60 protein-coding genes and 1 tRNA gene (2 of these 61 only partly in view) are annotated in these 55,222 nt (G+C 64.3%); 38 read left to right on the top strand and 23 right to left on the bottom strand.

From position 1 onward, the window contains the following. From poxB to ATJ78_RS05565, 3 genes are all read right to left on the bottom strand, one after another. A protein-coding gene (gene poxB, locus ATJ78_RS05555) for a ubiquinone-dependent pyruvate dehydrogenase (protein ID WP_098406692.1) crosses the window boundary here: on the bottom strand, positions 1-1,374 show its 5' portion. It extends 351 nt beyond the left edge of the window; only the first 1,374 of its 1,725 coding nucleotides appear in the window; the start codon lies at positions 1,372-1,374; its stop codon lies beyond the left edge, outside the window. A gap of 65 nt (positions 1,375-1,439) precedes the next feature. Then, the gene (locus tag ATJ78_RS05560) at positions 1,440-4,706 is read right to left on the bottom strand and encodes a DEAD/DEAH box helicase (protein ID WP_245836220.1); all 3,267 of its coding nucleotides are present in this window, start codon (positions 4,704-4,706) and stop codon (positions 1,440-1,442) included. Positions 4,707-4,747: 41 nt separating this feature from the next. Beyond that, positions 4,748-6,112: an APC family permease gene (locus ATJ78_RS05565; RefSeq protein ID WP_098406693.1), complete on the bottom strand. Its 1,365-nt coding sequence runs from the start codon at positions 6,110-6,112 to the stop codon at positions 4,748-4,750. A gap of 96 nt (positions 6,113-6,208) precedes the next feature. Here ATJ78_RS05565 and ATJ78_RS05570 point away from each other — a divergent pair, with 96 nt between their 5' ends. The 7 genes from ATJ78_RS05570 to dnaB all read left to right on the top strand — a co-directional run bounded on the left by ATJ78_RS05570 (position 6,209) and on the right by dnaB (position 13,112). Then, positions 6,209-7,663: a CCA tRNA nucleotidyltransferase gene (locus tag ATJ78_RS05570; protein ID WP_098406694.1), complete on the top strand. Its 1,455-nt coding sequence runs from the start codon at positions 6,209-6,211 to the stop codon at positions 7,661-7,663. Positions 7,664-8,107: 444 nt separating this feature from the next. After that, positions 8,108-9,442 (top strand): ABC transporter substrate-binding protein, encoded by a 1,335-nt coding sequence (locus ATJ78_RS05575; protein WP_098406695.1) that lies wholly within the window; start codon positions 8,108-8,110, stop codon positions 9,440-9,442. Between the two features lie 136 nt (positions 9,443-9,578). Further along, positions 9,579-9,941, top strand: a complete 363-nt coding sequence (gene rpsF / locus ATJ78_RS05580) for a 30S ribosomal protein S6 (RefSeq protein WP_098406696.1) — start codon at positions 9,579-9,581, stop codon at positions 9,939-9,941. 4 nt (positions 9,942-9,945) lie between these two features. Beyond that, positions 9,946-10,452, top strand: coding sequence for a single-stranded DNA-binding protein (locus ATJ78_RS05585; RefSeq protein ID WP_098406697.1), 507 nt, complete (start codon positions 9,946-9,948; stop codon positions 10,450-10,452). A gap of 63 nt (positions 10,453-10,515) precedes the next feature. Then, positions 10,516-10,776: a 30S ribosomal protein S18 gene (rpsR, locus tag ATJ78_RS05590; protein ID WP_098406698.1), complete on the top strand. Its 261-nt coding sequence runs from the start codon at positions 10,516-10,518 to the stop codon at positions 10,774-10,776. 11 nt (positions 10,777-10,787) lie between these two features. Then, the gene (gene rplI, locus ATJ78_RS05595) at positions 10,788-11,240 is read left to right on the top strand and encodes a 50S ribosomal protein L9 (protein WP_098406699.1); all 453 of its coding nucleotides are present in this window, start codon (positions 10,788-10,790) and stop codon (positions 11,238-11,240) included. 501 nt (positions 11,241-11,741) lie between these two features. Continuing rightward, positions 11,742-13,112: a replicative DNA helicase gene (gene dnaB, locus ATJ78_RS05600; RefSeq protein WP_245836221.1), complete on the top strand. Its 1,371-nt coding sequence runs from the start codon at positions 11,742-11,744 to the stop codon at positions 13,110-13,112. A 56-nt stretch (positions 13,113-13,168) separates the two neighbouring features. Here the strand turns inward: dnaB and ATJ78_RS05605 are convergent, their stop codons facing one another. Continuing rightward, positions 13,169-14,728, bottom strand: a complete 1,560-nt coding sequence (locus ATJ78_RS05605; protein ID WP_169923395.1) for a DUF222 domain-containing protein — start codon at positions 14,726-14,728, stop codon at positions 13,169-13,171. A gap of 523 nt (positions 14,729-15,251) precedes the next feature. Between ATJ78_RS05605 and ATJ78_RS05610 the strand changes: the two genes are divergently transcribed. Both ATJ78_RS05610 and ATJ78_RS05615 read left to right on the top strand, forming a co-directional pair. Continuing rightward, complete coding sequence (locus ATJ78_RS05610) at positions 15,252-15,893, top strand: hypothetical protein (RefSeq protein WP_098406702.1); 642 nt, start codon at positions 15,252-15,254, stop codon at positions 15,891-15,893. Then, entirely contained in the window at positions 15,890-16,150 is a 261-nt protein-coding gene (locus ATJ78_RS05615) for a hypothetical protein (RefSeq protein WP_098406703.1), read from the top strand. Before ATJ78_RS05610 ends, ATJ78_RS05615 begins: the two co-directional genes overlap by 4 nt. A 12-nt stretch (positions 16,151-16,162) precedes the next feature. Here the strand turns inward: ATJ78_RS05615 and ATJ78_RS05620 are convergent, their stop codons facing one another. The 4 genes from ATJ78_RS05620 to ATJ78_RS05635 are packed head-to-tail and all read right to left on the bottom strand — an operon-like array spanning position 16,163 to position 19,897. After that, positions 16,163-16,777, bottom strand: a complete 615-nt coding sequence (locus ATJ78_RS05620) for a GrpB family protein (RefSeq protein ID WP_098406704.1) — start codon at positions 16,775-16,777, stop codon at positions 16,163-16,165. A gap of 31 nt (positions 16,778-16,808) precedes the next feature. Further along, complete coding sequence (locus tag ATJ78_RS05625; protein WP_098406705.1) at positions 16,809-17,936, bottom strand: ROK family transcriptional regulator; 1,128 nt, start codon at positions 17,934-17,936, stop codon at positions 16,809-16,811. A gap of 54 nt (positions 17,937-17,990) precedes the next feature. Further along, positions 17,991-19,382, bottom strand: a complete 1,392-nt coding sequence (gene purB / locus ATJ78_RS05630; protein WP_098406706.1) for an adenylosuccinate lyase — start codon at positions 19,380-19,382, stop codon at positions 17,991-17,993. Further along, the gene (locus tag ATJ78_RS05635; RefSeq protein ID WP_211288431.1) at positions 19,379-19,897 is read right to left on the bottom strand and encodes a low molecular weight protein-tyrosine-phosphatase; all 519 of its coding nucleotides are present in this window, start codon (positions 19,895-19,897) and stop codon (positions 19,379-19,381) included. Before ATJ78_RS05635 ends, purB begins: the two co-directional genes overlap by 4 nt. A 160-nt stretch (positions 19,898-20,057) precedes the next feature. Here ATJ78_RS05635 and ATJ78_RS05640 point away from each other — a divergent pair, with 160 nt between their 5' ends. Next, entirely contained in the window at positions 20,058-20,369 is a 312-nt protein-coding gene (locus ATJ78_RS05640; protein WP_098406707.1) for a hypothetical protein, read from the top strand. After that, the gene (locus ATJ78_RS05645; protein ID WP_098406708.1) at positions 20,366-22,072 is read left to right on the top strand and encodes a lipase family protein; all 1,707 of its coding nucleotides are present in this window, start codon (positions 20,366-20,368) and stop codon (positions 22,070-22,072) included. The genes ATJ78_RS05640 and ATJ78_RS05645 overlap by 4 nt, the downstream gene beginning before the upstream one ends. Positions 22,073-22,085: 13 nt before the next feature. Here ATJ78_RS05645 and ATJ78_RS05650 read toward each other — a convergent pair whose 3' ends face one another. Beyond that, positions 22,086-22,475 carry a phage holin family protein gene (locus ATJ78_RS05650; protein ID WP_098406709.1) on the bottom strand — a complete coding sequence of 130 codons (390 nt, stop codon included), beginning with the start codon at positions 22,473-22,475 and terminating at the stop codon, positions 22,086-22,088. A 93-nt stretch (positions 22,476-22,568) separates the two neighbouring features. On the opposite strand from ATJ78_RS05650, the gene ATJ78_RS05655 reads away from it, so the two are divergent. The 16 genes from ATJ78_RS05655 (at position 22,569) to ATJ78_RS05730 (ending at position 37,604) form a co-directional block, all read left to right on the top strand. Beyond that, a complete protein-coding gene (locus ATJ78_RS05655; protein WP_098406710.1) occupies positions 22,569-23,696 on the top strand; it encodes a pyridoxal phosphate-dependent aminotransferase in 1,128 nt (375 codons plus the stop codon). Between the two features lie 43 nt (positions 23,697-23,739). Next, complete coding sequence (locus ATJ78_RS05660) at positions 23,740-24,840, top strand: thiamine pyrophosphate-dependent enzyme (protein WP_098409227.1); 1,101 nt, start codon at positions 23,740-23,742, stop codon at positions 24,838-24,840. 47 nt (positions 24,841-24,887) lie between these two features. Then, positions 24,888-25,853 carry an alpha-ketoacid dehydrogenase subunit beta gene (locus ATJ78_RS05665; RefSeq protein WP_098409228.1) on the top strand — a complete coding sequence of 322 codons (966 nt, stop codon included), beginning with the start codon at positions 24,888-24,890 and terminating at the stop codon, positions 25,851-25,853. 15 nt (positions 25,854-25,868) lie between these two features. Further along, positions 25,869-27,167 carry a dihydrolipoamide acetyltransferase family protein gene (locus tag ATJ78_RS05670; protein ID WP_098406711.1) on the top strand — a complete coding sequence of 433 codons (1,299 nt, stop codon included), beginning with the start codon at positions 25,869-25,871 and terminating at the stop codon, positions 27,165-27,167. Positions 27,168-27,575: 408 nt separating this feature from the next. Beyond that, positions 27,576-28,898: a quaternary amine ABC transporter ATP-binding protein gene (locus ATJ78_RS05675; RefSeq protein WP_098406712.1), complete on the top strand. Its 1,323-nt coding sequence runs from the start codon at positions 27,576-27,578 to the stop codon at positions 28,896-28,898. Then, entirely contained in the window at positions 28,895-29,839 is a 945-nt protein-coding gene (locus tag ATJ78_RS05680) for an ABC transporter permease (RefSeq protein WP_098406713.1), read from the top strand. The genes ATJ78_RS05675 and ATJ78_RS05680 overlap by 4 nt, the downstream gene beginning before the upstream one ends. A 52-nt stretch (positions 29,840-29,891) precedes the next feature. Then, positions 29,892-30,785, top strand: coding sequence for a glycine betaine ABC transporter substrate-binding protein (locus tag ATJ78_RS05685; RefSeq protein ID WP_098406714.1), 894 nt, complete (start codon positions 29,892-29,894; stop codon positions 30,783-30,785). Positions 30,786-30,906: 121 nt separating this feature from the next. Beyond that, a complete protein-coding gene (locus ATJ78_RS05690) occupies positions 30,907-31,875 on the top strand; it encodes a metal ABC transporter solute-binding protein, Zn/Mn family (protein WP_098406715.1) in 969 nt (322 codons plus the stop codon). Next, positions 31,872-32,696 (top strand): metal ABC transporter ATP-binding protein, encoded by an 825-nt coding sequence (locus tag ATJ78_RS05695; RefSeq protein ID WP_098406716.1) that lies wholly within the window; start codon positions 31,872-31,874, stop codon positions 32,694-32,696. The genes ATJ78_RS05690 and ATJ78_RS05695 overlap by 4 nt, the downstream gene beginning before the upstream one ends. Next, complete coding sequence (locus tag ATJ78_RS05700; protein WP_098406717.1) at positions 32,693-33,583, top strand: metal ABC transporter permease; 891 nt, start codon at positions 32,693-32,695, stop codon at positions 33,581-33,583. The genes ATJ78_RS05695 and ATJ78_RS05700 overlap by 4 nt, the downstream gene beginning before the upstream one ends. A 74-nt stretch (positions 33,584-33,657) precedes the next feature. Continuing rightward, positions 33,658-34,062 (top strand): Fur family transcriptional regulator, encoded by a 405-nt coding sequence (locus tag ATJ78_RS05705; RefSeq protein ID WP_098406718.1) that lies wholly within the window; start codon positions 33,658-33,660, stop codon positions 34,060-34,062. Positions 34,063-34,210: 148 nt separating this feature from the next. Continuing rightward, a complete protein-coding gene (rpmB, locus tag ATJ78_RS05710) occupies positions 34,211-34,447 on the top strand; it encodes a 50S ribosomal protein L28 (RefSeq protein WP_018188988.1) in 237 nt (78 codons plus the stop codon). After that, a complete protein-coding gene (gene rpmG, locus ATJ78_RS05715) occupies positions 34,447-34,614 on the top strand; it encodes a 50S ribosomal protein L33 (RefSeq protein ID WP_098406719.1) in 168 nt (55 codons plus the stop codon). Before rpmB ends, rpmG begins: the two co-directional genes overlap by 1 nt. A 4-nt stretch (positions 34,615-34,618) precedes the next feature. Next, positions 34,619-34,924: a 30S ribosomal protein S14 gene (gene rpsN / locus ATJ78_RS05720; RefSeq protein ID WP_098406720.1), complete on the top strand. Its 306-nt coding sequence runs from the start codon at positions 34,619-34,621 to the stop codon at positions 34,922-34,924. Between the two features lie 272 nt (positions 34,925-35,196). Next, on the top strand, positions 35,197-35,484 hold the full coding sequence (locus tag ATJ78_RS05725) for an HU family DNA-binding protein (RefSeq protein WP_098406721.1): 288 nt from the start codon (positions 35,197-35,199) through the stop codon (positions 35,482-35,484). 101 nt (positions 35,485-35,585) lie between these two features. Then, positions 35,586-37,604: a bifunctional copper resistance protein CopD/cytochrome c oxidase assembly protein gene (locus ATJ78_RS05730; RefSeq protein WP_211288433.1), complete on the top strand. Its 2,019-nt coding sequence runs from the start codon at positions 35,586-35,588 to the stop codon at positions 37,602-37,604. Between the two features lie 60 nt (positions 37,605-37,664). Here ATJ78_RS05730 and ATJ78_RS05735 read toward each other — a convergent pair whose 3' ends face one another. Continuing rightward, positions 37,665-38,786, bottom strand: a complete 1,122-nt coding sequence (locus ATJ78_RS05735; protein ID WP_098406722.1) for a hypothetical protein — start codon at positions 38,784-38,786, stop codon at positions 37,665-37,667. A 104-nt stretch (positions 38,787-38,890) separates the two neighbouring features. Here ATJ78_RS05735 and ATJ78_RS05740 point away from each other — a divergent pair, with 104 nt between their 5' ends. Next, positions 38,891-40,204: an ATP-dependent DNA helicase gene (locus ATJ78_RS05740; protein ID WP_098406723.1), complete on the top strand. Its 1,314-nt coding sequence runs from the start codon at positions 38,891-38,893 to the stop codon at positions 40,202-40,204. Positions 40,205-40,229: 25 nt separating this feature from the next. Here the strand turns inward: ATJ78_RS05740 and ATJ78_RS05745 are convergent, their stop codons facing one another. Both ATJ78_RS05745 and ATJ78_RS05750 read right to left on the bottom strand, forming a co-directional pair. Continuing rightward, the gene (locus tag ATJ78_RS05745; protein WP_098406724.1) at positions 40,230-40,874 is read right to left on the bottom strand and encodes a biliverdin-producing heme oxygenase; all 645 of its coding nucleotides are present in this window, start codon (positions 40,872-40,874) and stop codon (positions 40,230-40,232) included. A gap of 62 nt (positions 40,875-40,936) precedes the next feature. Next, positions 40,937-41,248 carry a DUF2470 domain-containing protein gene (locus tag ATJ78_RS05750; RefSeq protein ID WP_098409230.1) on the bottom strand — a complete coding sequence of 104 codons (312 nt, stop codon included), beginning with the start codon at positions 41,246-41,248 and terminating at the stop codon, positions 40,937-40,939. 148 nt (positions 41,249-41,396) lie between these two features. Between ATJ78_RS05750 and ATJ78_RS05755 the strand changes: the two genes are divergently transcribed. Both ATJ78_RS05755 and ATJ78_RS05760 read left to right on the top strand, forming a co-directional pair. After that, positions 41,397-42,635, top strand: coding sequence for a serine hydrolase domain-containing protein (locus ATJ78_RS05755; protein WP_169923396.1), 1,239 nt, complete (start codon positions 41,397-41,399; stop codon positions 42,633-42,635). Between the two features lie 58 nt (positions 42,636-42,693). Beyond that, complete coding sequence (locus ATJ78_RS05760; protein ID WP_098406726.1) at positions 42,694-43,215, top strand: DinB family protein; 522 nt, start codon at positions 42,694-42,696, stop codon at positions 43,213-43,215. Between the two features lie 56 nt (positions 43,216-43,271). On the opposite strand, the gene ATJ78_RS05765 is transcribed toward ATJ78_RS05760, so the two are convergent. From ATJ78_RS05765 to ATJ78_RS05780, 5 genes are all read right to left on the bottom strand, one after another. Then, entirely contained in the window at positions 43,272-43,532 is a 261-nt protein-coding gene (locus tag ATJ78_RS05765; protein ID WP_098406727.1) for a hypothetical protein, read from the bottom strand. 38 nt (positions 43,533-43,570) lie between these two features. Beyond that, entirely contained in the window at positions 43,571-43,738 is a 168-nt protein-coding gene (locus ATJ78_RS15865; protein WP_156088587.1) for a hypothetical protein, read from the bottom strand. A 150-nt stretch (positions 43,739-43,888) separates the two neighbouring features. Further along, positions 43,889-44,221, bottom strand: a complete 333-nt coding sequence (locus tag ATJ78_RS05770) for a cupin domain-containing protein (RefSeq protein ID WP_098409231.1) — start codon at positions 44,219-44,221, stop codon at positions 43,889-43,891. Positions 44,222-44,333: 112 nt separating this feature from the next. Continuing rightward, positions 44,334-44,927: a DUF3618 domain-containing protein gene (locus ATJ78_RS05775; RefSeq protein ID WP_098406728.1), complete on the bottom strand. Its 594-nt coding sequence runs from the start codon at positions 44,925-44,927 to the stop codon at positions 44,334-44,336. Beyond that, positions 44,924-45,340 carry a phage holin family protein gene (locus tag ATJ78_RS05780; RefSeq protein ID WP_098406729.1) on the bottom strand — a complete coding sequence of 139 codons (417 nt, stop codon included), beginning with the start codon at positions 45,338-45,340 and terminating at the stop codon, positions 44,924-44,926. The genes ATJ78_RS05775 and ATJ78_RS05780 overlap by 4 nt, the downstream gene beginning before the upstream one ends. Before the next feature lie 869 nt (positions 45,341-46,209). On the opposite strand from ATJ78_RS05780, the gene ATJ78_RS05790 reads away from it, so the two are divergent. From ATJ78_RS05790 to ATJ78_RS05815, 6 genes are all read left to right on the top strand, one after another. Next, a complete protein-coding gene (locus tag ATJ78_RS05790) occupies positions 46,210-46,974 on the top strand; it encodes a class I SAM-dependent methyltransferase (protein WP_098406731.1) in 765 nt (254 codons plus the stop codon). Further along, entirely contained in the window at positions 46,971-47,405 is a 435-nt protein-coding gene (locus ATJ78_RS05795) for a pyrimidine dimer DNA glycosylase/endonuclease V (RefSeq protein WP_098406732.1), read from the top strand. The genes ATJ78_RS05790 and ATJ78_RS05795 overlap by 4 nt, the downstream gene beginning before the upstream one ends. A 74-nt stretch (positions 47,406-47,479) precedes the next feature. Continuing rightward, positions 47,480-47,875 carry a VOC family protein gene (locus ATJ78_RS05800; protein ID WP_098406733.1) on the top strand — a complete coding sequence of 132 codons (396 nt, stop codon included), beginning with the start codon at positions 47,480-47,482 and terminating at the stop codon, positions 47,873-47,875. Positions 47,876-47,956: 81 nt separating this feature from the next. Then, the gene (locus ATJ78_RS05805; protein WP_098406734.1) at positions 47,957-48,460 is read left to right on the top strand and encodes a metallophosphoesterase family protein; all 504 of its coding nucleotides are present in this window, start codon (positions 47,957-47,959) and stop codon (positions 48,458-48,460) included. A 71-nt stretch (positions 48,461-48,531) separates the two neighbouring features. Continuing rightward, a complete protein-coding gene (locus tag ATJ78_RS05810) occupies positions 48,532-49,017 on the top strand; it encodes a DUF2975 domain-containing protein (RefSeq protein ID WP_098406735.1) in 486 nt (161 codons plus the stop codon). 44 nt (positions 49,018-49,061) lie between these two features. After that, positions 49,062-49,313 (top strand): helix-turn-helix domain-containing protein, encoded by a 252-nt coding sequence (locus ATJ78_RS05815; protein ID WP_434061508.1) that lies wholly within the window; start codon positions 49,062-49,064, stop codon positions 49,311-49,313. Here ATJ78_RS05815 and ATJ78_RS05820 read toward each other — a convergent pair. Continuing rightward, a tRNA-Gly gene (locus ATJ78_RS05820) sits at positions 49,265-49,338 on the bottom strand. The two genes, ATJ78_RS05815 and ATJ78_RS05820, sit on opposite strands and share 49 nt — an antisense overlap. A gap of 56 nt (positions 49,339-49,394) precedes the next feature. Here ATJ78_RS05820 and dcd point away from each other — a divergent pair. Beyond that, positions 49,395-50,000: a dCTP deaminase gene (dcd, locus tag ATJ78_RS05825; RefSeq protein ID WP_098406736.1), complete on the top strand. Its 606-nt coding sequence runs from the start codon at positions 49,395-49,397 to the stop codon at positions 49,998-50,000. Positions 50,001-50,058: 58 nt separating this feature from the next. Continuing rightward, a complete protein-coding gene (locus tag ATJ78_RS05830) occupies positions 50,059-50,457 on the top strand; it encodes a helix-turn-helix domain-containing protein (RefSeq protein WP_434061487.1) in 399 nt (132 codons plus the stop codon). A gap of 8 nt (positions 50,458-50,465) precedes the next feature. Here ATJ78_RS05830 and ATJ78_RS05835 read toward each other — a convergent pair whose 3' ends face one another. The 5 genes from ATJ78_RS05835 to ATJ78_RS05855 form a co-directional block, all read right to left on the bottom strand. After that, positions 50,466-51,074, bottom strand: a complete 609-nt coding sequence (locus ATJ78_RS05835; RefSeq protein WP_098406737.1) for a ClpP family protease — start codon at positions 51,072-51,074, stop codon at positions 50,466-50,468. Position 51,075: 1 nt separating this feature from the next. After that, on the bottom strand, positions 51,076-51,687 hold the full coding sequence (locus ATJ78_RS05840) for a ClpP family protease (RefSeq protein WP_098406738.1): 612 nt from the start codon (positions 51,685-51,687) through the stop codon (positions 51,076-51,078). Between the two features lie 81 nt (positions 51,688-51,768). Then, on the bottom strand, positions 51,769-53,370 hold the full coding sequence (locus tag ATJ78_RS05845; protein WP_098406739.1) for a serine/threonine-protein kinase: 1,602 nt from the start codon (positions 53,368-53,370) through the stop codon (positions 51,769-51,771). A 30-nt stretch (positions 53,371-53,400) separates the two neighbouring features. Then, complete coding sequence (locus ATJ78_RS05850; protein WP_211288434.1) at positions 53,401-54,969, bottom strand: transporter; 1,569 nt, start codon at positions 54,967-54,969, stop codon at positions 53,401-53,403. Beyond that, a protein-coding gene (locus tag ATJ78_RS05855; RefSeq protein WP_098406741.1) for an ABC transporter ATP-binding protein crosses the window boundary here: on the bottom strand, positions 54,951-55,222 show its final stretch. Its footprint extends 580 nt past the window's final position; only the last 272 of its 852 coding nucleotides appear in the window; the start codon falls outside the window, past its right edge — the gene reads right to left on this strand; its stop codon occupies positions 54,951-54,953. The genes ATJ78_RS05850 and ATJ78_RS05855 overlap by 19 nt, the downstream gene beginning before the upstream one ends.

A 55,222-nucleotide genomic window follows, 5' to 3' on the forward strand; every position in this document is an offset into this window, starting at 1 on the left:
GAACACGACGAGCTTCACGGGCAGCGCGCTCTGCGTCAGCGTGATCAGGTCTCCCATGAGCATCGCGAGCCCGCCGTCTCCGGACAACGTCACGACCTGGCGGCTGGGAAAGGCCGACTGGGCGCCGATCGCCTGCGGAAGCGCGTTCGCCATCGACCCGTGGGTGAACGACCCGATGAGGCGACGCTTGCCGTTCATGGTCAGATAGCGCGACGCCCACACGACGGGAGAGCCGACGTCTGGCGTGAAGACCGCGTCGTCGTCTGCGAGCTCGTCGATGACGCGCGCCACGTATTGAGGGTGAAGCGGCTGGGTTCCGCGCCTCGGCGTTGCGAGCTCATCGAGCTTCTTGCGCGTCTTGGTGTAGTTCTTGCGCATGGCGTCGAGGTGGCGGCTGCTCTTCGACGTCGAAAGGCGGGGAAGCAGAGCCTCGATCGTCTCGCGGACCCCGCCGCGCAGCCCCACGTCAATGGGCGTGCGCCGTCCGAGATGCTCACCTCGAATGTCGACTTGAATGATCGTGGCGTCGTCGGGGAAGAACTGCTGGTACGGAAAGTCGGTTCCCAGCATGATGAGCGTGTCGCAGCTCTCCATCGCCCGATAGCCGGACGCAAAGCCGAGCAGACCGGTCATGCCGACGTCGTAGGGGTTGTCGTGCTCGACGAACTCCTTGCCGCGCATTGCATGGACGATGGGAGCCTTGAGTGTCTCGGCGAACCGCATGAGCTCAGCGTGCGCGCCCTCACAGCCCGCCCCGGCGAGGATCGTCACCTTTCCGGCGTTATTCAGCGCGGCTGCCGCGCGGTCGAGGGTCTCTGTGTCGGGAACGGTTGCCGACGCCGTCGCGCGAATGGGCGCGACAAGCTCGTTCGCGGCCTCGGCAAGACCGACGTCTCCGGGCATCACGATGACGGCGACGCCGCGCTGCTCGATCGCCGCTCGCATGGCCATGTGCAGAACGCGCGGCATCTGGTCGACGCTCGACACGAGTTCGACGTAGACGCTGCATTCGCGAAAGAGCTCGGTCGGGTGCGTTTCTTGAAAGTAGCCGCTGCCGATCTCCTGGCTGGGAATCTGCGCCGCGATCGCGAGCACGGGAACACGTGAGCGCTGCGCGTCGAACAGTCCGTTGATCAGGTGCAGGTTGCCCGGCCCGCAGCTGCCCGCGCACACGGCAAGCTCGCCCGTGAGGGCTGCCTCAGCGGATGCTGCGAAAGCGGCGGTCTCCTCGTGGCGCACCTGCACCCAGTCGATGTCGGGGCGCGTGCGCAGCGCTTCTGTGAAGCCGTTCAGCGAGTCTCCGGGAATGCCGTAGACCCTGTCGACGCCGCTCGCTCTCAAGGTTTCGACAATGTTCTCTGCGACCGTGACCATGCAAACCTCCCCTGTCTTGCCTGAGTCTGGCAGATGTCGATGACGCAGGCTAGGGGTAGACGAGGTCAGGCGTCGTCGAGCAGCATCCGTATGTCGTCGGCCGTGAGCGCGCTGCTGAAAGCTGCATCGTCGTCGACGACCGCGTCGAACAGCGCAGCCTTCTTGCGTTGCAGCTGCAGCACCTTCTCTTCGATGGTTCCCTCGGCGACGAGCCGGTAGACGAACACGTTCTTTGCCTGCCCGATGCGGTGCGTGCGGTCGATGGCCTGCGCCTCGCTCGCCGGGTTCCACCAGGGATCGAGAAGAAAGACGTAATCGGCTTCGGTCAGTGTCAGCCCGAAGCCGCCCGCCTTCAGGCTGATCAGAAAGACCGGATCGTCGCCGGTGCGGAACCCGTCGATGACGTCGCCGCGGCGCCGTGTCGATCCGTCAAGGTATGAATAGCGGATGCCGCGAGCGTCGAGCCGCTCGGCCACGGTGCCGAGAAACGACGTGAACTGGCTGAACACGAGGGTGCGGTGCCCCTCGGCAAGCACGTCGTCGAGGTGCTCGAACAGGGCGTCGAGTTTGCTCGAGGGCACATCGGCATACGCGTTGTCGACGAGCGCCGGATCGAGCGCCAGTATGCGCAGCAGTGTGAGCGAGCGGAAGACGATGAAGCGGTTGCGGTCGATGTCGTCGATGAGCCCGAGCAGTTTCTTGCGCTCGCGCTGCAGCACGGTGTCGTAGAGGCTGCGGTGGGCTGCGGAGAGCTCGACGGTCAGCGTCTGCTCCTGCTTGTCGGGGAGTTCTGGGGCGACGAGCTCTTTCGTGCGGCGCATGAGGAAGGGACGTATGCGTCGCCGAAGCCGCGGCAGGCGCTCGGGGCCCTCACCGCTCTCGATCGGCCGCACGTACTCTTCGCCGAAGCGGCGTCGCGACGGAAAGAGCCCGGGCGCGGTGATGGAGCACAGCGCCCAGAGGTCGAGAAGCGTGTTTTCGAGCGGGGTTCCCGTGATCGCGAGCCGGAACGGCGCGACGATGTCCTTTGCTGCGAGATGCGCTTTGGCGTCGGGATTCTTGATGAACTGCGCCTCATCGAGAATCAGCCCGGCCCAGCTCTGCTCGGCGACGTCTGCGGCGTCGATGCGCATGACGGCGTACGACATGATCACGACGTCCGCGCCAGCGGTTGCCGCAGCGAGCGGAGTGCGGCGTTTGCCGTGTGTGGCGGAGATGACGCGCACGTCGAGGTGCGGAACGAATCGCTCGGCCTCGGACTTCCACGTCGAGACGACCGAGGTGGGCGCGACGACGAGAAACGGCGGCTCACCAGCATCCGCCCCCTTCACCTCCCGCGCATGCGCGACGAGCGTCAGAGTCTGAAGCGTTTTGCCGAGGCCCATGTCATCGGCGAGGATGCCGCCGAGGCGGTGCTTCCACAGAAACGCGAGCCAATGGAAGCCCTGCACCTGGTACGGGCGCAGCTCTGCGTTCACGGTGTCGGGCACCGCGACCTCGTCGACAGTTCCGGAGTTGAGGGCCGACACCGAGCTGCGCCACGAGACCGCCTCGTCTGTCTCGTCTGCGAGGTCTTCGAAGTCGGACCAGAGCCCCACCTGGTAGCGGCTGATGGTCGGGTGCCCTGGCTCCCACTCGTCGAGGGCGTCCGCCTCGGCGAGCAGTTCACGCAGCCTGTCGAACGCGGGATGCGCGAGCGAGAAGTACGAGTTGTCGACGAGCTTGAGCTTCTTCTTGCCGCGCGCGAGCGCATTGAAAAGGTCGATGAAGGGGATCGTGCGCCCCTCGATCGTGATCACGATGCCGAGATCGAACCAGTCGTTCTTGTCGGTTTCAATGGTCGAGATGGCGACGTGCGGTGACTCGGTCAGCTCGCGATACGCGGGGCGCGTGCCGGAGACGATGACGCGAACGCCGTCGAGCGATTCGAGTGCGGGCAGCACGTGCTCGGTGAACTCCGCCGTCGCAACGTCGCGCAGCTCGTGCGTCGTGCGCTCTGTGGAACCAGGCCACGTGCGCTCGACGCGCGACAGCGTCTCGGTCTCGAGTGCGATGTCACGGCGTTCGCCCGCGACGGCGTGCAGCGCAAGCGTGCGCTGAGGGTCGTGGTACTCCCAGTGCCACGCGAGACGAAGCGCATCGCGTTTGCCGTACGTCGCCGTCAGCACGAGGACGGGAGGGGCGACCTCAGGCAGGTCGACCGACTCGTCGCTGCTCACGACGGTGACGCCAGAGGTCATGCGCGGAAAGTACTCGGTGAAGAACTCCGCTGTGCCGTCGGGCGGCACCGTGACGGGCTCCGTGTGGGTGATGAGAGCGCGTCGTTCACCCGTGAGCGGCTCGAAGACGGGCGCGAGCGTGAGCACGATGCCCGCCGTCGTGTCGTAGGTGTAGACCCCGTGGTCTCCGATGGGTGCGACGGCGCTGGCATCGACGCGCTCGCCGCCGATGGTCACGAGAGGGTGTAACGCGAGGCCCTCTCCCTCGGCACGCACGTCGAGCGAAACCTGCGCCGAGTCCGCGAGCCTCACCGTCATGCCGCGGTTGATGCCGACAAGACTCACGCCGATCGTCTCGGCGTCTTTGAGCAGCGTCCACAGCAGCGGGCTGCGGAACTCGTCGATGCTCAGATCGTCTGGCTCGTTCATGAGCCACCGTTCGCGAGTGGCATCGAAGAGCCCGAGAAGCTGCGTGAACCACAGCAGCTGCCTCGGTTCGAGCGCGAGACGGTTCACTTGGTGCGCGAGCGTTCGCCACGAGAGTGACCCCTTGATCCAGCCGCCGCGCTTACCGGGCATGAGGGGACGGATGCCGAGGCGCACCGGCGTTCCGGAACGCAGACTGGCACGCGTCGCCGTCGTCGAGCCGCGCCGGGACGGCCCTCGAGCATTGCGCAGCTCGAAGCCGAGCGCGAGGTGCGTCATCGTCGGCGAGGGGCGCTCTGCGGGGGCGAGCCGCTCGACAGCGGTCTTCCACGCGGGCCGCGCCGCGGCATCCTCCCTCTGCTCTGCCTGCGAGGCTGCCTGTGCCGCGCAGGCGAGAAGCGTCGCGGCAATGTGCTTGCACCGTGCCTGCACAGGGCAGCTGCACGCCGTGAACGTGGGGGTGAACCCGTTGTTCGTCGGTGTCAGATCGATGCGGCATCGATACGGCGCCGCCGAGTTTCCCAGAACGTGAGCCGTGAGCGTGCGCGTCTCGACGTTCCAGCGCATGTTGGTGACGGCTCCGGATTGCGCGTAGGGGCGTGCGCGCGTGAGCGTTGCGGCGTCGACGAGCGACGATGCGACCGATGCATCGAGGGCGGGCAGCATCTCGTCTGGCACGCCACTCATGCTCTCATGCGCTGCCGACGGTCAGCAGAGCACGACGCCCGTCACGCCTTGTGCGCGTCTCGCTTCCGGCGCGACAGCACCGTCGCAATGTGCAGAATGACGCCGAGAGCGAGCAGCAGCAGCCCGTACAGCCAGACCTGCCCGCTCTGCTGCGTCATGAGCAGAATGCACGAGGCTGCTCCCAGCACGGGCACGAAGCTCCACACCCTGAAATGCTTATGGTCGACGGGGTCACGGCGAAGCACGAGCACCGCGATGTTGGTGCTGAGAAAGACGAACAGCAGCAGAAGCACAACGGTTTCAGCGAGCGTCGAGACGTCACCGACGAGCGTGAGGAGCATCGCGAGCACCGTCGTTGCCACGATCGCCGCCCACGGAGTGCGCCGCTTCGCGAGCACGGGCGTCAGAAACGATGGCAGGAGCCGCTCCTCGGCCATGCCGTATGTGACGCGGCTCGCCATGATCATGGTGAGCAGAGCACCATTAGCCACGGCGATGAGCGCGATGATGCTGAACAGCCAGGGCGGAAGCGTGACGTCAGTCGCCTTGACGACCGCGAGCAGCGGTCCAGACGACTTCGACAGCTCGGATGCTGGAAGGGTGATGGAGCTGGCGACACCGACGAGCACGTACACGACGCCGGCGGTGCCGAGCGCGGCGAACAGCGCACGCGGGTAGACGCGAGACGGATTGCGGATCTCCTCTGCGACGTTCGCCGACGTCTCGAAGCCGACGAACGAGTAGAACGCGATGATCGCGGCGGCGAGAATCGCGAGCCCTGGCGAGGTGTCCGCCGGAAACTCCGTGAGACGTGAGAAGTCGCCGCCCCCGCCGCCGACCATGATGGCAACGACGACGACAACGATCACGAGTCCGCTCAGCTCGATGACGGTCATGACCGTGTTGCTCTTGAGCGATTCTGAGATTCCGCGCGCGTTCAAGCAGGCCACGAGTGCGAGAAATGCGATGGCGACGGGGATGGGTGGAAGCTCGATGAACGTGCCGAGGTAGTCGCCCGCGAAGGCGAGAGACAGTCCTGCCGCACTCGTGACGCCGGCAGCGATCATGCTGAATCCGACGAGAAACGAGATGACCGGCCACGGGTACGCGCGCTTGGCGTACACGGCAGCGCCGCCAGCCTTCGGGTACTTGGTGACGAGTTCGGCGTAGGAGCCGGCGGTCAGCAGCGCGAGCACGAGGGCGACGATGAGGGGCACCCACACGGCGCCGCCGACCTCGCCGCTCAGCTCTCCCATGAGTGCGTAGATGCCCGCGCCGAGAACGTCGCCGACAATGAAGAAGAACAGAAGCGGGCCAGTGATGCGGCGTTTCAGACGTGTCGAAGCACCAGAGGCGTCGGCGTCGCTTGCCGTGTGCTCTGGGGCCGGACCTTCGCGTGCGGTCATTCTCCGAACGTAAGCGCCACGCGTCACGCGGTGATAGGGCTTGACAAGCTGTCTCGCAATGGGCGCTCCCATCGTCGCTCCCTTACGATTGACCCCATGGTGAAAATGGCTGAGGCCCTCGAACGACTCCAGACTCTCGCCGACTCACCCATCGTGCAGCGCGTAGCGGCGGCGTTTGCCGACGCCGGGCACGAGCTCGCTCTCGTGGGCGGCCCGGTGCGCGACGCCATGCTTGGGCGCGCTGTGCATGACTATGACTTCACAACCGATGCTCACCCCGACACCATTCTCGAGATCGTCACGCCGATCTCGAGCGCCCAGTGGGATATCGGGCGCGAGTTCGGCACAATCGGCGCTCGCATCGTGACGGGTGAGGGGGCGGATGCTCTCGCTGACACCGTCGAGATCACGACATACCGTGCCGATGCCTACGATCGCGAGACGCGCAAGCCTCTCGTCGCGTTCGGCACGGTTCTCGACGATGATCTCAAGCGTCGCGATTTCACCGTCAACGCGATGGCGCTGCGGGTTCCCGATGTGACGCTCGTCGACCCGCACGGAGGCGTTGAAGACCTGCTTGACGCCACACTTCGCACGCCGTCCTCTCCCGAGGTGAGCTTTGGCGACGACCCGCTGCGCATGCTCCGCGCGGCGCGGTTCGCCAGTCAGCTCGGGTTTCACGTTGCAGACGAGGTGCAGGATGCCATGCAGGAGATGGCACCCAGCATCCGCATCGTCTCGGCGGAGCGCGTCCAGAGCGAGCTGGCGAAGCTGCTCTGCACCGACGCGCCGTCCGACGGCATCCGCCTGCTCGTTGACACAGGACTTGCCGAGCTCGTGCTGCCCGAGGTGCCCGCTCTGCGCCTTGAGACAGACGAGCACCACCATCACAAAGATGTCTACGAGCACTCGCTGACGGTTCTTGATCAGGCGATCGGCCACGAGAAGCGGCGGCACCCGGGGGAGCAGCCCGACCTCATTCTGAGGCTCGCGGCGCTGCTTCACGACATCGGCAAGCCGGCGACGCGCCGTCTCGAGCCCGGCGGCGCCGTGAGCTTTTACCACCACGACGTGGTCGGCTCGAAGCTCGCGAAGAAGCGCCTCAAGGCGCTGCGCTTCGACAAAGAGACCATCACGTCTGTCGCGCGTCTCATCGAGCTTCACTTGCGGTTCTTCGGCTACAGCGAGGGCGCATGGACCGATTCAGCTGTTCGCCGCTATGTACGCGACGCGGGCGATCTGCTCGAGCGCCTGCACATGCTCACACGGGCAGACGTCACGACGCGCAACAAGCGCAAGGCCGACCGCCTCGCCTTCGCCTACGACGACCTCGAGAAGCGCATCGACGAACTCAAGGAGCAGGAGGAGTTGGAGGCCGTGCGCCCGGAGCTCGACGGCAATCGCATTCAGGAGGTGCTCGGGGTCGGTCCAGGCCCCGAGGTCGGCCGCGCCTACAAATGGCTTCTCGAACTGCGCCTCGATGAGGGAACGCTCGGAGAAGACGAAGCAGAACGCCGTCTCACAGAGTGGTGGAGTTCCCGCGGGCAGTAGCCTCGCGGCATCCTCACCCCACCGTCGGAGCAGTCGCTACCAGTCGTGAACCGTGCCGTCGCGAAGCGGGGATTCCGTCATGAACAATGCGAGCGCCCGTCGAGCGGAACTTCCCACTACGGTCGGTCGTTCTCGCGAGAACGCCAGCAATTTCTCATCAACGTGGGTATCGTTGTTCTGTTGTCGCGACCGACGTCGTCGCTCTGGTCCCCATCGCGGCCGTCGCCGAGCACAAGCGCTCTGGCTGCTCGTGGTGTCGATGGGTGCGAGCTGGGCACGACTACGGTTGCGACTGCTAGCCTCCAATCTCAGGACACGAGCAGTTGGAAGCTGGTGATGGCGGCGACGACGCAGAGCGGTCCCGCCGATGATCGTGTTCCTGAGCGTCAGAAGCACATTGTCAGGTCCATCACCATCACAGGTTTCAGATAGAGAAAGACCCGAATGGCGAAGCGAATCCTTACGATTGCAGCGGCGGTGGCAGCATCCTCCCTCATGCTGTCTGGCTGCGCTGCCTCAGACACAACCGAGGCAGACACGACGACCGTCAACTTCCGGTTGTGGGACGAAAACGTCGCCAAGGCCTACGAGGCCTCCTTCGACGAATTCGAAGAGCAGAACCCGAATATCTCCGTGAACATCAACGTCGTCCCGTGGGACGAATACTGGTCAAAGCTGCGCACAGATGTCGCCGGCGGAACAATGGACGACGTCTTCTGGATCAACAACTCGTACTACGGCGCGTACGTGGACTCCGGCAACCTCATGGACGTCGGCGCCGTCATGGGGGCGGGCGCGAAAGAGGCGTGGGAGCCGAGCGTCGTCGACCAGTTCACGCGAAACGACACCCTATGGGGCGTGCCCCAGCTGTATGACGCTGGAATCGCGGTCTATTACAACGCCGAGCTCCTGGAGGCTGCCGGCGTGACTCCCAAGGATCTCAACGGGCTCACCTGGGATCCGGAGGAAGCCGAGAACGACAACTATCTCGCGATGGCACGCAAGCTCACCGTTGACTCGTCGGGCACAGCCGGTGACGCCAAGGGGTTTGACGGCGGATCCGTGGCGCAGTACGGCACCAACCTCGCGTATGACCTGCAGGCGATTCTTCTCCCGTTCATCGGCTCGAACGGCGGCAAGTTCCAAGACGGAGGCGAGTTCGCATTCGCGAACGAGAACTCCGCGCAGGCGATCGACTATCTCGTTCAAGCGATAAACAAATATCACGTCGCACCGCCCGCCGAAGAGACGAACGGCGACGGCAACTTCAGCCTCGCTGCCTTCACCGAGGGCAAGATGGCCATGTTCCAGTCGGGCCTGTACAACCTCAAGGAGATCTCGGAGTCGGCCGATTTCGAGTGGGGTGTCGCCATGCTGCCTGCCGGTCCGGAAGGTCGCGTGTCCGTGACGAACGGCATCGTCGCTGCGGGCAATGCCGCCAGCGAGAACAAGGATGCTGTCAAGAAGGTGCTCGGCTGGCTCGGGAGCGAGCAGGGCAATGCCTATCTCGGAAAGGACGGCTCGGCCGTGCCCGGCGTTGTCGCTGCCCAGGACACGTACTTCGAGTACTGGAACAAGAAGGACGTCGATGTCTCGCCGTTCTTCGACGTCGTCTCCGACGGCCCGACGATTCCCGCTCCCACGGGGACCAATTACCAGAAGGGCTTCGATCAATTCGATCCCCTCTTCAAGGAGATCTTCAGCGGATCCACGGATCCGCTGAAGGGGCTGGAGCAGGCGCAAGCGGCCGCGAACGGTGCGATCGGAACCGCCGAATAATCGTGCATTAGCGCTGCCGGCGTTCGTCGAGTATCATTGCCAAGTTGCCTGCGCTCGGCCTTGAGCGCGGCCACGATGCTACAACCCTCCTGTTGCAGAACGTCTGCAGCCGATCTAGACCGAAGGAGGTGGGTTAGTGACGCATCAGTACGAACTCATGGTCATCCTCGACCCCGAGATTGACGAGCGCACGGTTGCACCGAGTCTCGACAAATTCCTCAACGTCATCCGTAACGACGGTGGCACCGTCGACAACGTCGACATCTGGGGACGTCGCCGCCTGGCCTACGAGATCAACAAGAAGTCCGAGGGCATCTACGCTGTCGTCGACTTCACGGCCTCGAGCGAATCCACTCAGGAACTCGACCGTCAGCTGAAGCTCTCCGAAGCCGTCATGCGCACCAAGGTGCTCCGCGCCGAAGAGGCGATCGCTCAGGTCGCGTCCGAGGCAAAGCGCGCCGAGGCGAAGGCCGCGCGCAAGGCAAGCAAGGGCGCCTAGTCCCATGGCTGGCGAGACCGTCATCACCGTGGTGGGCAACCTCACTGCCGATCCTGAACTGCGCTACACGCAGTCAGGCCTCGCGGTTGCCAACTTCACCATCGCAAGCACTCCGCGCACGTTCGACCGTCAGTCGAACGAGTGGAAAGACGGTGAAGCACTCTTCCTGCGCGCAAGTGTCTGGCGTGAATTCGCTGAGCACGTCGCAGGCACTCTCACCAAGGGCAGCCGCGTCATCGCTCAGGGTCGTCTCAAGCAGCGGTCATTCGAGACCCGTGAGGGCGAGAAGCGCACCGTGATCGAGCTCGATGTCGACGAGATCGGTCCGAGTCTTCGCTACGCGACCGCGCAGGTCACCCGTGCTCAGTCTTCGGGCGGGGGACAGGGGCGTTCGCAGGCGTCGTCCTATCAGAACGACGAGCCGTGGGCTCCCGCAGCACCGTCCCCGTCTCAGGGCGGCGGCGATGGCTGGGCGACCCCCGGAAGCTACGGCGACGAGACACCCTTCTAATCACACACGTGCGACGACACCCTTGTGGCGTCGCGCAAGAATCTTCACGAAGAGGAAACCACTATGGCTGGAAAGTCGAGCGGCCAGGGCCGCAAGTCTTCCCGCGGCAAAGGTGCAAAGGCATCCGCCCCGGCGAAGTCGATCCGTGTCGGCGTCATTGACTACAAAGACGTCGCCACGCTCCGCAAGTTCATCTCAGAGCGCGGCAAGATTCGCGCTCGTCGCATCACCGGTGTCTCCGTGCAGGAGCAGCGCCTGATCGCACGGGCAATCAAGAACGCCCGCGAAATGGCTCTTCTGCCCTACGCCGGCTCAGGCCGCTAAGGAGTACACGCATGTCGAAAGTTATTCTGACGCACGAGGTCACCGGTCTCGGTGCTCCCGGTGATGTCGTCGATGTCAAGGGCGGCTACGCCCGCAACTACCTCGTTCCGCAGGGCTTCGCGACCCCGTGGACGCGTGGCGGCGAGAAGCAGGTCGAGCAGATCAAGGCGGCTCGCGCAGCCCGTGAGCTCGAGACTCTTGAAGAGGCCAAGGCCCTCAAGGATGCGATCGAAGCGAACACGATCACGCTGACCGTCAAGGCCGGCTCTGAAGGCCGTCTGTTCGGCTCGGTCAAGCCCAGCGACATCGCTGCGGCCATCGCCGAGGCCGGCATCGGCGAGGTTGACAAGCGCAAGATCGAGATCCCCAGCGCCATCAAGGCAACGGGCAAGCACGAGGCTACGCTGCGACTCCGCGAGGACGTCTCTGCGACGATCTCGCTTCAGGTGGTCGCCGCCAAGTAGGCGAGCTGACGACGGCGGGGTGGGCCATTGGCCCACCCCGTTTTCGTGCGCCGCGAGTGCTTGAACTGGGTCTTGCGTCGCGTGCACCCGACGGCTACTATTCTGCTCGTTTGTGCACAGGCGGGCTGTCAAATCGGAACCCTCAACCACGGGTTCAATCGGATTGATCATCCACACACAGTGGAAAACAAAAGACCAGGCTAGGCGTCATAAATAAAATTCGATCCCCACGTTGTCCACAGTTATCCACATACAGTTCCCACAGCGCCGTCGGCGTTTCGCCCAGGTTCTCCACACAGTTATCCACAGGCCGATTTGGGGGTAAGCGACGGTGGTCTTTAGGGTAAGTCAGCAGACAGCCGCACACCCGCGCGTGAGCGCTTGGCGGCACGATGTCAGCAGGTGCTGATTCACTTGGCACGCAGCGGAGACAACGACGTTCGGTTGCGGCCAGGCTGAGTCAGTGCTGTGCCGATGAGCGATGAAAAGGGGGAGTGTTTCGTGTCGATTGCGCATCTCGAGACCGGAGGCGGAGCGGGCTCCGACTCCGAGCGCCCGTACGAGCGCACGCCGCCGCATGACCTCCTGGCTGAGCAGTCGACCCTCGGCGGAATGATGCTGTCGAAAGACGCCGTCGCCGACGTTGTCGAACTGGTGCGTGGCGCGGACTTCTACATTCCGAAGCACGAGATCATCTTCGACGCGATGCTCTCTCTCTACTCGCACGGTGAGCCGACAGACGTCATCGCCGTCACCGACGAGCTCGTCAAACAGGGCGAACTGCAGCGTGCGGGCGGTGCTGATTACCTGCACACGCTCACATCTCTCGTTCCCACAGCGGCAAACGCTGGCTTCTACGCATCCATCGTGTCGGAACGCGCAATGCTGCGGCGGCTCGTGGAAGCGGGCACGCGCATTGTGCAGATGGGCTACTCGGGCGAGGGCGAGGTCCTCGATCTCGTCAACAACGCGCAGGCCGAGATCTATTCGGTCTCGGGTGATGAGAGTGCCGAAGACTACGTCCCGCTGACGACTGCGGTCGACGCCGCGGTCGAAGAGATCGAGGCCGCGAGCGGCCGCGACGGCACCATGACCGGTATTCCCACGGGCTTCAAGGAGCTCGACGATCTGACGAACGGTCTGCATCCCGGTCAGATGATCATCATCGCCGCTCGTCCCGCCATGGGTAAGTCGACACTGGCACTGGACTTTGCGCGAGCAGCATCCATCGCAAATGACGAGCCATCGATCTTCTTCTCACTTGAGATGGGGAAGAGCGAGATCGCCATGCGTCTTCTCAGTGCAGAGGGGGCGATTCCGCTGCAGAACATGCGTAAGGGAACGCTCGATTCGCGAGACTGGACGACCATGGCGTCGACGCGGGGGCGCATCAACGAGGCTCCCCTCTACATCGACGACAGCCCGAACATGACGCTCGTCGAGATCAGGGCTAAGTGTCGTCGGCTCAAGCAGCGAGTCGGGCTGAAGCTTGTCGTTATCGACTATCTGCAGCTCATGACGAGTGGAAAGCGGGTCGAGAGCCGTCAGCAGGAGGTCTCGGAGTTCTCGCGTGCTCTGAAGTTGCTTGCCAAGGAGCTCAATGTTCCTGTCATTGCGCTGTCGCAGCTGAACCGTGGTCCGGAGCAGAGGCAAGACAAGATGCCGGCGATCAGTGATCTGCGTGAATCGGGGTCGATTGAGCAGGATGCTGACATGGTCGTCCTTCTGCATCGTGAGTCGGTGTACGAGAAGGACTCGCGGCCCGGTGAAGCAGATCTCATTGTGGCCAAGCATCGTAATGGTCCGACGGCCACGATCACTGTGGCGTTCCAGGGGCACTATTCTCGCTTTGCCGACATGGCGCCTGCCTAAGAAGACTTTCGCAAGGGACGGTGTTGTCTCGAATTTCTTCTCGTCATCTCGTGAGGTCAGCGCGCAGGGCTGCTTCGTCGTCGGGCAGATGGGCCCCGAGTCGGTCCATGACAGTCGTGTCTGCCCGCAGGGCACTTCGAGTAGCGCTTCGAGCTGTTCTGCTCGTGCGTGTGGTGTGTCGGGGCCGCCGCGTTGTCAGGAACGCGGCCCGGTATCTCGCCCGCCGTCGGGTGGTCGTCGTTGCCCGAGATATCTCCGGTTGACGTACCAGCCGGGCGGTACGATGCGTGGTCGGCCGTTGTTGTCGCGGGTGATGGCCCATTCTTCGTGTTCGAGCAGTCTGTGGTGAAACCAGCAGACGAGGACGCCGTTGGGCAGGTCTGTTCTGCCGCCGGTCTCCCATGCGTGAATGTGGTGGGCTTCGCAGAGCCAGGCGGGATGTGACAGTCGGGTGCAACACAGGTGGGTCCGTCCCTGGCGATCAACGCTAGCCGCTGCTGCGTGCTGAAAAACCTCTCGGCGGTCCCGAGGGTGAGCACTTCCCCGTGCTCGTTGATCTGCACGTGCCGGGTGTCGCCGTCGCACTGCATCTGGGTCACGAACGATATCGGCAAGACTGCCGGCGTGCCTGGTGACCACGCTGCCCCGGTTTCCGTGTTGAGGTTGCGTGCGTCCACGGTGACGAGCACGGTCGGTCCGCGGCCGTGGAGTTTGGGTGCGGTCTTCTGTTTTCCGGTGCCGCCGATGATCGTCGTGAACACGTCGGCGCGTTCTTGCGGTTTCGACCGCTCCTCCGGTGCTTGCTCATTGTCGGCCTGCTCGTCGGCATGCATAAACGTCGGTGACGTTCGTTTGGACATGTAGGCGTCGAACACGGGTGTCACCTGTGCTGCCTGTTCCGGTGACAGGGTGCCGGTGATCTTCAGGGTGCCGTCGTCTTGATGCCGAAACACGAGCTTCCGCGCCTGGTGCAGTTCCTCCGCGGACGGTTCGACACCGTCGGGGTCGAGAACGGCGCAGAACGCTCTCGCCTGCTGACGGAGGTTGTCCGCTGACGCGGGTGCTTCCCCGGTCGCGCCGGTCGCGTTGCCCAGCAGTGTCGCTTCGGCCCAGTCCATCTGCTCCGGCACCGCACGAGGCAGCACCGGTGCGAGTGTCGTGGTGATTGCTTCGGCAGCATCTAGACCGATGACACCGTCGCTCAACGCTTGAGCGGTCTGCGGGAACACCGGGGCAAGCGGCAGCCCGGTGTCGGAAACTCTCGGTGTCGTGTGGATGGCGAGTCTCGTATACCGATACGCGGTCGAGTTCTTCGCCCCCGTGATCTTCTCAAACAACGCTGCCGGCGAGGAGCATCCGTGACGGGCTGCGAGACCGTTGAATCCGGTGTCGCTGTCCGAACGGCGGGCGATCTCGCCGACGTTGCCGACCTGGCGGCCCTCGACCAGACGGCAGATATTGCCGAGCAGGCCGGTGAATTCCAGAAGGGCGTCCGCAGAGAGTGCGCTCGGGTCTACATCGGTAAGGTTCGCGACAGTCGAGAGCGCTTCTTCAGCGGCACGCACAGCGACAGCATCCGGGCCGCCCATCGGCTCGAATCCGGGTGCTGCTGCCATGTTTTCCATGCCAACAGTCTTCCAGCAGCCACCGACATTGCCACCGCAGAAAACCCGGTCAAAACACCATTGTGGACAACTCGTCAAACTCAGTATCTGTGGACGAAGAGTCGTCTCAGGTGAGACGGGTCACGCCGGTGATGCTCACAGCGAGGGACGGTGATGGCGGCGATACAGAAAGGGCGCGAGCGGGCTGGCTCTCCACAAGCGATTCGCACAGGTGGCTATCCACAGAAATGGATCTGCGATGTCGGAGGACCGTGTGCCGGATGCACGCTTGTGACATGTTGGATACGTACGAGCTTCCCGATGCACTCTATGGCAGTGGCATCAAACCTGCGGCGCTTCACCGCCCTGTTGGCTCATCACTTCTCGGCGCGATTGCCGACGTGGCTTGACGCGTGACAAAGCCCCGACTGCTCACGAGGCCGGAGGCGGCACACGCTCAGGTTCTGACCGATAGAATGGGGACGTCGACGGCCGCTTCTCTGCGGCAGATTATCGTGAAAGAGGCAGAGTCTTCGTGGTCACCCCCGCACGTGCGCGCGCCCTCGAGCCGGCGCCAACGCGGTTCTGGATCCTTCACATCGTTCGCGCGGTGATCCTGGCGGCGGTCGGGCTCTTCATCACCTTCTCACGCGATCACTCGCCGCACCTCGGCCTTATCGCCTTCGGCGCGTTCGCGCTCGTGTCGGGAATCGTCATCGGTACGCTGTCAGTACGGCTCGTGGCCGATGCCCCAACGCGACGTCTCGTGATCGCGCAGACCGTCGTCTCGATTGCGGCGGGAACCATCGCTCTCGCGCTTCAGGCCACGGGGCTTGGAACACTGCTGCTCACCGTGTCGATCTGGGCCGGGCTGACCGGTCTTCTCGAGTTGTACGCGGGGTACCGGCTTGCTCGCCGATCAGCGTTGTCGCGCGATTTTCTCATCGCGGGAGGGCTGACCGCGCTGCTTGCCATCGTGTTCGTTCTGCTTCCGCCGGACTTTCAGCAGACTGACGGCGGAATGGACAACGTTCCGCTGACATTGACCTCATCGGTGATCGCTGTGGGAGTCTTCGGAGCATATGCCGCGGTGATGGCGGTCTTTCTCGCCATCGGGGGCCTCTCGATCAAATGGCAGAAAGCGGACGACGAAGCATCAACGGAGGAACCGGCATGACCAAACCCAGCAAGCGCGAGATGCTGAAGCCTCTTGAGCTTCTGAGCATCGCGGCTGCGTTCGGCATCTTCGCGGGTCTCATCACGCTGATGTCAACCAGGGACTTTCTGCTGACCGTGATGTTCACGGGCGTCGCGTTCATCGTCGGGCTCGTCTTTCTGGCACTCTTTGCGCTGACGATCAAGCCGAACAAGATCGAGCAAGAAGAGATTCACCGAGACGACGACGGGAACCCCAAGCCGCCCACGATGCTCTAGGAGCTTCGGCGATCATCGCGGCTCGTCCGTCAAGCCGGTAGCCCGGAAGGCCCGTGCATAGATCTCGCGGATGACCTTCTGCTTGCGGCGGTTGTACTCCATCACCGTCTCGCGACGTTCTGTTGCCCTGGACGCCGCGGCGCGTTTCGCGTCTGCGTACAGCATCCGATCGTGCTCATCTCGTCGCAGGTGGTCGCGAAAGATGCGGTGCTTCCACGGCTCGGCGGCGTCGGGGCCGAAGACATGCAGATTGACCGACTGATCGGAGGCTTTGAGGCAACGATGCTCGAACCACCACGGCTCGCGCACGGTCAGCACGAAGCCGGCATCGGTGAGCGCAGGAAGCCAGGCCGGCTCGTCTGAGGGATCGGCGACGATGAGGTCGATGTCGAGCACCTGCTTCGAGGGCAAGCCCGGGACGGACGTTGACCCGACGTGAGCGATATCGAGAACGTGCGCTCCGAGATGGCGACGAATCTGTGACTCCTGTTCGGCGTACAGCGCGGGCCACTCCTCGTCGAATTCGACGATGTCGATCGGCTGCGCTGCGGGCGCCACCACCCACGGGGATTCTCCAGGGGGAGGGTCGACGTCGAAGAACGTCGTGATGTCGCGCACCGTAGGCATGCGACAAGCCTACGAGCAGAGTGACGGGGTCTTACACGATGCCAAGGCGTTCAGAGAGCACGAGCGCGGCGGCTCCTCGCAGCACGATATCTGGGCCGAGCGGCGTGACATGGATATCGACGTGGTCGACGTCATCGGCCGTGCTCGCGTCGACTGCCTCACGCGTGGCGTCGATCAGGACGTCGCCGATCACCTCGCTCGGGCCCGTGAGCACAACAGATGTGAGACCGAGTGATGTGATGAGGGGCGCGAGCGCAGAGCCGAGCACCTGACCGGCACGCTGCAGCGCAGCATCCGCTGTCTCGCCTGCGATGACCGCCTTCTCGATCTGCTTGCGCAGTGTGGGAGCCGTGATGAGCGATTCGAGCGCGACGGCTTCACTGCCGGTACTCGGACACACGAGCACCCGGCCGATCTCGCCAGCGGTCAATCGTGATCCGAGAACGGGGCGGCCGTCGAGCAGCAGGCCGCCTCCGACGCCGCGGCCGATCTTCACAAGCAAGAGGTCGTCGCCTCCTGAAGCGAAGCTGTGCTCGGCGAGTACGGCGACGTTGGCGTCGTTGGCCACCGAGACGGGCACGCCGAAACGCGTTGAGAGAGCGGGAGCCAGAGAGCGGTTCGTCCAGTCGAGCGAGATGCTGCGGCGCACGACCTGGTCGCGGTCGACGATGCCGGGCACGCCGATTCCGACACCGAGAACAGGAGCGGTTGTCAGCTGCAGCGCCCACTCAAGAAGGTCGTCGACAAGCGACGCCGCTTCGTCGCCCGTGACACCGGGCGACGGAATCGATACCTCTTCGGAGATCTCACCGTCGAGGTTGGTGAGCACGGCGCGGAACACGTCGTGGCCGCTGAGATCGATCGCGACGATCTGCTGGTTGTCGCGAGCCATCTCGAGCAGCACCGCCGGCTTGCCCGGACCGTTTGACGGGCGGATTCCCCGCTCGACAATCAGTCCTTCGCGCAGCAGATCTCCCACGAGGTCCGAGACCGTGACGCGCGTCAGCCCCGATTCTCGTGCGATGTCGGCGCGACTGAGCGGGGTGCCGCGGTAGAGCATCTGCAGCACGAGCGCGCGGTTGTGGGCACGCGTGTGGCCAGGGAGCGCGGCTGATTCACGTCGCAGGGCAGCGGATGACGAGAGCAGCCGCGGGTCCATGTCTGTTTGATTTCCTCACACTCGGGGTTTGCGTCTTCGCGGTGCGTGACGACGTCAGCGCGGGGCGCCGAGTGCGTCGACCTGCGATTCGGCGAGGCCGATGTACGCCTGCGCGGTAAGCGCAAGCAGACGCTGCTTCGCCTCGTCGCCGATGTCGAGCCCCGAGACGAATTCCACGAGGTCGGCGTGACCGATGCGCTTGCCGCGAGTGAGTTCTTTGAGCAGGGCGTAGGGGTCGCTGATCTGGGAGCGCCCCGCGGTGACCTCCGCACGGATGACGGTCTGGATCGCCTCGCCGAGAACTTCCCAGTTGCTGTCGAGATCTGCCAGCAGCGCGTCGCGATCGAGGTCGATCTCGCGCAGGCCGCGCCCGATGTTGTCGAGCGCGAGCAGGGAGTGGCCGAGCGCGACCCCGATGTTGCGCTGCGTTGTGGAGTCCGTGAGGTCGCGCTGCAGTCGCGATGTGACGAGCGTCGACGCGAGCGAGTCGAGCAGCGCGCACGAGAGTTCGAGGTTCGCCTCGGCGTTCTCGAAGCGGATCGGATTGACCTTGTGCGGCATCGTCGACGAGCCCGTCGCCCCGGCCTGCGGAATCTGACGGAAGTACCCCATCGAGATGTACGTCCACACGTCAGTCGCGAGATTGTGCAGCACGCGACCCGCATGAGCGATGCGGGAGTACAGTTCTGCCTGCCAGTCGTGTGATTCGATCTGCGTCGTGAGCGGGTTCCACGTGAGCCCGAGAGACTCGACGAACTCGCGCGAGATGGCCGGCCAGTCAGCATCCGGATCTGCCACGACGTGTGCAGCGAAGTCGCCCGTCGCTCCCGAGAACTTGCCGAGGTACTCGCTCGCTTCGATCTGCGTCAGGATGCGCTCGAGGCGGTACACGGTCACCGCGATCTCGCGCCCCATCGTGCTCGGCGTCGCGGGCTGTCCATGCGTGTGCGACAGCATCGGCGCGTCGCGGTACGTCGTGGCCAGCTCGCGCAGCGCGGCGATGACGCCCCGGTACTTCGGCAGCCACACGTTCTGAACGGCATCCTTCACCGTGAGCGCGTACGACAGATTGTTGATGTCTTCGCTCGTGCACGCGAAGTGCGTGAGCTCGGCGATGTGATTGAGACCGAGCTCGGAGAGACGCTCGCGCACGAGGTACTCGACCGCCTTCACGTCGTGTCGCGTCGTGGCCTCGAACTCCGCGAGCCGGTCGATCTCGGCCTGCCCGAAGTCGGTGACGAGCGCGCGCAGCGACGCCGCCTCCTCACTGGACAGCGGCCGCGAGCCGAACATGCTGTGCGCCGTGAGGTAGAGCAGCCACTCGACCTCGACTCTCACACGTGCACGGTTGAGTCCCGCCTCACTCAGGTGTTCTCCCAGGTCGGTGACGGCGGCGCGATAGCGGCCATCGAGAGGGCTGAGCGGCTGAGGCGGAAGTGGTGTCATCGAAGGGCTCCCTGTCGGATAGCGGGCTCGAGCTGGCGGAACAGAGCCAGGCTCGCTCTCTCTATCATCCCAAGAACCCGGTCGAAGGTTTGCGTATCTGAGTAGTACGGGTCGGGGACGTCCCAGATTCCGTTCGCGGACGCGTCGAACGACATCAGCAGCGATACCTTTTCTTGGTCGGATGCTGTCGGCGCGCTGTGCTGCAAGGAGCGCAGATGAGTGCGGTCGAGGGCGACCACGAGATCGAGGGTGGGAAACCACGCGCCGTCGAACTGCTTCGCCCGATGCTTCGACCCGTCATATCCTCGCGTGGCGAGGGCATCGAGCGTTCGCTGGTCCGCGCGTTCGCCCACGTGCCAGTCGCCGATGCCCGCTGAGGTCGCGGTGACCCACTGTGCCAGACCTGCTTGCTCGACGCGTGTGAGAAAGACGATCTCGGCCATGGGGGAACGGCAGATGTTGCCCGCGCAGACGAAGCAGATCGAAAAGGGAACGATCTCGGAGCCGCGGGACATGGCCTCTATTCTGTCGAACTGCGCAGGCGATTCACAGTCCCCGTTCCAAATTCCGTCCACAGTGCGGCCGGATGCTCGTTCATCCACAGATGAGAGGGTCGGGGTGGGGCGGATGCTGCGCGCGAGAGAGCCTGGATGCACACCGTGGAAGGGAGCATCTGTGGACCCCGTGACCGAAGCAGAGGCTGGGCGCGCGATCGCCGAGCTGCGCGCGCAGCATTCTGCGCTCAATCGAGTGCGCGACACCGTTGTGGCGCTGACCGCTCGACGAATCCCAGAAGTCATGCCGGCGAACTGGTCTGGCGCAGCGGCGCGCTCGTACGAGCGACGACTCGACGAGGTCGGCGCGCAACTGTCGTGGAGCGAATCGAGCCTGACAGGAGCGATCGATGCCGTGCTGCACGATATCGCGAGCGTGCAGGCGGATGCCGCCTCGAGCATTGACGCCGATCGGCTCGGAGGAACCCGATGACGCTCACGGTCGGAGCTCCCACGATGGTCGACACCGACGAGATCAGCACCTTTGCCGAGGAGCTCGCGAGCGTCTCGCTCGAGTGCGGGATCGCGAGTTCCGAGGTCTCTGCCGCTCGCGTGCTGACAGCGCCGCCGAATGCGTCGGCGAGGTGGAGCTCGGCTGGCTCGCGCATCGATCGCGCTGCGGAGCAGCTGGCCGCCGCCTCGGACCAGGCGGCGTCGGTCTCGCGCGCGCTCGGTGCGACAGCATCCTTGTACCTTGACACCGAAGCGACCGTGAGCAGTCTCTTCGACACGGCATGGTCTGTGACGGGCGCGACCGGCGGAGCCCTCTTCGGACACATGGTGCTGCCATTGATCGGTGCGACAGCTCTTGCCGGTGCGCCGGTCATCGTGCCGACGCTCCTGAATCCGACCGCTCGGCAGGCTTTCATGCGCGCTGGAACTGTTCTCGGCGAGAAAGTGACGGCGTGGCTCGGCGCGCATCCGAAGGTCGCGCGGAGTCCCGTCGCGATGATGCTCGTTCGCGGTCTCGCCTCGGGCAGCGATGACGCCGTCAAGGCAGCCCTCGGTATGCCGCCGAGTCTCACACCGCTCGTCGATAACCCGCGGCTCTCGGTGCCGGGGGCCGTTATGGGACTCGGTGTGCTCGGCGTGCCGTTCCTGCGCGAGTCTGCGGTTTCGGTCTCACGTGCCGGTACGTCGGCCGTGACCGCCCCCACAAGCGTTGCCGACCTTGCATCGCGCATTCCCGAATCGCGGGCTGGTGCGCCGCAGATCCGCGTTGAGGAGTACGGAGAAGGCGACTCGTGGGTCGTCTACGTCGGGGATACCGTCGACTCAGGTGTCGGCGGGGGAGACGAGGCATTCGATATGGAGTCGAATCTCACGCTCATGGCGGATGCCGACGGCGGGGGTTATCGCGCTGTCGAGAAGGCGATGGCCGATGCCGGAATCGGAGCAGACGACCGGGTGACGATCGTGGGCCACTCGCAGGGCGGACTCATCGCCGAGCGCGTCACGCAGTCAGATGAGTACAACGTGCAGACGCTGGTCACGTTCGGCGCGCCGTCAACGGGCGCGGACCTGCCCGATGGTGTCAACGCGTACGCTGTCGAGCACTCGGGTGACCTCATTCCCGCGGTCGGCGGATTCACCGACGGAGGCGAACGGGTGGTCGTGACCGGCGATGCTCCGGAGGGAGGCGACGACTGGCTGGCAGCGCACCACATGTCGGGGTACGAGCACACCGCTTCGCAGATGGACGAATCGCTCGACCCGCGGTTCGACCCCTTGAAATCAGCGCTCGATGCGATCGGCGGCGAGGGAACGAGCACCGAATATCACGCCGAGCGCATCGACGAGGCTGCACCTCCGCTGCCACGCAGCGACGCAGGCGAAAGCGCAGCTTCCCCCGCCACGACGTCAGAAGACGGCGACGCGCGCGGGAGCGTGCGCCCCCAAGACGCCGATCTCCGATCCGACCGGCTCGTCGATGACGCTGCACCGAAGGCACCGGCGTCGCCCGAGCACCTGAGCAGCGCGGACCCGCTGATTGACGCCGATGCACCGGGACTCGACGCCGATGAGAACGGCGACGGTCGGCTGCGTGAGGACGTGCAACCGCCGGTCGCTCGCCTCGACCGGCTTGGCCCGCAGCCCTCGCCGCTGCCGCTCCCCGACAAGGTGATTCGCCCGTGAGCGCGCTCGAAGGCTAGGAGCGCCCTCGCTTGGGGCGCACGAAGAGCCCGATGAACCAGTTGATGATGCCGATCACAAGTGCCCCGAGCACCCCCCACCAGAAGCCGTCGACGTGAAGCCCGAAGCCGAACAGGCCGCTCAGCCATGCGGTGAGAAGCAGAAGGAGCCCGTTGACGATGAACGAGATGAGGCCGAGCGTGAGGATGTAGATGGGAAAAGCGACGACCTTGATTATTGGTCTGACGATGCCGTTGACAATCGCGAAGATCAGCCCGACGACGCCGTAGCTCAGGCCGACCTGCCACCACTCATCGCCGAACGAGGTCATCGTAATGCCACCGACAATGAGCGTTGTGAGCCAAATGGCAACGCCGTTGATGATCACCTGCAGGAGGAATCGCATGCCACCATGATGGCAGTCGCGCCTGAATATCGACAGCCATAGCTTCTCGCGCGTATACCCGGGCCGGCATGGTGGCTGTCTAGACTCGGGAAGGTGAATGCCCCCGAAGTATCCCGCCGGCTTCCCGATGCGACGCACGTTCGACTGCGTCCGGAGATCCTCGCGACTCCCCCCTATCGTCAGGGCAAGCCCGCGGCCGCCGATGCCTTCAAGCTCTCGAGCAACGAGAACCCCTTTCCGCCGCTTCCCGGCGTGATCGACGCCATCGTCGCGGCAAGCGATGTCAACCGCTACCCGGATGCCGCGGCGACGGCATTGCGCCAGCGCCTTGCCGCGGAGCACGGTGTCGACGAAAACGAGATCCACGTGGGCGCGGGCTCTGTCGCTCTGCTCTCGCAGTTCATTCAGGCCGCTGCAGGACCCGGCGACGAGGTGCTTTATTCGTGGCGCAGCTTCGAGGCCTACCCAGGACTCGTCACCGTGGCGGGAGCCACGAGCGTGCAGGTGCCCAACACACCTGACGGCGAGCACGACCTCGACGCGATGGCTGCTGCGATCACCGATCGCACGCGGGTGCTGATCGTCTGCACCCCGAATAACCCCACGGGAACGACGGTCAGCGCCGACGACTTCGACGCATTCATGGCGCGGGTGCCTGAGAGCGTTCTGGTTCTGCTTGACGAGGCGTACGTCGAATTCGTGCGTGATGACGCTGCTGTGAACGGTCTCGACGTCGTCGGGCGGTACGCCAACCTCGTCATACTGCGAACGTTCTCAAAGGCGTACGGACTGGCGGGTCTGCGCGTGGGCTGGGCGATTGGGCCCGTGCGCCTTCTCGATGCCGCACGCGCATCTGCGATACCCCTCTCGGTCACCGGAACCGCGCAAGCGGCAGCGATCGCGTCGCTCGACAGCGCAGACGAGCTCCTCGAGCGCGTCGAGCAGCTCGTCGTACGCCGCGAGCACGTCGTCTCTGCTCTGCGCGCGCAGGGCTGGTCCGTTCCAGACACGCAGGCCAATTTCGTCTGGCTGCCGACGGGAGACCAGACGGATGCTGCCGCGGCAGCGCTCGCGGAGCACGGCATTGTCTCGCGGCCCTTCGCCGGTTCCGGCATCCGCATCAGTATCGGTGAGCCGGAGTCTGTCGATAAGCTCCTAGCGGCGACCGATGGGATTGTGAAAACCCTCCCATCCGGTCACGGCGCAAGGACCATAGGTTAGAACGGTGGCCTCTGTGAACGACATCCAGAACACCTCGGTACGCATGCTCGCAGCGGACGGCACGTTCGCTCCGACTCCGGCGGCCGAAAGGTACCTTCCGATTCTCGACTCCCTGACGGACGCCGACCATCGCCGGTTCTACCGGGACATGGCCGTGACACGCGCCTTCGACATCGAAGCGGCGAACCTGCAGAGGCAGGGGCAGCTAGCGCTCTGGGCGCCGAGCCATGGGCAGGAGGCAGCGCAAGTCGGGTCAGCGCACGCGGCGCGCGGGCAGGACACGATCTTTCCGTCGTACCGCGAGCACGCCGTCGCCATGATCCGCGGCGTCGACCCCGTCGGCATCCTGGCCCTCTTTCGCGGCGTGACGCTCGGCGGCTGGGACCCGACAGACCCCGCGAACGGCAACGTGCGGCTGTACACGCTCGTGCTCGGCACCCAAGCGCTGCACGCGAGCGGCTACGGCATGGGCCTCACCTTCCGTGGCGAGACAGCGACGGGCGATCCTGACGCAGACAAAGCCGTCATGGTGTACTTTGGCGACGGCTCGACGAGCGAGGGCGACGTCAACGAGGCAATGATCTTCGCGGCGAGCTACCAGAACCCCCAGGTGTTCTTCTTGCAGAACAACCAGTGGGCGATCTCAGTGCCGGTCACGCGGCAGTCGCGTACACCGCTGTTCCAGCGTGCGGCGGGCTTCGGGCTCGACAGCGTGCACGTTGACGGAAACGACGTTCTGGCCAGTTACGCAGTGTCGCGCACGCATCTCGAGAACGCCCGCAGCGGCGAGGGCCCGCAGTTCATCGAGGCCGACACGTATCGGATCGGCGCGCACACGACGAGCGATGACCCGACGAAGTACCGGGCAAACGACGAGCTCGACACGTGGGTCGCTCGTGACCCGATCGTGCGCTTCGGCACCTGGCTGCGCGAGCAGGGAGCTCCGCAGAGCCTCTTCGACGAGGTCGACGCCGAGGCCAAAGACGTCGCCGCTGACGCGCGACGTCGCTGCCTCACGCTGCCCGACCCCGATCGAGACCAGATGTTCGACTTCGTCTACAGCGAGGATCATCCGCTCACCGATGATCAGGCGGACTGGCTTGAGCAGTACGAGGCGAGCCTTGAAGGGAGTGCAGACAGGTGACCGACACTCTCGAGACCGCTGCCTCGGCGGCATCCCAGACAACGACCATGCCGATGGCCAAGGCGCTCAACGCCGGTCTTCGCGCCGCGATGTCCGCAGATGACAACGTTCTGCTCATGGGGGAAGACATCGGGCCGCTCGGCGGCGTCTTCCGCGTGACCGAGGGACTGCACGCCGAGTTCGGCGAGAACCGCGTTCTCGACACCCCGCTCGCCGAGTCGGGGATCATCGGCACCGCGATCGGCCTGGCGATGAACGGATTCCGCCCCGTCTGCGAAATTCAATTCGACGGCTTCGTCTTTCCAGGCTTCAACCAGATCACGACGCAGTTGGCGAAGCTCACCAACAAGCACATGGGTGCGCTGTCGATGCCCGTGGTGATCCGCATTCCCTACGGCGGCCACATCGGAGCCGTCGAGCACCACCAGGAGAGCCCCGAGACATACTTCGCGCACACTCCCGGCTTGCGCGTGATCAGCCCGTCGACGCCGAATGACGCGTACTGGATGATCCAGGAGGCCATCGAGTCGAATGACCCGGTCGTCTTCTTCGAGCCCAAGAGCCGGTACTGGCAGAAGGGCGAGGTCGACGTCTCGGCACCCGCCGCGGATCTGCACGCGAGCCGGGTCGTGCGGGTGGGCAGCGATGCGACGCTCGTCGCCCATGGCGCCATGGTGACGACGGCGCTGCAGGCAGCCGAGCTGGCGTCTGCAGAGGGAATCAGTCTTGAGGTGGTCGACCTGCGCTCCATCTCGCCGATCGACTATGACCCGCTTCTCGCGAGCGTGCGCAAGACGGGAAGGCTCGTCGTCGCTCAAGAAGCATCCGGGTTCGTCTCTGTCGGCTCCGAGATCGCCGCGACCGTCGCCGAGCGCGCCTTCTACTCGCTTGAGGCGCCCGTGCTGCGGGTGTCTGGCTTTGACGTTCCGTTTCCCGCCGCGCGACTCGAGAAGGAGTTCCTTCCCGATGCCGACCGCATTCTCGAGGCCGTCGACCGGTCTCTCGCCTACTAGCCACCAGGAGAGCACATGAGCGAGTCAGAGTTTCCCCTCCCCGACGTCGGCGAGGGTCTCACCGAGGCCGAGATCGTGCAGTGGAAAGTCGCTCCCGGCGACACCGTCGAGCTCAATCAGGTGCTCGTCGAGATCGAGACGGCCAAATCGCTTGTCGAACTGCCGTCGCCGTTCGAGGGAACGATCGGCAAGATTCTCGTTGACGAGGGCACCACGGTCGATGTGGGCACGCCGATCGTGACGGTGCAGGGGGCGGATGCTGCGCCCGAACCCGTGCGTGAGGCCGAAGAGGTCGCCGCAGACACTCAGACGACGATCGAGGACGACGAGTCCGGCGAGGGCTCCGTGCTCGTGGGATACGGCACAGGGGCAGGCGCGCCGAGTCGTCGCCGCAAGAAGCGCAAGCCGGTCGCGGCGCCACGCCCCCCGGCATCCGTTCCGGCAGCGGCAGCAGGGCCGATCATCGCGAAGCCGCCGATTCGCAAGCTCGCAAAGGATCTCGGCGTCGACCTGAGCACCGTCGAAGGGACGGGACTCGCGGGGGAGATCACGCGCGACGACGTCGTGCGGCACGCGGGACAGGCGAGCGTGTTCCGCAACATCGAGACACCGGAATGGAGCGAGGACCGCGAGGAGCGCGTCCCCGTCAAGGGCGTGCGCAAGCAGATCGCGCAAGCGATGGTGTCGTCGAAGTTCCAGGCTCCGCACGTCAGCGTGTTCGTCGACGTCGATGCAACGCGCACGATGGAGTTCGTCAAGCGCCTCAAGGCATCAACGGACTTCGCCGGTGTCAAGGTCTCGCCCCTGCTGATCATGGCCAGGGCGATGATCTGGGCTGTGCGCCGCAACCCGAGCGTCAATGCGACGTGGACGGATGAAGAAATCATCATTCACCACTACGTCAATCTCGGCATCGCTGCGGCGACGCCGAGGGGCCTGCTCGTGCCGAACGTCAAGGAAGCACAGTCGATGACGCTGCTCGAGCTCGCAACGGCGCTGGAGCAGCTGACGCTCACTGCGCGAGATGGCAAGACGCAGCCGAGCGACATGCAGAACGGCACCATCACGCTCACGAACATCGGCGTGTTCGGCATGGACACGGGGACGCCGATTCTCAATCCTGGCGAAGTTGGAATCGTCGCCATGGGAACGATCAAGCAGAAGCCCTGGGTTGTCGATGGCGAGGTGCGTCCGCGTTTCGTCACGACGATTGGAGGGTCGTTCGATCACCGCGTCGTTGACGGCGATGTCGTTTCTCGCTTCATCGCTGACGTGGCATCCATCATCGAGGAGCCAGCACTACTTCTTGACTGAGTGTCGTACTGTCGACAATCCACATAACAAAGCAGTAACGACTAGTAAAACGCTTCTGACCGGGTATTTTGACGTGCACCTACGGGTTTGCGTGGCCCGTTACGCTGTGCCTCGCCTCGCGTTGCGTTGTCTTGACCGTTAAGCTGGCCTATGGCCTTCGGGCCGTCCCAACCAGTCCGCGCCCCCGAGAAACTGGCCTCCGCCGGAGTCACCTGGGCGTATGGTCGAGGGCATCGGCGTCGACTACCCGGTCGGCGCCTCGGCAGACACCCGAGTTCGCCGCGGTGGCTCACCCGGCCGCCTTTACCGCTTGATCAAGGTGAACCTGCCGTGCACTTGACCCGGCCGCAAACACAATAGCCGCACACGAAGCCGCATCGTTCGCTTCTGTGCGTGCCTGGAGAATACGTGTCAGAAACTGTCGCGCTTAAAGCGCAGAATCTCTACAAAGTCTTCGGGCGGCGCCCCAAAGAGGTCATCAAGCGACTCAAGGCCGGCGAATCGCGTGATTCGCTGACCGCGCTGGGCACCGCCGCCGTCATCGACGCTAGCTTCGAGGTCACGCAGGGCGAGATCTTCGTCGTCATGGGGCTCAGCGGTTCCGGAAAGTCGACGTTGATCCGCATGCTCAACGGCCTCTGGGACACGAGCGAGGGCTCCGTCACTATCGGCGATACCGCGATCACCGGCATCTCTGACAAGGAGCTTCGCACCGTGCGCCGCAAGCGCATCTCGATGGTCTTTCAGCACTTCGCCCTTCTGCCGCACCGTACGGTGCTGGACAACGTGGCGTACGGGCTGGAAATCCAGGGGATGTCCAAGGCCGAGCGCCAGCAGAAGGCCCTGGAATGGGTTGAGCGTGTCGGTCTGAAAGGCTGGGAAGACAAGCTTCCCAGCCAGCTCTCCGGCGGCATGCAGCAGCGTGTCGGCCTCGCACGCGCGCTTTCTGCCGACACCGACATCCTGCTCATGGATGAGGCGTTCTCAGCTCTCGACCCGCTCATCCGGCGCGAGATGCAAGAACAGCTCGTCGAGCTGCAGCAGGAGCTCGGCAAGACCATCATCTTCATCACGCATGATCTCAACGAGGCAATGTTCCTCGGGGACCGCATTGCCGTGATGCGCGACGGTCGCATCGTGCAGATTGGCGCACCCGACGACATCCTCACGGACCCCGCGAACGACTACGTCGCCCAGTTCGTACAGGATGTTGACCGCGCGCGTGTGCTGACAGCATCCGGAGTCATGGAACCTGCCCGGTCGGTCATCACGGCGACCGCCGGGCCACGCGGCGCTCTGCGCACCATGCGCGATCTGCAGACGTCTGCGGCGTTCGTCGTCGGCCATGGCCGTAAGCTGCTCGGCGTCGTCCGCGACCGCGACGTCATGCGCGCGGTCAAAGACAACGAGAAGGACATCATGTCGATCCTGCGGCACGACACACCGACCGTCGCTCCGGATCAGCATCTCGTCGACCTGTTCGGTATCTCGGCGGAATCGACGTTGCCCGTGGCGGTTGTCGACGAGAACGAGCGCCTTCTCGGCGCGATCCCCCGCGTCACGCTGCTGGCCTCGCTCGGCAACGTTCCGTCGACGACCACCGAGATTCCGGTCGTCGAGCCTCCCGTGACCGTACCTGTCGAAGCAATGACCGAGACGCTGCGTGAGACCGCGGGCGAAGAAGTGACTGCCGACGAAGCAGCCGCCGCAAGCGAAGGGAGCGCCAGCTGATGGAGTTTAGACTTCCCCTTGGCGAGTGGGTTGAGGCGTTCAGCGACTTCGTCACGAACACCTTCGCAGGGCTCTTCGACGTGATCGCCGCCATTTTCGGCGGTTTCTACGACGGCGTCGACTGGCTTCTCGCAACGCCTCCGTTCTGGGTGATCATGATCATCCTCGCGGTCGCGGGCTTCTTTGCGCGCGGCTGGGTCTTCGCCGTGGGCACGGTGGTCGGGCTCCTGCTGATTCTCAGCGTGAATCAGTGGGACAACGCCATGGACACGCTCGCGCTCACACTCGTCGCGGCCGCGATCGCCGTCATCATCGCGATTCCCGTGGGCATCTGGGCCGCGCGGTCCGACACGGCATCCAAAGTGATCCGGCCGATTCTCGACTTCCTGCAGACGATGCCGGCTTTCGTCTACCTGATTCCAGCGATCTTCCTGTTCAGCGTGGGTGTCGTTCCCGGTGTCGTCGCGACGATCCTCTTCGCTGTCGCGCCCGGTGTGCGGCTGACGGAACTCGGAATTCGCGGCGTGGACACCGAAGTTGTCGAGGCGGGCCACGCGTTCGGGGCATCGCCACGGCGCATCCTCATGCAGATTCAGCTTCCGCTCGCGCGGCCGAGCATCATGGCCGGCGTCAACCAGGTGATCATGCTGTCGCTGTCTATGGTCGTGATCGCCAGCATGGTCGGCGCGCCTGGACTCGGTAAGCCGATCATCTCGGCGCTGCAGTCGATCAATATCGGGCTCGGCTTTGAGGCAGGCCTGTCGGTTGTGATCCTCGCGATTCTGCTCGACCGCCTGACGGCAACGCTCGGCGGCGACCACAAGAAGAAGCGGGCAAAGCCGGCGGCTTCCGCCAGCGACACCTCTCAGAATGCGAGCGACGACGCTGAAGAGACGACCGAGGCCGGGCAGAAGCGCGCTGCCGCCGCGGACGTCAGCTGACCTGTTCGAAGAATGTAAACCTCGGCTTGCCCGGGGCGTAGAAAGGAAAAGAATGAAGAAGCGTATTCTCGCTGTGGCCGCCATGGCCACGGCCGCTGTTCTCGGCGTGACGGGCTGCTCGGGTGATTCCGGCGGCTCCGGCGGCGGCAGCGAAGACAAGGGCGACATCACGATCGGCGTCTTCAACGGATGGCCCGAGGGTGAGGCTGCCTCGTACCTGTGGAAGTCGATCCTTGAGGACAAGGGCTACAACGTCTCGCTTGAGTACGCAGACGCGGGGCCCGTCTTCGCCGGTGTCGCGAGTGGAGACTACGACTTCGCACTTGACGGCTGGCTTCCGCTGACGCACAAGAAGTACTTCGAGCAGTTCGAGGGCGAGATCGTCGACCTCGGTGCATGGAACGAAGACGCGAAGCTCACGTTCGCCGTGAACGCCGACGCACCGATCGACTCGCTCGAGGAGCTCGCTGCCAACGCTGACAAGTTCGGCAACAAGATCATCGGGATCGAGCCGGGCGCTGGCCTGACCATGACGACGAAGGACGCCGTCATTCCCGAGTACGGCCTTGAGGACATGGAGTACATCACGTCGTCGACCCCGGCGATGCTCGCCGAGCTCAAGAAGGCGCTGGATGCTGACGAGAACATCGTCGTGACGCTGTGGCGTCCGCACTGGGCCTACGACGCCTTCGACATCAAGGACCTCGAGGACCCGAAGAAGGCCCTCGGCGAGGCGGAGTCGATCCACACCTTCACGAGCACCGGTTTCGAAGAGGACTTCTCCGAGGTCAACGAGTGGCTGAGCAACTTCAAGATGGACTCGGACCTGCTGTTCTCGCTTGAGAACGTCATGTACAACACCGACGAGGAGATCAAGGACTACACGCCCATCGTCGAGGACTGGATCGCTGAGAACCAGGACTACGTCGACGGCCTCACCAAGTAGGTCTCTGACGCGGAAAGCGGCGGGTGCTCCCCACGGGAGAGTGCCCGCCGCTTTGCTGTGCCTGACAGCATCCATCGATTCGACTTTGAAAATCATTATCAATAGTGCTTAGATTGCATGTGTGAAACGAACGATCCCCACCGCACTCATTGCTGTCTCCGCAACCGCGCTTGCCCTCAGTGGCTGCTCCTCGTCCGCCGACTCGGCCGAGACAGATGGGGTGAGCATCGTCGCTTCGACGAACGTTTACGGGGACATCGCCGCGGCAATTGCCGGCGACGCTGCGGACGTCACCTCCATCATCGATTCGAGTGTTCAGGATCCGCACTCCTACGAGGCGAGTGCGCAGGACCGTCTCGCCGTGAGTAAGGCTGACATCGTGATCCAGAATGGCGGAGGTTACGACGGGTTCATCGACAGCCTGCTCGGAGATGCCGACCCGATCGTGCTCAACGCGTCAGAGATCTCGGGACTGATGCCCGAGGCTGAGGGCCATGAGCATGAGCACGAAGGTGAGCACGACGAAGACGGCGCTCATGGCCACGAAGGTCACAACCACATCGAGGGCTTCAACGAGCACGTCTGGTATAGCCTCGACGCCATGAACCACGTCGCTGAACACCTTGCCGAGGAGCTCAGCGAGCTGGACCCCGATAACGCGAGCACCTTTGAGGACAACTATGACGAGTTCTCAGCGGAGCTCGAAAGCGCTCATGAGTCGCTGCACGAGCTCGGTGAGAGTGCCACGGGTGCGTCCGTGCTGATCACGGAGCCCGTGCCGCTGTACCTGCTTGAAGACGCGGGGTTGGTGAACGAGACGCCCGCCGAGTTCAGCGAGGCAGTCGAAGAGGGAACGGACGTTCCGGCGGCGGTGATTCAGGAGATGCTCGAGCTCGTCCAGTCGGGGGACATCGCCATGCTCGCATACAATGAGCAGACGAGCGGCCCCATCACCGAAGAGGTGAAGGACGCCGCAGAATCGGCCGGCGTTCCCGTGGTGTCGTTCTCAGAGACTCTGCCCGACGGCGAGGGATATGTCAGCTGGATGACCGCCAACATCGAGGCACTGAGTGAGGTCTTCACCGCGTGACGCAGCACGAGCATCCCAGCGACCCGGTCGTCTCGCTTCGAGACGCCGGGCTTCGCTTTGGCGACCGCACTCTGTGGTCGAATCTCACTCTTGACGTCTGCCCGGGCGAGTTTCTCGCCGTGCTCGGCCCGAACGGGTCGGGAAAGACGACTCTGCTCAAGACGCTGCTCGGTCAGCAGGAGCTCACGGAGGGCACCGTCGCGATCAACGGTCATCCGGTGCGGCGCGGCGACAGACAGATCGGCTACATCCCGCAGCAGAAGCTCATTCCTGCGGGAACGCCCATGCGCGCGCGAGATCTCGTGGCACTCGGTGTCAACGGGCACAGGTTCGGAATTCCGCGATCGCGACGTGCCGAACGAGAGCGCGTCGACGAGCTTCTCGACGCCGTCGGAGCCACGAGCTACGCCGACGAGCCGGTCGGCAGTCTCTCCGGAGGAGAGCAGCAGCGATTGCGCGTCGGTCAGGCGCTCGCAGCGGATCCCAGCATCCTGCTGTGTGATGAACCGCTGCTGAGCCTCGATCTGCACCACCAGCGCGGGGTCAGCGAACTCATCGATGCTCGTCGCCGAGAGGCCGACACGGCCGTGCTGTTCGTCACCCACGACGTCAATCCCGTATTGAACATGGTCGACCGCATTCTCTACTTCGCAGGCGGGCGCTTTCTCGAGGGCACGCCAGACGAGGTGCTGCGCTCCGACGTGCTGTCCACGCTGTACGGGACGCCCGTCGAGTGCATTCGCACGGGAGGGCGTGTGGTCGTCGTCGGAATTCCGGATGCTGAGACGACACACCACCACCAGCATGAGGGCGCTGCATGAACCCGGTGCTCTCCGCGCTCGTGCACACGGCGTCCGAAGACGACATCTGGTCGCGACTGTTCAACTTTGAGAACTACGGCGAACTGCTCGCCCTCGTGCACAACTCGGTGATCGCGGGCGCTGTTCTCGGTATCGTCGGCGGGCTCATCGGAGTTTTCGTCATGCAGCGCGACATGGCCTTTGCCGTGCATGGCATCAGTGAGCTCTCCTTCGCCGGAGCATCGGCAGCGCTGCTCTTTGGCGCGAACGTGATCACCGGGTCTCTCGCGGGCGCACTGGTCTCCGCGATCATGATCGGCCTTCTCGGGTCCAAAGCACGGGATCGCAACTCGATCATCGGGGTGCTCATGCCGTTCGGGCTCGGTCTCGGCATACTCTTTCTCGCCCTGTATCCCGGCCGGTCTGCGAATAAGTTCGGCCTGCTCACCGGACAGATCATCGCCGTCGACAATCCGCGCCTCGGCTGGCTCATCGCAATCTCCGTCGTTGTACTCATCGGCCTGCTGTGGATGTGGCGGCCGCTCAGCTTCGACAGCCTCGATGCCGACGTCGCTGCGGCGCGGGGCGTGCCGACGCGCTTCATCTCTCTGGCGTTCATGGTGCTGCTCGGTCTTATCGTCGCCGTGTCTGTGCAGATCATCGGAGCGCTGCTCGTGCTCGCTCTTGTCGTGACACCGGCAGCTGCCGCACTGCGTGTGTCGAGTTCGCCCATCATGGTCCCGGTGCTCGCCGTGACGTTCGGCTTCGTCTCCGCCGTCGGTGGAATCATGCTCGCGATCGGCGGCTCTCTTCCGATCAGCCCGTACATCACGACGATCTCATTCGCGATCTATCTCGTGGCGCGACTCGTCGGGCTCAGGCATAAGGCCCGTCCCGCCGTTCGGTGAGGTCTTACGGCATGACACTCACCCGGGAATCCCGGCATCTCGGGGTAGTCTGGAGGGTGCTCTGGAGGTGAAGCATGGTCGTGAGACGCAATACGTGGCAGCGTGAGGCCGTGCGCGACGCATTGGACTCGGCAGATGGGTTCGTCAGTGCTCAAGGTCTTCACTCGCAGCTGAAAGACGCGGGTTCGCACATCGGTCTCGCAACGGTATACCGGGCACTTGCTGACCTCGCGACAGACGGCGATGCCGACTCGCTGCAGTCGCCCGAGGGTGAAGCGCTTTATCGTGCGTGTGAATCATCGGGGCATCACCATCACCTCATCTGCCGCACCTGCGGGGTGACGGTCGAGATCGAGGCGGGAGAGGTCGAGCGCTGGGCGCGCAACGTCGCCGCCGAGCACGGGTTCACCGACGCTCGCCACATCGTCGACATCTTCGGACTATGCCCCGAATGCTCTGCCGCACAGCGACAGCCCTGAGCGAGAGTGCCGACCGACTGTGATAGAGTATCTCTTTGGCTGATCGGACCCTCTCGACCGATCATGCCGCGTATCGCCTTACGAGGCCGATATGCCGACAAGAGATCTTGGGCAGGGCATCCGCTCTGCGGTACTGAAGGAGACCACTATGGCAGCAGTGTGCCAGGTGACTGGAGCCGTTCCCGGCTTCGGGCACAACATCTCGCACTCGCACCGGCGCACCAAGCGTCGTTTCGACCCGAACATCCAGAAGAAGACCTACTACGTTCCGTCGCTTCGTCGTAACGTGACGCTCACGCTGAGCGCCAAGGGCATCAAGGTCATCGACGCACGCGGCATCGAGTCCGTCGTCAAGGACCTTCTCGCACGTGGGGAGAAGATCTAATGGCAAAGGCACAGGATGTCCGCCCGATCATCAAGCTTCGTTCGACGGCCGGAACCGGGTTCACGTATGTGACCCGCAAGAACCGCCGCAACAACCCAGACCGACTCGTGCTGAAGAAGTATGACCCTGTCGTCCGCAAGCACGTTGACTTCCGCGAGGAGCGATAAGCATATGGCTAAGAAGAGCAAAATCGCGCGCAACGAGCAGCGCAAGCAGGTTGTGGCGCGTTACGAAGAGAAGCGTCGCGAGTTGAAGAAGGCGCTCGTCGACCCCAACGGCACCGACGAGTCGCGTGAGGCCGCTCGCGTTGGACTGCAGAAGCTTCCGCGCAACGCCTCCCCGGTTCGTGTCCGCAACCGTGACTCGATCGATGGACGCCCCCGCGGCATCCTGAACCGCTTCGGCATCTCGCGCGTCCGTTTCCGCGAGATGGCACACCGTGGCGAGCTGCCCGGCGTGACAAAGTCAAGCTGGTAAATCAGCCTTCGTAAAAAGGGCATCGGCATTCGTGCCGATGCCCTTTTTCATGCCGGAATCACGGGCGAAACTCCCCAAATTCACACGTTTGAGGTGCATTTCAGTCGATTTCGCCCGACACGCCCACTGAAAGTGCCCGAAAACCCGCAGAAATCCGCGAAATCATGCGGTTCTCTGTTACATTCATCGAGTCACAGAACCTCGGTGATTACTCGTCACAGGGGCCGAAAACCGCGTGATTCACGCAGCAAACGTCCGAGGAGGACAACTCAATGGCTGATAAGTCGCTCAACAAGACCGAGCTCGTCGCGAAGATTGCCTCGTCGACCGGCCAGAGCCAGGCTGCCGTCGGTGGCGTGCTCGACGCGCTGTTCGCTGAGCTTGCTGACGCTGTCAGCAGCGGCGTCAAGGTTTCGATCCCCGGTTGGCTCGCCGTCGAGCGCACCGACCGTGCTGCTCGTACCGGCCGCAACCCGCAGACGGGCGAGACCATCAACATCCCGGCCGGTCACTCGGTGAAGGTCACGGCTGGCTCGAAGCTCAAGTCGGCTGTCAAGTAACACGCAGTCCATTCGAAAGGCGCCGTGCTCATGCACGGCGCCTTTTTTGCACCCGTGCTTCCTGAAGCCTCGCACTCAGGTCTCCCGCGTACGCTTATAGGGTGACCCGTTCTCTGCGCATTCTCGGCCCCTCTGTGCTGCTTGCCGTCGCGCTGCTCGCCGTCTTCACGGGGCTCGCGATCGGCGGAGGAGCCGATGCGCCGGCGATCGGGGATCCCGGCGAGATCGTGCGCTTCGGGCTGCCGATCACCAAGCTCCTCGTCAACCTCGGTGCCGCGCTCACGCTCGGCACGATCGTCATCGCCCTCTTCGCCCTTGACGCGACTCGGCCGGCCTACGAACGAGCACTTGACGTCGCTGCAGCCGGAGCGGGCGTCTACACGGTCGCGTCGGCAGCGACCGCCTTCTATACATTCATGAACATCACGGGAACCCAGTTCTCGTTCGGCAACGACTTCGGGCAGAAGTTGGCCGTGTTCTTCACCGACGTCGAGGTCGGTCAAGCATGGCTCATCACCACGCTCATCGCCGCGGCCGTAACCGTGCTGTGCTTTGCCGTGCGCAATCAGACGGGGCTCTTCTTCGTCGGCGTCCTCGCTCTGGCGTCCCTCATCCCCATGGCGGAGCAGGGACACGCCGCCGGGGCGGCGAACCACGCTCAGGCCGTGAACGGGCTCGGCCTCCACTTGCTCTTCGCCGCCGTCTGGCTCGGCGGGCTTCTCGCGCTCATCCTGCTCAAGCGGGAACTCGATGGAGCCGAACTCACGCAGGCACTCAGCCGCTATTCGTCCATCGCGCTCATCTGCTTCATCGTCGTCGCTGTCTCCGGCTACGTCAGTGCGCAGCTTCGCATCGGAGCGTGGGCAGAGCTTCTCACTCCCTACGGGCTTCTCGTTCTGCTCAAGGTGGCCGCGCTCGTCGTGCTCGGCATGTTCGGGGCGATGTATCGCCGCTGGGTGATCAGGCGGATGCCGCAGCCTGGCGCGGGCTCCCACGGCACCGTGTCTCGCGCAGCCCGGTCCCGCACGCAGCTGTTCTGGATGCTTGCCGTCGCCGAACTGGGGTTCATGGGAGTCGCGTCCGGTGTCGCGGCCGCGCTCGCGCGAACGGCAACCCCTGTGCCGCAGGAAGCGCCGCAGGAGGGCACACCGGCCGTGCTGCTCACGGGTGACCCTCTGCCGCCCCCGGTTCAGCCGTCGACCTTCATCACGGGCTGGGACATCGATCTCATCTGGATGCTCGTGTGCGGCTTCGGCATCTTCTTCTACCTCGCGGGTGTGTGGCGGCTCCGTAAGCGCGGCGACCACTGGCCGGTGCTGCGTACCGTCTCCTGGATCGCGGGGCTCCTTCTGCTGTTCTACTTCACGAGCGGCGCCACAAACCTGTATCAGCGGTATCTCTTCAGTCTGCACATGCTCGGGCACATGGGACTGACCATGGCCGTGCCGGTGTTGCTGGTCCCCGGGGCGCCGTTCACGCTCGCGCTTCGCGCTCTGCACAAGCGAACGGACGGCTCTCGCGGTCCGCGCGAGTGGGTGCTGACATTCGTGCATTCAAAGGTGTCCACGTTCCTCAGTCATGGCGTCATCGCCGCCGTTCTGTTTGCCGGCTCGCTCTGGGTCTTCTATTACTCGCCACTGCTGCGATGGGCCATGGAAGAGCACATCGGGCACGAGTGGATGATCGCGCACTTCGTCATCACGGGATACCTGTTCGTCAACGCCCTTATCGGCATTGACCCGGGCCCGCCTCGACTCGGGCATCCGATGCGTCTGATGCTGCTGCTCGCGACAATGGCGACGCACGCGTTCTTCGGCCTGTCGATCATGATGAGCACGGGACTGTTCGCCGCTGACTGGTTCGGCGCGATGGGCCGTACCTGGGGGCCAACCCCGCTCGAGGACCAGTACATCGGGGGCGGCATCGCGTGGAGCGTGGGAGAGATCCCGACGATCATCCTGGCGATCATCGTCGCCGTGCAGTGGGCGAAGTCCGACACGCGAGAGCAGAAGCGGCTCGACCGCGCAGAGGCGCGCAGTGACGACGCGAAGCTGCGCGCCTACAACGAGCAGCTGGCCAAGCTTGCCGAGCAAGACGGGGCGAGCAAAGACCGCGTGTGACCGGATGCTGTCGCAGCAGCGCTCTCGCGGTCTGCGGGCCGCGAAGGCACGGCCGTACGGTCAGTTCGCGTCGTCCTCGTCGTCGCCGCTCGCGGTCTCCTTCGTCAGAAGCTGTGCGGTGACTGTTCCGTCTGAGAAGAGATAGACGTTTCCGAACGCCTTGAAGGGCACGTTCTCCGTGACCTTGTCGATCGACCCATCGGCGAGCGACTGAATGTCGACGTCGATTGTCGCTGTCGCTTCGCTGTTCGGGACTTCCCAGGAGTTGCTGCCGGGAACCAGCTCGATCTCGGGGTACGACGAGATGCTCCACGCCGGCTCTCCCGAGACGCGGTCGGTGACTTCAAAGCCGAACGGGCAGCCTGTGGGCTGCAGAATGACCTGCGTCGCGCACTCATCGAGCTGAGCGTTGAACTGCTCCTGCGCAGCCTCGATGAACGCGTCCGTCGGCTCGGCGTCAACGCTCGCTTCTTCTACCTGCCCGGGCGAATCGGCAAAGACCTCGTCGGCATCCGCGGTCAGGTAGTCCGTGTCCACGGCGAAGTCGTAGCGCCCCGGTGTGAAGATGAGCACGTTCACGATGTTGTCGAATGCTGGTTCGGTGCCCTTGGGCGCGACCTGACGCGTATCGAAGTCTGCGCCGTTCATGGAGAACTGAGTTGTGTGGTTGACGCTGAGGTTCACCGCGGCGAGCGGGCTGGTCGAGAACTCCCAGTGACCGAAGAAACCGCCGATCTTCGTCAGCTCGAACACTGCTGTGCCGCTGTCATCGCCGATCATGAAGTCGTACGTCACCTGGTGCGTGCCGTCGCTCATCGCAGTGTCAGAGACGAACGACGTCTCGGTGACAGGTGAGATGACGCTGTTGCGCAGCAGCTTGTCCGACGCATTCTCGGGCAGGCCGGCGCTCTTCAGCTCGTCGGCTGAGAGCTTGACGCCCGGAACATCGAGAGCCGACGCCGCGTCGCCGCGCTGCAGGGCGTCGAGGTACTGCGTCACGGTACCGCGCGCGCCGTAGACGGTGCGCTGCAGAGACCCCACGGCGCTCGCTGCTGCGCCGAGAAGCATGACGCCGACGATCACCCAGATGATGATGAACCGGGTGCGAGCCGGGTCAGACGTGCGCTGCGGCTGCTGCGGGGCCGGCGCAGGGCTTGGGTGAGCTGGGGGTACCTGGTTCACAGAGGCCATCCTAGGGCAGGGCATTGCGAAGGGCGACGGGTACTGCTGCCCGTCGCCTATCATGGGTGGGATCGCGCCGAACGGAAAAGAGTCTGCACCCCCACATGTCCGATTTCGCCCTCGCACCTGAGCAGCAGGCGGTTTTCGATCTCATCGAGAAGACCCGCGACCACATTTTCGTGACAGGCAGGGCGGGCACCGGAAAGTCGACGTTGCTCAACGAGCTCGCGTGGCGCACCGACAAGCAGCTTGTGATCGCCGCCCCGACGGGAGTCGCGGCTCTCAACGTCGGCGGGCAGACCATCCACTCGCTTTTCCGGCTGCCCATCGGCGTGATCGCCGACAGTGACATCGACCAGAACGACGCGGTGCGCAAGCTGCTCAACACGATCGAGACGCTCGTCATCGACGAGGTCTCGATGGTCAATGCCGATCTCATGGACGCGATCGACCGCAGTCTGAGGCAGGCGCGCCAGCGAAAGAGCGAACCGTTCGGCGGCGTGCAGATCGTGCTGTTTGGTGATCCCTATCAGCTCGCCCCCGTACCCGGGGACCCCGAAGAGCGTGCGTACTTCGCCGACACCTATCGATCGATGTGGTTCTTTGACGCGAAGGTCTGGCTTGACGCACCACTGACGATCGTCGAGCTCACAGAGATCCACCGGCAGCACGACGTCGACTTCAAGCGCATGCTCAATGCCGTGCGTCATGGACGGGTGACCGCCGATATCGCGGAGCGACTCAACACGATGGGTGCGCGCACACCGCCGAGCGACGGAGCCATCACCCTCGCCTCGCGCAACGACAGCGTCAATCGCATCAACAACGCCGCCCTCGCCCGGTTGCCCGGCCGGTCGCTGAGCGCAAAGGCAGAGATCAACGGAGACTTCGGCGGGCGCGCGTATCCGGCCGAAGAGACCCTCGAGCTCAAGCAGGGCGCTCAGGTGATGTTCTTGCGAAACGACGGCGGAAACGACGGGGGACCGCGCTGGGTCAACGGAACGATCGGCACGGTGACGAAGATCACGTCAAACGTGTTCGTCGAGGTCGACGGTGAAGAGCACGAGGTCGAACCCGCCACGTGGGAGAAGTACCGCTACTCATATTCGCCCATCACCAAACGCCTGAAGCGCGAGATCGTCGCCGAGTTCGAACAGTTTCCGCTGCGGCTCGCGTGGGCCGTGACGATTCACAAGTCACAGGGAAAAACGTACGACCGCGCAATCGTCGATCTCGGCACGCGGGCTTTCAGTCCGGGCCAGACGTACGTCGCGTTGAGCCGTCTCACGTCGCTCGAGGGTCTTTACCTGTCGCGTCCGCTGCGCCCGAGCGACATCATCGTCGATCGTGATGTGCAGCGCTTCATGGCGAACGTCACGCGCATTGCGGGGGCGGATGCTGCGGGTGCAGTGCACTGAGCGCACGCCGCCGTCCGATTCGGCGTCAGGCAGCAGCCTGCTTCTGCCGGAGCAGATCGACGAAAAGATCTGAGTTGAACCGGTACGCGATCAGCGTCTCGTCGATCATGCGCTCGCGCTCGACGTCGTTCCACGGCGCGTCGTCGAGTGCGCGGCGGTAGGTGTTCTTGAACGCGTCGAGGTCATCGATGTCGTCGAAGGCGTAGAACTCGACGCCTCGACGCTCGAATCCGAAGTGGCGAGACATGAGCCGCGCAATGAACTGCCCGCCCGACAGGTCGCCAAGGTATCGCGTGTAGTGGTGCGCGATGAAGCCTGCGGGCCACCCCGAAACCTCGCGAATGCGCTGCGCATACGCCTCGGTCGTCGGCAGCGGGGTGATCGCGCGCCTCCACTGTGAGCCGAACAGATGCTCGAGGTCGCGCTCGAGAGCGGGCAGGCGCGTGAGCTCCGGGTGCAGAAACGGGGCAGCCTCAGCATCCGCTGCAAGCCCTGTCGCGCCGGCCTCGAGTGCGTCGTAGATGAACCAGTGCTGAGCGGAGAGCGCCGCATAGTCGCTCTTCGTGCCGCGTCCCTGCATGAGGTCGCGCATGAACGCTGCACCTTCACTGTCAGAGTGCGATGCGCGCGTGCGCTCAGCGAGTCGGGCAGAGAATCGGGTGGCGGTCATGCTGCTCCGTCGGCGTCAGGAAAGTAAGGGTACCCTTAGCCTATGGATCGCCGGGGCTCGTGTCACGTGCTTTTTCGATCTCCGCGTTCGCCACCGAGGCGCTGGACGGCGCCACGATGCAGCTCGACCACCGCACGGCGCACGTCTTTGCGCTCGACGACCTCGGCCGGCCACGGAATGCGCGTGCGGACCGTCGCGCCAGCGGCATCCGAATACTCCCAGTCTCCGCCGTCACCGTCGAACCCCACCATGGCCACATCGGATGCTGCGGGGTCGGCGAAGGCGTGCACGATCGTGTGGTTGTCGGCAACGTGATCGCCGTTCATGTGCGCCAGAATGGCCGAGATCACATCGTTGTCGAAATGCTGCGTCATGTCGATAGTCAATCAGTCTCGCGCCGGGCCGCGCCAGTATCGCCGATCGACCCATACGGCTTCGGCACAGTTTTGCCGGTTACAATCCAGCAAGAGCTCTTGTGGGGGAGGCTGCTTGGTGAGAGGTTTTGGGCACCGTTCACGCGCGATGGCCGCTGTGTCCGTTCTCGGCGTGGGCCTCATGGCGCTGACCGCATGTTCGGGAGAACCTGCACCAGCGGTGACGCTGCAGCCGCAAGTGGATGCCACGTTGCCCGAGGATGCGACAACGCTCATCGATGAGGCTGTGAACCACGCCATCGCGGCGTCGGGATCGACCGGAGCGATCGCTGGGGTGTGGGCTCCTTGGGCTGGCGTGAACCTCAAGGGCTATGGCGTCACAGAAATCGATGGGGACACCGAGGTGACGTCCGATATGGCATTTCGCATCGGCGCGAACACGCGACCGATGACGTGCACGGTGCTGCTCGCGCTCGCCGATGAGGGCGTTGTCGCGGTGGATGACAAGGTGTCGGAGTACCTGCCGACGACGGTCGGTGTCGAAGGACTCACGCTTGAGCACCTGTGCCAGGGAACATCGGGATTCGGTGACTACCGCGCGAATCTCGACAAGAGCTTCATTCAGAATCCCGAGCGGGTCTGGTATCCGACCGAACTCTACAACGACGGAATGGCCACTCACGAGGCGACACCCGGCGAGTCGTTCTCGCCCGCAGCCACGGGCTATGTGCTTCTCGGGCAGGCGTTGCAGTCGGCGACGGGCAAGACCTTCGCCAAGCTCTACGAGCAGTACGTCTTCGCGCCTCTCGGGCTCGAGAACACCTCTCTTCCGTCTCCGACAGACGTGGAGCTCCCCGATGAATCGCTGCACAGCTACGAGTCGCTGACAGTGTCGGGCAAACCGCAGTGCGATAAGCCGTACGACCAGTCGAAGCAATCGTCGTCACTGGGATTCACGTCCGGCGGCGTGGTCTCGACAGCGCAAGACCTTCACGCGTTCTCGCAGGCGTTCGCTCAGGCGAAGCTGTTCAGCGACGAGGCTGCGAAACACCAGGAGAAGACGCGTGCGATCAGCGATGACGCCGCCTCGTGGATCGAGTACGGGTTCGGAACCTACCATTACGGACCGATGTATGGGCAGGCGGGCGATGTGCCTGGCTTCATCACCGCGGCACTGAGTGATCCGGCATCCGGTCTCACCGTCGTAGTCATGCTGAACAACTCGACCGCGGGCGGCTCGCTTGCTCTCTCGCTCGCCATGCAGCTCGCGTCGTACGGTTCGAAGCTGCCCGCAGCGTCGGGCTCCGACGCGCCATCGATCGATTTGCCGTGGTCGGCCGAGCAGATGAACCAGCAGGTGAGCGACAAAGCCGTGTGCCAAGGCTGAGATGCCCGATGGGCGACGCAAACCTGCATTTCGGCAGTGTCGCCCCTAGTCTGGACGTATGCCCATCACTCCCGACACGAAAGACTGGACGTGGGTTCTCACGCGTCCCTGCCCCGAGTGCGGCTTCGACGCCAGAACGGTGATGGTATCGGACGTCGCTGGTTTCGCCCGCGCGAACGCCGGGGTGTGGGCAGATGCCCTTGAGCGTGACGACGTCCGTGAGCGCCCGAATGACAGCACGTGGTCTCCGCTCGAGTACGCATGCCACGTGCGCGACGTACACAGTCTCTTCGCCGAGCGGCTGGTGCTGGCGATGACTCATGAGAACCCGGTCTTTCCCGATTGGAATCAAGACGATGCGGCCGTGCAGGGGCAGTATCACAATGAAGACCCGGAGCGCGTTGCGCGAGACCTGACGGATGCTGCATTCGCCTCGGCTGAGGCATTCGACGCCGTGCCCGCCGCTGCCGCCGCTCGCACGGGGCGGCGCAGTGACGGAGCCTCGTTCACGATCGAGACTCTCGGTCAGTATTACGTGCACGACATTGTGCATCACGCCTGGGACGTCACTCACGACTGAGGCTGGCATGCATGAGCACGCCAGCCTCAGAAAGTGTGTGTCGTACGCCCGGCCGTTCAGCCGCCGAAGTGACGGGACATACTCGGGTGTGCGGCAAACGCCGTGAGAAGGTGCTGTGCCGCGTCGAGAGTCGAGAACTCGCCGCGGTAGCGTCCCAACGGGTCGTGAGCCTGAAACTGCCCGTTGACGCGGTCGACCGAACCGGCGAAGGTGCCGTTCACGCTGGCGACCCAGAGTCCTGCGTCGGCTTCGCGCCATGAGAGATGAAATGTGCTCTCGGTGAGCGGAGCGGATGTGGTGGGATTCGTGATGGTCATTGAGAAGTCCTTTCCTGGTGCGAGATCGTGCAGCGCGATCAGAGGTAGTAGGCAGCGGCAACTGCGCCGCCGACGACGAGCGGTATGCAGGTGGCGCCGACGCCTGTCGCGATTCCAAGAAGTACGCGCTGACGCGTCGCTTCTCGCACTTCGCTGAATGGGCTGCGACGGGAACGGACGTTCGGTTCGCCGAAGGTGACGCTCATGATGGCTCCTCTCCACGGCCTGGCCCCCGATCGGGGGTGGTAAGAGCAAATCTGCCACCGAACGCGCAGGGTGCCAAAGGGGACGATGAACCCTTGTCGGCAACCTCTGTGCTCTGCTAGGGTCGCGCTCGCGAGCGTGACCGAGCGGTACTACGCCTTCTTCACGACAGTGAGTAGAAGCACCGAGTCTTCGAGCGCCCGCACGTTGTGAATAGCATCGGGAACGATGATCAAGTCGCCGTTCCAGCCGCTCCACGACGCGTCTGCGGTCGTCAGCTCGATCCGCCCGCTGAGCACGTGCACGGTGGCATCGCCCGGGCTCTCGTGGTCGCCCATCGTGACTCCTTCGCGCAGGGCGATAAGTGTCTGCCGTAGCGCGTGCTCGCGTCCGCCGAAGACGGTCTTGGCGCTGCGGCCACTCGAGCTGTTCTGTGCGTGTTCGAGTTCGTGTCGTGCGAGGGCAGTGAGCGACGTCTTCTGCACGGGGGCCTCCTCGGAATCCGTCACTCCAGTGTGCACCAGATCGAGTCGGGTTCCCAGCAAGACAGCGCGGGGGCCGTCCGCCGCATGCGGCGGACGGCCCCCGATGGACCTGCTATCCCTGTGACTGCGAAGGGTCTTGCACGGCGTGCTTCGCCTCCGTAGCGTCGTCTTTCACGTCTGACGCTGCAGACGACGCTTCGGACTTCACCTCCTGCGCGGCCTCTTCGGCCGACTGCTTCACGTTGTCGACGGCTTCGGACGCCGGCTCTTTGAGGTCTTCGGCCACATTCTTGGCAGCATCCTTGGCCTCTTTCACCAAAGGCTGCGCGGATTCCTTGATTGCCGAGCCCATCTCTTTCTCTTGAGAGCTCGCGGGAATCAGTGAGGAGGCGAGCCAGCCGACTCCGAAGGCGATGAGGCCGACAGCCAGCGGGTTGCCCTCAGCCTTCTTCGCGGCGCGGTGCGGGAGCTCTGACACGTCGTCCGTGATGTCAGAAGCGGTCTCCGACACTGAATCGCCGACGTCTGAGGCGGTGCCCATCACCTTGTCGCTCATGCGCCGTACCGCGCCCTTCATCTTGTCAGTCTGCCGGTGCACGGCCTTCGACGGCGAAACTTTGTCTGCAAGAGCGTCCACGTCTCGCCCCAGCTCGCCACGTGTAGCCTCGATGTTCGATCGGATTGCATTCGGGTCATCGGTAGTCATCGGTTCTCCTCATTTCGCTTCAATGCGTCTGGTATCTCTTTGACGGTGTCGACCGTCTGCGGCGCACCCTTGACCGACTCGAACTTCTTTCCCATGAGACAGAGGACGAGTGCGATGATGGCCCAGACCACGGCGATCACCAGGCCGGACCAGCCGTTGCCGATCAGGTAGCCCAGCCCCCACCATGCAGCGATGGAGAGGAAGAAGATGGCCATCATGCCGGCGTAGCCTGCGCCGCCGTACAGCCCTGCGCCCTTGCCCGCTCGTGTCGCTGATTGCTTGATCTCTGCCTTGGCGAGTTCAACCTCTTGCCGCATCAGTTCAGAAACGTCGCGGCTCACCTCGCCGAGCAGATCGCCGAGTGAGGAACGCTCTGCGTGCTCCTCAGACGGCGTTTCGCGTGGGTCTGTCATGAAAGTCCCCCGTTCCGTCGGGGTGCCTCTGGCGGCACGAAGCCCGAATCAGGGGCTGTGTAAGGAGACTCTGCTTGGGATGCAGTCGAGCTCGTCCGCGCAGGATTGGGCGCTTCGTCGACGGGCGGCGGTGGGACACTGCGGCCGGAGTCATCGACTCGCGAGTGCGCGTTCTGGCCGCTCGTGTTCGACGGTGCGGAATGTGCGCGTTCGCGAGAGTGAGTTGCGCCCGACTCGTCTCCCGTCATCGAGCGAGTGAGCCGACCGGCGAGGATGCCCGCGACCGCCGCGGCCCCGATGAACACGCCCGGCTTGCGGCGTGCGAATCCCTTGACCTCGTCGAGGAGAGATCCAGGGTCACGTTGGTCGAGCCAGGAAGCGACGTCGCTTGACTTCGAGGCGGCCTGCTTGACGAGTTCTGTTGCAACCCCGTTACGCTCTGATCCCCTGGCCATGCTCTGCAGCTCGTCGCTTACGGAGCGGAGTCCGCTGGCGACCCGCTTCTGCTGGTGGGCAGCTTGGTCGCGAAGCTCGCTGCCTGCTCTTTGGCCCGGTCCGCACCGCTTTCGTTCGCAGAGCCGGAAGCAGGTGGATAGGTGTTCGACATAGTGTTCCTTCCCCTGAAGCAGACCCGGTATCCCCGGCCCGTGTCATATGCGCTCCGCGTGGAACAAAGTGACCTGCTTCACGCGGAAGCGATGATTCGACACGCTACGCGCGGCGTTTCTTTGCAACCAGGGGGTGGAAAACCGTCGATCGAGAGCTATCCTGTGGCGACTGCTCGGCGCGGCGGCCTCAGCCCGAATTCTCGAGCGACGTTATTCTGGACAGCTGGGCTTTGCCAGCGCACGAACGATGGAAAGCAGATCATGAGGCCGTTTGACCAGCTTGTCGGCGAAGCATCCACCGCTGATGTCTCGGGCTGGGGCTTCGAGTGGCTGCGCGACCGTGCGATCGAAGAGCGTCCTGGGTGGGGATTCGCTCGGCTCTTGAGCGAGAAGCTCGCTGGAGCAGCCTCCGCGCTCGACCTCGATACGGGCGGCGGTGAGGTGCTGGATGAGGCACCAGTGCTCCCCTCGCGAACAGCGGTGACGGAGGCGTGGCCGCCCAATGCTCGGCGAGCTCGCGAGCGGCTCGGACCGCGGGGAGTCGATGTTGTCGAGACCGTGGATGGCGCGCCCCTGCCGTTCGCCGACGCATCGTTTGCGCTCGTCACCTCACGGCACCCCGTTGCGCCAAACTGGGCAGAGATCCATCGGGTCCTCGAGCCGGGCGGCCGGTACTTCGCGCAGCACGTAGGACCTGCGTCGGCGTTTGAACTCATCGAGTATTTGCTCGGACCCCGCCCTGAGCAGCGCGCGGGGCGAGATCCCGAGCGCGAGATAGCCGATGCAAAGGCGGCGGGACTCAGGATTCTCGACCTGCAGACGGCCCGTTGCCGCATGGAGTTCTACGACATCGGCGCGATCGTCTGGATTCTGCGCAAGTGCGTGTGGTGGGTGCCGGACTTCTCGGTCGAGCGGTATCGCGGAAAGCTCCTCGAGCTTGACCGCAAGTTGCGCGCTGGCGATCCGTTTGTGGCTCATTCGACGCGGCACCTGATCGAGGCCGAGCGCCCCGTGGAGCGCGCATGAGACTGTGGTCGGTTCACCCTCGTTACTTCGACAGGCAAGCGCTCACCGCAGCGTGGCGCGAGGGATTGCTCGCGCAATCAGTTATTGCCGAGCCTGGTCGTGGCTACTCGAACCACCCGCAGCTCGCCCGCTTTCGCGAGACGGCCGAGCCGCTTCGCGCGATCGGAACGTTTCTCAGTGGCCTCGTCGACGAGGCGGATGCTCGAGGATATCGATTCGATCGTTCGAAGATCCGTGAGGCGAAAATGGGCGAGCGGATGCTGGTGAGCGACGGCCAGCTCGCATACGAGTGGTCGCATCTGCTCGCGAAGCTGCAGCGCAGAACGCCCGAGTTGTGGGAGCGGTGGTGTGATGAAGCGATGCCCGAACCGCATCCACTTTTCACGGTCGTGCCTGGCCCGATCGCATCGTGGGAGCGCCCGAGCAGTTGAGTCTGGTTGTCGCCACGAGCCTGTCTGCGCGTGTGCATCGACAAATTCACGGCGCTGTGAGAGATTCTCGAAGTATGACGCTGCGACTTTCACACACGTCCATCGATTCACGCAATGCTTACGCTCAGTCCCGCTGGTGGGGCGATGTGCTTGGTTATGCCGAGGATGCTGACGACCCGAATCTCCCCGATCACGAGGAGTGCCTCATCATCTCACCCGACGGTGCGAGCAGGCTGCTCTTCATCGATGTTCCCGAGGGCAAGTCTGTGAAGAACCGCCTGCACTTCGATCTTCGGCCCACCGACGTCACACGTGCAGAAGAGGTGGAGCGCGTTCTCTCGCTTGGTGCGACGCATGTCGCCGACTTTATTCGGGAAGACGGGACGGGCTGGGTCGTCTTGGCGGATCCGGAGGGCAACGAATTCTGCATTTTGACGGGGCAGCCGGAGCTCGACGCTCTCGGACAGTAGCGGCTGCGGGCGTGGGCCGTTCAGCGCTGCAAGTCACGGGCGGCGTTCGGCGCGTTCTGAATGGATGTGTTGAATAGACGTATGGCCACCTCATTGGTACTCGTCGCAGACACGCATCTACCCAAGCGCGCGAAGGCGCTCGCGCCAGCGGTGTGGGACGCGATCGAGGCTGCCGACGTCGTCATTCACGCAGGAGACTGGGTGGACGAGGCGACGCTAGACGAGTTCGAAGCGCGGTCGAAAAGCTTGATCGCCGTGTATGGGAACAATGACGGGCCGGAGCTGCGCGCACGGCTGTGCGAGATCGCCAGGGCAGAGATTGGCGGCATCCGCTTTGCCGTCATTCATGAGACGGGAGCAGCGAAGGGCCGCGAGAAGCGCATGGACGGCCAGTTCGACGACGTCGATGTTCTCGTTTTCGGGCATAGCCACATTCCATGGGACTCGGTAACCCCTCGCGGGATGCGCCTGCTGAATCCGGGTTCACCGACCGACCGGCGGCGCCAGCCGGTCTGCACGTTCATGACAGCGATCGCTGACGAGGGAGAGCTTCAAGATGTCACGCTCGTTCCCGTTCATCGGTAGCACTGCGGACGATACTGGCCCTACCTATTGAGATTCGATATATTAATATCGTTTATGGAGAGGAAAGGGCAATGGGACGAGCAACCATCGCGGTATTGCGAATTGTGATCGCACTATCGCTCGCGGGTTCGCTTTACGTTCAGGCTGTCATTGTGCCGCTGTTCTGGGCGGACCTCGAAGGGGAGATTCTTTGGGGCCGGATTGCACTGGTCGTCATCGCGGTGCTCGGCGTTGCAACGATGCAAGTGTTTGCAATTTGCGTATGGAAGCTGCTCACTCTCGTCCGTCAGGGGTCGGTGTTTTCGCCGAAGTCGTTTCGCTACGTTGACGTCATAACGGGCGCCGTCGCCGGAGCTGCGGCTCTTGCTCTAGCTCTGGGCGTCGTGCTCGCGCCCGGTGGGACTGCGCCGGGAATCGTGGGTCTCATCTGTGGTGCGGCCCTCGTGCTGGGCGGCATGGCACTTCTCGTCGTCGTTATGCGGAGACTGCTGGCTCAGGCTGTGGAACGGGAGAACGAAGCCCGTCGCCTCCGCTCCGAGCTGGGCGAGGTGATCTGATGCCGATCATCGTTGACATTGACGTGATGCTGGCTCGACGCAAGATGGCCGTCGGCACGCTAGCGGAGCGAATCGGCATCACGCCGGCCAATCTCTCCGTACTCAAGAACGGCCGTGCGAAGGCGATCCGATTCTCGACACTCGACGCACTTTGTGAAGCATTGCATTGTCAGCCAGGAGATCTGCTCAGATGGGAGCCGGCCGATCCGTCGCAACCTGAATCCAGCCAAACACAGGAATCTCGCGATGGAGGGGATGACGGGAATCGAACCCGCGCTGTCAGCTTGGGAAGCTGAAGTTCTACCATTGAACTACATCCCCATTGCGCCCAAAGGCACCACGTCATCTTAGCAACATCTGACGGCTACACTGACATCGTGCTTCTCTCAGACCGCGACATCAAAGCAGAGTTGGCGGAGTCCCGCATTGGGCTCGATCCGTACGACATCGACATGGTTCAGCCGTCGAGCGTCGACGTGCGCCTCGATCGGTTCTTTCGCCTGTTCGACAACCACAAGTACCCGTACATCGACCCGTCACAGGATCAGCCGGAGCTGACACGACTCATCGAGGTCGAGCCGGACGAGTCGTTCATTCTGCACCCGGGCGAGTTCGTGCTGGGCTCCACGTTCGAGCAGGTCACGCTGCCCGACGACGTGGCGGCACGACTCGAGGGCAAAAGCTCGCTCGGCCGCCTCGGCCTGCTCACGCACTCCACAGCGGGGTTCATCGACCCCGGGTTCTCGGGGCACGTCACACTCGAGCTCAGCAACGTCGCGACGCTGCCGATCAAGCTGTGGCCTGGCATGAAGATCGGGCAGCTGTGCTTCTTCAGGCTCACGTCTCCGACAGAGCAGCCCTACGGATCGGCGGCATACGGCTCGCGGTACCAGGGGCAGCGTGGCCCGACAGCATCCCGCTCGTTCGCAAACTTTCACCGCACGGACGTAAGCGTGACCGATGTCGGACGGCTCGGCGAGTAGCAATCCGCTCTGAGCAGAATCGCGCGACAGCGACGCGACGCCCGACTTAGGGTGAAGCATGGCTGAGATCGTAAAGATGCACGAGGCGCGACGGCGACGGCGCCCCGTTGCGTGGGAACCTGAGCAGCGAGAACCGAATCACCGTGGTCGTGACCGACTGCACGCAGAGATGCGAAAGCCCGAGCGACTGTGGCGCGAAGCACTCGGCGAACGGTTTCGCGAGCACCGGAGCCGACGCGGCGAGAAGCTCACCGATACGGCGAAGACCGCTGGTGTCTCGCCGCAGTACCTCTCAGAGGTGGAGCGGGGACGCAAAGAGCCCTCGAGCGAGATGATCGCCGCGATCGCCGGTGCCCTCGGCACAACGCTCGTCGAGCTTACGGGCGAGGTGGCGACCGAGCTGCAGCGCCAGGGCGCGCCGCGCAGTGGCGGCAACGCCCTGCTGCTCGCGGCCTGAGCGAGGCGTCAGGCGACAGCATCCGTCACTTCTCTCGTCGTGAGCACCTGGTCGACGAGTCCGTACTCGAGCGCTTGCGCCGCCGTGAACACCCGATCGCGGTCGGTGTCGCGGCGCAGAGTCTGCACGCTCTGCCCGCTGTGCGCGCTGAGGATCTCTTCGATCTCGGCGCGGATTCGCACCACCTCGTCGGCCTGAAGAATGAGGTCGGGGATCGCCCCGCGTCCCTCGGCCGCGGGCTGATGCAGCACGACCCTGGCGTGCGGGAGCACCGCTCGCCGGCCAGGGGCTCCCGCGGCGAGAAGCACAGCGCCAGCGGCGAGGGCCTGCCCGACGCAGGTCGTCGCGATGGGTGACTGCACGTACTGCATGGTGTCGTAGACGGCGAGCATCGACGCAAGGTCTCCGCCCTCGCAGTTGATGTAGAGGTTGATCGGCTCGCCCGAACTCTCGGACTCGAGGTGCAGCAGCTGCGCGATGATCGCGTTGGCGACTCCCGCGTCGACGGGCGTGCCCAGGTAGACGATGCGCTCCGTGAGCAGGTTGGAGTAGACATCCATGATGCGCTCGCCGCGTGGATGCTGCGCGACGACGTTCGGGATGGTGTACGAGGTCATGTCAGACCCCCAGTCCGATCGGATTTCTGCGGTCGGGCATCACCTGGTCGAAGCTCGACACGATGCGGTCGATGAACCCGTATTCCTTCGCCTGCTCGGCGGTGTACCAGCGGTCGTGGAGTGAATCGTCAAATACCCGCTCGAGCGGCTGCTCGGTGTCGGAGGCGATGAGCCCGAGGACCGTGTCGCGCGTGTAACGCAGGTCGTCAGCCTGCACCTCGACCTCGACGGCCGTGCCGCCAATGCCTGCGGAGCCCTGGTGCATGAGGATGCGCGCGTGGGGCAGAGCGCTGCGCTTGCCCTTCGTGCCCGATGACAGCAGGAACTGCCCGGCGCTGCACGCGAGGCCGATCGCGAGCGTCGAGACGTCGCAGGGGACCAACCGCATGATGTCGCGAATCGCGAGCATCGACGGGACGCTGCCGCCAGGGGAGTGGATCCACAGGGCGATGTCGGTCGTGGCGTCCTCTGCGGCGAGAAGCAGCAGCTGGCTCGCGAGCAGCGTTCCATTGTCGTCATCGAGAACCCCGTCGAGAACGAGCACTCGCCGGTGCAGCAGCTGCTCGCGCATGCGCTCGGTGAACAGCGGTGGAGATGAGTCGTCGTGTGTCATGACTCGAGCATGCGCGGCCCGATGCCATGAGCGCACGGGATGCTGCTCTGGGCAGATCTGCCGCGGGCAGAGCGGGAGCGATCAGGTGAGCGCGTTGACGCGCACGACGACGATCTGCGTGGTCATCTCAGCGTCGAGAGGGGAATGCTGCGCGAAATATCCCTGCGGCGCGGCGGCGATCACGACGGTGCCGACGGGCAATCCCTCGAGGTCGACGCCGAGAAACTGCGAGAGGGCGCGGCCGGAGGCGACAGCCGTGTCGAACGAACCGGAATCCGGTGGCGAGAGGTGTGATTCCCCGCCGTAGTTCCACGGGGCCGTGTCGTAGCCGAACGAGACACGGCTCGAATCAGTGATCGTCGTGGAGCTCTCGCCGTCGACAAGCACCTTCCCTTCGAGTGCGGTGGGCGGAGCGAGGTCTTCGGGAACAGCGACCGTCCACGCGTCGTCATCTGTCACGACGCGGAGTTCGTCGATGACCAGGTCGCTCGGGGCGGTGGTCGTTGCTGTCGGTGCCGGTGGATGAAAGCTGTTGAGGGCGAGGGGAATGCCCACGCCGAGAACGAGGGCGACGACGGCGGCTGCAGCGACGACGCCGCCGACGACCCAGCCACGCTGCCGTCGCGGCACCCGCGCCGTCGAGTGAGGGACGGCGCCCGACGGCGTCAGCTCCGTGACCGCGGCCGGACGTGTCGCAGCGGGAGCGGGCAGCGAGGTGTCCGAGGTGGGGCCCTGACGCAACACGGTGTCGGCAGCGGGCACCTCGTTGGGCGACGAAGGGACTTCGATGCGCGTTGGGGCAAGACCGAGCTCGCGCTCGAGCTGCTGAAGCCGCTGAGCGAAGGCAAGAGCCGTGGGAAACCGGTGCTCCGGTGAACGATTGAGGCCGATCAAAAGCGCGTCGACGACCGCCTGCGGCAGACCCTGGCGCTGCATCGGAGTGATCGCGCCGTTCTGAATGCGAGCCATGAGTTGGACGCCACGGTTGGACGCGCCGGGAACCTCGAACGGGCTGCGCCCTTCAAGCAGCGAGAAGAGCGTTGCCGCGAGCGAGAACACGTCGCTGCGCACGTCGATGCGCGGCTCGTCGTCGAACGATTCGGGCGCAGCCCACGGAATGCTCATTCCGAGCGCGCTCGCATCGTTCTCGACCGTCGACTGCGTCGCATACGCCTGCTCGCGGATGCGCGTGGCCTCGGGGAACCCGTCGGCGATGGCTGAGATGCCAAAATCGGTGAGCACGGCCGCGCCGTAGTCGTTGATCAAGACATTCGCCGGTTTCACGTCGCGGTGCACGACGCCGGCACGGTGCGCGCTCTCCAGCGCCGAAGCGACCCGAACGCCGATGTGCAGCACGTCGGCGAGATCGAGCGGAGCGTGGCGAAATCGCGCTCCGAGACTGCCGCCGGAGCAGTACTCCATGACGAGGTACGGCTGCTCAGCAGCATCCACACCCGCCGCATAGATGGTGGCGATCGCCGAGTGCGACGACACGCGCGCCATGAGGTTCGCCTCGGCGGTGAACTGGCGACGCAGCGCCTCGCTCAGGGCGTCGGTGCGCAGCACCTTGATGGCGACGAAGCGGTTGGGAAGCTGCTGATGGTACAGGTACACGTCAGAGAACCCGCCGCGGCCGAGCAGCTTGACGTAGCTGTAGCCGTCGATCTGCGGTGGGGAACCCATGCCCCGATCCTAAGGGAGGGGCGGATGCTGTCAGGTGCGCAGCCGCGCCAGCAGCTCAGGGCCGCGCCGATCGAAGATCCTGCCGCCGACGACGATGCCGAGGGCGAGCTCTGCTGCGCCCACAACCGCGCCGACCGCGAGAGTGATCCACCCGATGACCGTGCTGCCGGTCACGATCGTCACGATGCCCAGGACGATCACGGGAAGCGCGAGCACCGTCGCCCCGCCGAAGGTTCCGAGCATCGCGAGCATTGAGGGCAGTGCCGCTCCGGGCTGCGACTTGAACGGGTTGTCACCGGCCTTCGGCACCGGAAACACGAGAAGCGCCGATGTCACGCTCGCGGCCGCGAAACCCGCGAGTGTGATGCCGAGCGTCACGCCGAGTGTTGCCGGCAGCGAGGCGACGTCACCCGTGAGTGCAACGACGGCGACCGTGAGTATTACGATCAGCGGAACGGCGAATGCCGCCACGGCAAGCGCCCGCCCCGCTCGATCGGCGATACCCCGAACGCCGGTCGTGAGGTGCAGCGCAAAGGCGGTGCCGTCATACGAGACATCCGCGTATAGGCTCGTCGAGAGAAAATAGGCGGCGAGAATGAGCCCGATGGTCGGCTGCACCGAGCCGCCGTCGCCCATCATGCCGTAGAAGACCATGAGCGCGACGATCAGCGGCACGACGATGAGCTGCTGCGCGTAGCGCGGATCGCGCATCCAGTACGTCAGCGAACGGGCCATCACCGCACCCGTGCGCGAGTCGGGAACGATGCCGAGCATGCCGAGACCTTTCCGCGACTGCGCAGATGACGTCGAGCGCAGCGGGCTCGACAGCATCCGGTTCAAACCGCTGCGCCACAGCATGACGCAGACGGCGAGAGTGGCCAGGGCGATCGCGAAGCGCGCCGCGGCGGCACCCCACTCACCTGCGGCGACATCTCCCGGAACGGCCCACGCGGCACCGAACGGCGTCCAGCCGAGAACCGTGGCGATGGTCGGCAGCACATCGGCGAAAGAGCGCGCACCCTCGGTGATGCCGACGATGATCGGGCCCAGCAGTATGAGCGGAATGAAGATGAGCACACCCGTGAGCTCGCGAAAACGCCTGCCCGAGCTGACGCCCGACGAAACCGCCATGAACGCTCGCGACGCGGTGACGCACGTGAGAACGGCGACCGCCGCGCACACCAGAGCAGCGACGATGGCGAGGGGATGCCGCCACCACACGATCGCGGAGCCCAGTGCCGCCACCGCTGTCACGATGCCAGGAATGCCGAGCACGCCACTCGCCGTGAGGGCGACGAAGAGTGTGTTGCGCGGAACCGGGAACGGCGAGAGCTTGACGGGATCGAGCGTCTGATCGACGCCAACCGTCACGAGTGGGCCGATGAGCCAACCCAGCAGAAGAACCGAACCGGCGCCGACGACCGCGAGTCGCGCGAGTTCGAGCGGGGCGAGGCTGAGCAGCACGAAGCCGACGAACAGCAGCCCCAGCATGCCGAGTCCGTAGAGAGCGCCGAGGATCGCCCCCACCAGCTGCCATGGGTTGCGCTGAAGCGCATTCCACATGGAGCGGAACCGCAGGCCTACGAGGACTGCAACCATGTGGGTCCCTCTGCGTGACGACGCCCGCCGACAAGGTCGACGAAGCGGTCTTCGAGCGTCGATCCGGCGCGAACCTCGTCAACCGTTCCCGCGGCGACGATGCGCCCCTGCGAGACGATGGCGACGTGGTCGCACATGCGCTGAACGAGGTCCATGGAATGGCTCGACACGATGACGGTGCCGCCGCCGCGAACATAGCCCGCGAGAATGTCCCGGATGTTCGCGGCAGAGACCGGGTCGACAGATTCGAACG

Source organism: Paramicrobacterium agarici, from assembly GCF_002563955.1.
Lineage (GTDB): Bacteria > Actinomycetota > Actinomycetes > Actinomycetales > Microbacteriaceae > Paramicrobacterium > Paramicrobacterium agarici.

Excerpts from the sequence above, each read along its gene's own strand:
- ATJ78_RS05755 (WP_169923396.1), top strand. The coding sequence starts at position 41,397 with ATGGCCGCTGTGTCCGTTCTCGGCGTGGGCCTCATGGCGCTGACCGCA.
- ATJ78_RS05830 (WP_434061487.1), top strand. The coding sequence starts at position 50,059 with ATGGCTGAGATCGTAAAGATGCACGAGGCGCGACGGCGACGGCGCCCC.
- ATJ78_RS05665 (WP_098409228.1), top strand. The coding sequence starts at position 24,888 with ATGCCGATGGCCAAGGCGCTCAACGCCGGTCTTCGCGCCGCGATGTCC.
- ATJ78_RS05775 (WP_098406728.1), bottom strand. The coding sequence starts at position 44,927 with ATGACTACCGATGACCCGAATGCAATCCGATCGAACATCGAGGCTACA.
- ATJ78_RS05605 (WP_169923395.1), bottom strand. The coding sequence starts at position 14,728 with ATGGCAGCAGCACCCGGATTCGAGCCGATGGGCGGCCCGGATGCTGTC.
- ATJ78_RS05795 (WP_098406732.1), top strand. The coding sequence starts at position 46,971 with ATGAGACTGTGGTCGGTTCACCCTCGTTACTTCGACAGGCAAGCGCTC.
- ATJ78_RS05660 (WP_098409227.1), top strand. The coding sequence starts at position 23,740 with ATGCTCGCAGCGGACGGCACGTTCGCTCCGACTCCGGCGGCCGAAAGG.
- ATJ78_RS05575 (WP_098406695.1), top strand. The coding sequence starts at position 8,108 with ATGGCGAAGCGAATCCTTACGATTGCAGCGGCGGTGGCAGCATCCTCC.
- ATJ78_RS05725 (WP_098406721.1), top strand. The coding sequence starts at position 35,197 with ATGGCTGATAAGTCGCTCAACAAGACCGAGCTCGTCGCGAAGATTGCC.
- ATJ78_RS05705 (WP_098406718.1), top strand. The coding sequence starts at position 33,658 with ATGGTCGTGAGACGCAATACGTGGCAGCGTGAGGCCGTGCGCGACGCA.
- ATJ78_RS05780 (WP_098406729.1), bottom strand. The coding sequence starts at position 45,340 with ATGACAGACCCACGCGAAACGCCGTCTGAGGAGCACGCAGAGCGTTCC.
- ATJ78_RS05745 (WP_098406724.1), bottom strand. The coding sequence starts at position 40,874 with ATGACCGCCACCCGATTCTCTGCCCGACTCGCTGAGCGCACGCGCGCA.
- ATJ78_RS05765 (WP_098406727.1), bottom strand. The coding sequence starts at position 43,532 with ATGACCATCACGAATCCCACCACATCCGCTCCGCTCACCGAGAGCACA.
- ATJ78_RS05815 (WP_434061508.1), top strand. The coding sequence starts at position 49,062 with ATGGCCGTCGGCACGCTAGCGGAGCGAATCGGCATCACGCCGGCCAAT.
- ATJ78_RS05565 (WP_098406693.1), bottom strand. The coding sequence starts at position 6,112 with ATGACCGCACGCGAAGGTCCGGCCCCAGAGCACACGGCAAGCGACGCC.
- ATJ78_RS05800 (WP_098406733.1), top strand. The coding sequence starts at position 47,480 with ATGACGCTGCGACTTTCACACACGTCCATCGATTCACGCAATGCTTAC.
- rpmG (WP_098406719.1), top strand. The coding sequence starts at position 34,447 with ATGGCAAAGGCACAGGATGTCCGCCCGATCATCAAGCTTCGTTCGACG.
- ATJ78_RS05810 (WP_098406735.1), top strand. The coding sequence starts at position 48,532 with ATGGGACGAGCAACCATCGCGGTATTGCGAATTGTGATCGCACTATCG.
- ATJ78_RS05670 (WP_098406711.1), top strand. The coding sequence starts at position 25,869 with ATGAGCGAGTCAGAGTTTCCCCTCCCCGACGTCGGCGAGGGTCTCACC.
- ATJ78_RS05685 (WP_098406714.1), top strand. The coding sequence starts at position 29,892 with ATGAAGAAGCGTATTCTCGCTGTGGCCGCCATGGCCACGGCCGCTGTT.
- rpmB (WP_018188988.1), top strand. The coding sequence starts at position 34,211 with ATGGCAGCAGTGTGCCAGGTGACTGGAGCCGTTCCCGGCTTCGGGCAC.
- rplI (WP_098406699.1), top strand. The coding sequence starts at position 10,788 with ATGTCGAAAGTTATTCTGACGCACGAGGTCACCGGTCTCGGTGCTCCC.
- ATJ78_RS15865 (WP_156088587.1), bottom strand. The coding sequence starts at position 43,738 with ATGAGCGTCACCTTCGGCGAACCGAACGTCCGTTCCCGTCGCAGCCCA.
- ATJ78_RS05750 (WP_098409230.1), bottom strand. The coding sequence starts at position 41,248 with ATGACGCAGCATTTCGACAACGATGTGATCTCGGCCATTCTGGCGCAC.
- ATJ78_RS05650 (WP_098406709.1), bottom strand. The coding sequence starts at position 22,475 with ATGCGATTCCTCCTGCAGGTGATCATCAACGGCGTTGCCATTTGGCTC.
- ATJ78_RS05845 (WP_098406739.1), bottom strand. The coding sequence starts at position 53,370 with ATGGGTTCCCCACCGCAGATCGACGGCTACAGCTACGTCAAGCTGCTC.
- ATJ78_RS05835 (WP_098406737.1), bottom strand. The coding sequence starts at position 51,074 with ATGACCTCGTACACCATCCCGAACGTCGTCGCGCAGCATCCACGCGGC.
- ATJ78_RS05635 (WP_211288431.1), bottom strand. The coding sequence starts at position 19,897 with ATGTCCCGCGGCTCCGAGATCGTTCCCTTTTCGATCTGCTTCGTCTGC.
- ATJ78_RS05700 (WP_098406717.1), top strand. The coding sequence starts at position 32,693 with ATGAACCCGGTGCTCTCCGCGCTCGTGCACACGGCGTCCGAAGACGAC.
- ATJ78_RS05560 (WP_245836220.1), bottom strand. The coding sequence starts at position 4,706 with ATGAGTGGCGTGCCAGACGAGATGCTGCCCGCCCTCGATGCATCGGTC.
- ATJ78_RS05850 (WP_211288434.1), bottom strand. The coding sequence starts at position 54,969 with ATGGTTGCAGTCCTCGTAGGCCTGCGGTTCCGCTCCATGTGGAATGCG.
- rpsR (WP_098406698.1), top strand. The coding sequence starts at position 10,516 with ATGGCTGGAAAGTCGAGCGGCCAGGGCCGCAAGTCTTCCCGCGGCAAA.
- ATJ78_RS05620 (WP_098406704.1), bottom strand. The coding sequence starts at position 16,777 with ATGCCTACGGTGCGCGACATCACGACGTTCTTCGACGTCGACCCTCCC.
- ATJ78_RS05760 (WP_098406726.1), top strand. The coding sequence starts at position 42,694 with ATGCCCATCACTCCCGACACGAAAGACTGGACGTGGGTTCTCACGCGT.
- rpsN (WP_098406720.1), top strand. The coding sequence starts at position 34,619 with ATGGCTAAGAAGAGCAAAATCGCGCGCAACGAGCAGCGCAAGCAGGTT.
- ATJ78_RS05790 (WP_098406731.1), top strand. The coding sequence starts at position 46,210 with ATGAGGCCGTTTGACCAGCTTGTCGGCGAAGCATCCACCGCTGATGTC.
- ATJ78_RS05805 (WP_098406734.1), top strand. The coding sequence starts at position 47,957 with ATGGCCACCTCATTGGTACTCGTCGCAGACACGCATCTACCCAAGCGC.
- ATJ78_RS05585 (WP_098406697.1), top strand. The coding sequence starts at position 9,946 with ATGGCTGGCGAGACCGTCATCACCGTGGTGGGCAACCTCACTGCCGAT.
- ATJ78_RS05840 (WP_098406738.1), bottom strand. The coding sequence starts at position 51,687 with ATGACACACGACGACTCATCTCCACCGCTGTTCACCGAGCGCATGCGC.
- purB (WP_098406706.1), bottom strand. The coding sequence starts at position 19,382 with ATGACACCACTTCCGCCTCAGCCGCTCAGCCCTCTCGATGGCCGCTAT.
- ATJ78_RS05570 (WP_098406694.1), top strand. The coding sequence starts at position 6,209 with ATGGTGAAAATGGCTGAGGCCCTCGAACGACTCCAGACTCTCGCCGAC.
- ATJ78_RS05615 (WP_098406703.1), top strand. The coding sequence starts at position 15,890 with ATGACCAAACCCAGCAAGCGCGAGATGCTGAAGCCTCTTGAGCTTCTG.
- ATJ78_RS05740 (WP_098406723.1), top strand. The coding sequence starts at position 38,891 with ATGTCCGATTTCGCCCTCGCACCTGAGCAGCAGGCGGTTTTCGATCTC.
- ATJ78_RS05625 (WP_098406705.1), bottom strand. The coding sequence starts at position 17,936 with ATGGACCCGCGGCTGCTCTCGTCATCCGCTGCCCTGCGACGTGAATCA.
- ATJ78_RS05645 (WP_098406708.1), top strand. The coding sequence starts at position 20,366 with ATGACGCTCACGGTCGGAGCTCCCACGATGGTCGACACCGACGAGATC.